Raw genomic sequence first — 57,671 nt, forward strand, 5'->3', positions numbered from 1 at the left:
GTGCGCTGCGATCGGAATCGCCGCGCAGCGAGATGACACACCACTCGTCATCTCCGGCGCACGGATACACCCCGTGCACGGCCGGGTCCGCCTCGACGGTCAGCCCTGCACCACGGGCCGCCTCGGCGACGTAGGTGGTGGCCAGCACGTTCACCGCGACCTCGGCCTGCGAAATATGAACGTGTGCACCAGAACCAGCTCGCTGGCGGTGAATCAGCGCAGCCAGGGCGCCGATCGCGGCGACGCGGGCCACCACATGGTCAGGGAACACGGTGGTCGCGTCGTAGAACGCGTCGTCTCCGGGACGCCCGGACGTCCACAACTGACTGACCCCGGTGTTGGCGCGCACCAGCGGGCCGTACCCCATCCGATCACTCCAGGGGCCCGACGCACCGAAGGCACTGCTTTCGGCGAGCACCAGCCCAGGGTTCAACTCATGCAGACGATCAGTGGAGAACCCCAGTGCGGCAAGGGTTCCCGGTTTGAAGTTGGCGAACACCGCATCCGAGGCTCGGACCAGCTCGCCGAAGATCTCTCGACCGCGCGGTGTGCGCAGATCAAGGCCGAGGCTGTACTCATTGCGATGGGTCAGTGCCCAGGTCCGGCTCATCGGCTGCCCGGGCGGCTTCTGCCGCAACCCGTCCGGATACGAAGCGCTCTCGATCTTGATCACCTCGGCGCCGAGGTCGGCGAACAAGCGGCCGAGTTCACCACCGGCGACGATCACCCCGAGATCCAGGATCCGCAGACCCGCCAACGGCTGATCGACGGCTGGGACCGCCGACGTGATGCCGGTCGAAGCCGATGTGGCCCAATGCGGTTCTTCAGTACCTGGTTGACAGGGACTGCGGCGGAAGCCGGCGCGACGGTCATCGACGACGAATGGTCCGGTCGGCACGGTGACCCGGGTCCCTGCGGTGAGCTGCGCCTGCGCCAGCGCGCCGACAGCCCGGAAATGATCGGAATCCAGAGCGGCCGCCGGGGTCAGCATCGCTGCGATCGGCACTCCTCGGCGTTGCCCCTCGGCTACCAGGTCAGCCATCGATGCAGTCGCGAACAGGGCGCCCATGGCACCGTTCAGCGCGTCCGATGCCGCGTAGCGGGCAGAGATGGTGTCGAACTTGGGGTCGGCGAACTCTGCGGGCTCGCCAAGCCAGGCCCGCATACCGCGCCACTGTCGCGGGGACAGCAGACAGATCCGCACGAAGCCATCGCGGCAGCCGAACGTCGGATAGATCTGCTGGTCCCGGGGACGCCCACGCCACAGGTCCGCGGCGGTCTTCTGACCGGAGGCCGCTTGTCCCTGGGATCCGAACGGCGGATCCAACGCCAGCAGGACCCCTTCGAAGCGCGAGAAGTCCAGGTAATCACCCCGGCCGCAACGTAACCGGTGAAAGTACGCGACCAAGACCGCCCACGCGGCCTGGACCGCCGCGGTGGCCGACGCGATGCCGTCCGGCGGCAGCACCGGCCGGCCCGAGGTGGGTCCGGATCGGGAGAGCGCCGTCGATAGCGCGTACAGCACCGCATCGGTGGCCTGCCACGTCGCACGCGGCCCGTCAGCCCCGAAGTCGGTGATCGAAGCTGCCACCAAGGTGTCGAACCGGTCGGCAAGTTCGGCGCAGGAGGTGCCGAATGCGGCCAACTGTCCCGGCAGTCCGCCGTCGATGACGATGTCGGCTTCGGCGGCGAGCGCAATCAGCCGGTCTCGATCCTCCGACTGCCCGGGATCCAGAGTCGCGCAGCGCTTGTTGGCATTGCCGATGATGAACCCGAGCGAAACACCGGCCACCCGTGGATGGTTCCCGCGCTGCGCTGCTCCCCCGGCCGGCTCGATCTTGAGTACATCCGCCCCGAGATCTGCCAGCAGCCGGCCCACGCCGTCAGATTCTGCGCTGCCGACATCGAGAACACGCAACCCTGCGAGCAGCTCCACGACCAACAGGTTAGTTGGTCGGGATTACCCAAGATGACCTGGCTCTTTGCTACTGGTCGGTATGATTTTTCAGCAAATGTCCGATTCCGCCACCGTGGTCGCCCCGCGGCACTCGCGCGTCTACATCGACATCATCGTGGTGGTGACCATGCTGGTGGCGACCAACCTGCTTGCGCACTTCACGACACCCTGGGCGAACTTCGTCGTGGTGCCCGTGGCCGCGGTGGCGCTGGTGGCCCTGGTCCGTTCCCGCGGACTCGGCTGGGCCGAGCTCGGCCTCGGCCGTGAGCATTGGCGGTCCGGGATGCGATACGCGCTCGGGGCGGTGCTGTTGGTCGGGTCGGTGATCGCGATCGGACTGTTACTGCCGTGGACCCGGCCGATGTTCCTGAACAATCACTACGCCACCATCTCCGGCGCGGTGCTGGCCTCCATGATCATCATCCCGTTGCAGACCGTCATCCCCGAGGAGTTGGCCTTCCGGGGTGTGCTGCACGGGACCCTGAACCGGGCCTGGGGGTTCCGCGGTGTCGCCACCGCGGGCTCGCTGCTGTTCGGTATGTGGCACATCGCGACATCACTTGGATTGACCAGTACAAATGTCGGATTCACCCGGGTGCTCGGCGCCGGGGCTCCCGGCATGATCGCCGGGGTGGTGATGGCCGTGATCGCCACCGCGGCGGCCGGGTTCGTATTCACCTGGTTGCGACGACGGTCGGGCAGTCTGCTGGCACCGATCGCGCTGCACTGGTCCCTCAACGGGATGGGCGCCCTGGCGGCGGCGTTGGTCTGGCATCTGAACACCTGACGCGACCGCGTTGCCGTTTTGCCCACCGCGCACCGCGTCAAACATGCGCTGGAACTTAGGTTTGACGTATTCGCCGAGCGTCATTGAATCGACCCGGCGAATACGCAACCCGTCAAACTATTTCGAGATCGCCTTGCGTACCAATCTGACGACGAAGAGCAGAATCACCGCACCTAGAAGCGCGGTGAAGAAGGTGAACCATTTCCGTCCACTCTCGACGTCGACCCCGAACTTCTCCAGTAAGAAGCCACCGATGAAGCCGCCGATCACACCCACAATAACGTCGAAAATAATGCCTTGGCCGTCGCCTTTGACAATCTTCCCGGCCAGCCAACCGGCAAGACCGCCGATGATGATGTATGAAATCCATCCCACGGCGGTCGGTGTTCCACTAGCCAACAATTGATGAGTCGCGAGCATGTCCATGAGAGAACTCCTGCCTGTGAACTAGCCATACCCAGCTGCACTGCTGGGGTATATCTCGGTATACGCGCAAAAAGTAACGACCGAACGCCATTCAGCACACGATCAGAGGCAAGTTTCGTCCGCGGCCCCGACTCTGTACTGATGCACCGGTCAGACCCACGGTGTCCTCAATTGCTTCAACTGGCTAGTGCGGCGTCATCTCCGGCGGCGCGTTGGTTACCGGGACCGGCACTCCTACAGCCGGGTGGGCCGGATCGGCCGGGGCCGCGGGCGCCGCCGGCGCGTTTGGATCCGGGGCCGGCGGAGGCGGCGGGTTCCATGGCCGGATCGACTGAGCCAGCGCGGTTGCGGCCGCCTTGTCGACCGGGTGGTTCGACGAGCCGAGCCACACCACAAACCAACGCTGCGGGTTGCGCTGGGCCCGAATACTGCTGTCCGGCGGCGGGTTACCGACCACGCCGGCCCAGATCTGGCCATTGGGCTTGGTAGTGTCGGTGAACTTCACCTCGTAGAAGGCCGCGGCCCCGGGCAAGTTCCCGGCGGTTAGCTGGGCGGCCGCCTGATTGATCCGGGTGCCGGCGAACGGCATGAAGAACTCGCCCATGTCGGAAGCCAACCGGTTGGCGGCCTTGGCGTTGTCGGCCTCTGCGCCGGCGAACAGCTTCAGATCCAGCCGACCGATCAGCACGCTGGTGTCGGTCGGAGGTTGTTCACCGGTCGCGGCGACCTTGGTCAACAGCACCTGCCCGTACGACAGCTGCGTGGCATCAGAGGCTTTCCAGCCCTGCGGGACGACGTAGCTGAACCCGCCCGCGTCGTTGTTGACCTGACCCGGTTCGGCAGGAGCCGGAGCCCCGGCCGGCGGTGCTGCGGGTGCGTTGGGGTCAGCCGGCGGCGCGTTGGGATCGGCCGGCGCCGGCGCGGGGGCGCCGGCATCGGGGCCAGCGGGTGTAGGGGCGCCAGGAGCAGGCGCTGGGGCGGGGGCGGCCGGAGCCCCGGCATCGGGTGCCGGAGCCGGGGCCACCGGGACAGGAACGGGCGCCGGAGCCACCGGGGCAGGCGCGGGAGCAGGAGCGACCGGTGCAGGTGCAGGTGCGGGCGCCGGCGCGGGAGCCGGTTGGGCCAACGCCGACGAGCCCGGCAACGCGATCGCTGCGGCCGTCGCGCTGGTTACCGCGATGGTCAAGGTCTTCATCAGCCGCTTGCGTGCGGTCCTCCGCGAATCGGGGTGCTGCATGGCGTTGAAACTACCGTGTTACCGCCGTGACGCAAGTGTGCGGTGCTGTCAGAGTGTTCGGCAGCGAGGTAGCCGTGTCATCAGTATTTCGACGCCAGCCCCAAGACACGCCGTTGCTGTCACCGCCCCACCGGGCCTGCACTCCCGGGCGGGTTTTCGTCGTCAGACAGCCGGGCGAATCGTGACTTCGTCGGCCGCCACCCGGAAGTACACCCGTTCCCCGGGAATCAACCGCAACTGCGCGGCCAGCTGGACACTGATGTCCGCCGCCAAGCCGGTCGCCCCCGCTTCAAGGGGTTCAGCTCTGACCCTGATCGCCGATCCGCGGTGGTCGAGTTCAGCAACCGATACCTCGAATGTGGTGGCCGCACCCTGTTCGAGCGGTCGTTGCCGGTGCACCTCGACCGCCGCGGGCGCAAACACCGCAATCGCCGGCTGGTCCCGAGTTGGCGCCGGCCCGGCCGCACGCCTGCCGTACAACCGGTGGCCGCCGGCGGTGAGCAACGTGTCCGGCTCCTGCGTCATCCCCGTCAGCAGGTTCACCCCGGCGAACCGCGCCCCGAATGCGGTGACCGGCGCAGCCAATACCGATGCGGGCGAACCTGATTCGGCGATCCGCCCACGATCCAGGATCAACACCCGGTCTGCCAGCGCCGTGACATCGAGCAGTTCGTGCGTGACCAGCACCGCACAGCGTCCCCCCTCGGTGAGCACCTCCCGCAGCAGAGTGCGCATGGACGCTGCTGCGGTGACGTCCAGCCCCGCCATCGGCTCGTCGAGCAGCAACACATCCGGCTCGGTCGCCAGCGCCCGTGCCAGCGCCACGCGTTGGGCTTGCCCACCGGAGAGCTCCGACGGCCTGCGTCGGCCCAGTTCGCCGGCGTCGACCTCGGCGAGCCACCGGCGGGCCGCCTCCGCCGCTCGGCGGCGATCACCCCCGCACCGCGGCCCGAAGGCCACATTGGCGGCGACGTCCAGATGCGGAAAGAGCATCGGATCCTGTTGCAGCAGACCGATCCTCCGAGCGTGAACCGGTACGCGCACACCGCCGGCAACATCGGTCAAACACCGGGTACCCGCCGTCACAGATCCCGAATCAGGCTGCAGCAGACCGGCAATTACGTGCAGGACAGTGGATTTCCCCGCGCCGTTCGCTCCGAGAATGGCCACCACCTCGCCCGGCGCCACCTCGAATTCCAGGTCCAGATGGCGCTTTTCGAGCGTCGCGCGCAGATGCAAGCCGGTCACGGCCGACCACCGGCATCGGGTGCGCCGGCCACCAACCGGCGGCTACCCACCCCGCCGACGACCACCGCCGCGATCACCACCAGAAGTAGCGACAGTGCCACCGCCGCATCGGCATCGGACTCACGTTGCAGGTAGATCTCCAACGGCAGCGTCCGGGTCACACCTTGTCGGGAACCGGCGAACGTCAGCGTGGCACCGAATTCCCCGAGGGAACGCGCGAATGCGAGCACGGCCCCCGACACCAGACCCGGCCGCAACATCGGCAGGGTCACCCGCCACCACACCGTGCTCGGCCCCGCGCCGAGCGTCGCGGCCACCGCCTCGTGGTCCGTGCCGACACTGCGGACCGTCCCCTCCAGCGCAATGACCAGGAACGGCAGCGAGACGAATGTCTGGGCCAACACCACGGCCGTGGTGGTGAACGCGATGTGAATGCCGGCGGCATCGAGATATCGGCCCAGCAGGCCGAGACGCCCGAATGCGTACAAGAGTGCGATCCCGCCGACCACTGGCGGCAACACCAGCGGCAGCAGGATCACCGGGCGCACCCAGCGCACCAGCCCCGATCGACTTCGGGCCAGCACCAGCGCCAGCGGAACGCCCAACACCACGCACGCCATCGTGCTGGCCGCCGCGGTCTTGAGGCTCAGCGACAGCGCCGCCAGCGACGACGGACTGCTGATCAGCGAGCCGAACTCGGCCCAGTCGACCTTGGCCACGACCGCGAACAACGGCACCGTCACGAACAAGACCCCGGCCGCGGCGGGGAGATAGATCCAACGCGGAAGGCCGGGACTCAAGGTTTGGCGAAACCCGCCTGCCGCAGGATCTCCTGGCCCACCTCGCCGGTCACCAACTGCAGGAAACGCCCCGCCGCGGCGGGATCGGCCGCGGTCTTGAGCACCGCGATCGGATAGTTGTTGACCACGGCGGCGGCCTCGGGAAATTCCACGGTCGTCACTTTCGCGCCCGCCACCATGGCATCGGTGCGGTACACCAACCCGGCATCGGCCTGACCGGTGGTCACCTTGTTCAGCACGTCGGTCACCGACGATTCCTCACTGACCGGGTTGAGCTGGACGCCGGCCCGCTGGGCCACCTTCTGCGTCGCCCCGCCGCACGGCACCTGCGCGGCGCAGACCACCACCGACAGCCCGGGCTTGGCCAGGTCGGCGAACGACGCGACGTGCTTGGGATTGCCCGGCGCGACCACGATGGACAGGGTGTTGGAGGCGAAGTTGACCGGCGTGGTGGCCAGCAACCCGGCACTGGCGGCCTTGTCCATGTTCCGGGTGTCGGCCGAGGCGAACACGTCGGCCTTTGCACCCTGGGTGAGTTGAGTGACCAGATCCGATGACCCGGCGAAGTTGAATTCGATTGTGCTGCCAGGATTTTCATCCTGATACCGCTGCCGGATGTCGGCGAATGCCGATCGCAGCGACGCGGCCGCGTAGACCGTGACGACCTTGACCGTGGCGGGGTGTTCGGCCTCCTTGGAGCCGCAGCCGGCGCCGCCGAAAGCCAGCACCGCGACAAGACCGACCAGGCAACCGGACCGCAAACCAGGCTTCACCCGACAAACCCTAGGCGACCTCGGTGATCCGGGCCCTCGATGTAGCGGACCGAGTTCTCCTGCGTGGCGAATTTCGCCAGCTAGCTACTGCCGGGTAACATTTCCGAACGACGCGGTTCGGCGTAGAACACGAGGAGGTCGTGCTGATGGACGTGCTGGTGACCGGAGGCGATACCGAACTCGGCCGGGCAATCGCAGAGGGCTTCCGCGATGCCGGGCACACCGTGCTCATTGCAGGTGCGCGCGCCACCGAACTCGAGGTTGCTGCCAAGGAACTCGAAGTTCACTCGATCGTCGTGGACAACACCGACGCCGCCGCACTTGAGCAGGCCCGCGCCAGCCTGCCGCATCACATCGACACCATCGTCAACGTGCCGACCCACACCTGGTCGGGCGGCGACCCGCGCACCTACACGCTGGCCGACCACGCCGCGTCGTGGCGCCATCACCTCGACGCCACACTGCTGTCCGCCGTGCTGACGGTCCAGATCCTCGGCGACAACCTGCGTTCGGGCGGATCGATCATCACCGTCGTGCCCGACAACCCCAAGGGCGCCAGCGTCGAGTCCGCGATCAAGGCCGCGGTGTCCTCCTGGACGGCCGGCCAGTCCGAGCACTTCGGCATCCGCGGGATCCGGGTCAACGCGCTGGCCTCGGGCCGCGGCGCCGAGCCCGGCTACGACGGTGTCGACTCCGCACCGGAACCGGTGGCATCCGAAATCACCCGGCTCGCACTGTTTCTCACCACGCCGGCGGCCCGCCACATCACCGGCCAGACGCTGCACGTCAGCAGTGGCGCGCTGGCAAACTTCGGCTGAGCCCTTTTTATTCCCGGGTTCGCGTCCGGTGAAAGGTCTGTTTGACCTCGGGGCCGATCGCTAGGGTCGAATCGTGACGATTCGATTCGCTCTCCAGATCCCCAATTTCTCCTACGGCACCGGCGTCGGCGAGTTGTATCCGACCGTCATCGCTCAGGCTCAAGAGGCCGAGGCGGCCGGCTTCGACGCCGTCTTCGTGATGGACCACTTCTATCAACTGCCGATGATCGGCACCCCCGACCAGCCGATGCTGGAGGCCTACACCACCCTCGGCGGGTTGGCGACCGCGACCAAGAAGGTGCAACTGGGCACCATGGTCACCGGCAACACCTACCGCAACCCGACCCTGTTGGCCAAGGCCATCACCACGCTGGACGTGATGAGCCAGGGCCGCGCAGTCCTCGGCATCGGCACCGGGTGGTTCGAGCTCGAGCACGACCAACTCGGTTTCGATTTCGGCACGTTCACCGACCGGTTCAACCGCCTCGACGAGGCGTTGCAGATCATCATGCCGATGATCAAGGGCGAGCGCCCCACCTTCAGCGGCAAGTACTACCGCACGACCGAGGCGATGGCCAATCCCCGCTTCCGCGACCACATTCCGCTGTTGATCGGTGGCCGAGGCGAGAAGAAGACCATCCCGCTGGCCGCCCGGCACTTCGACCACCTCAACATCATCGGCGGCTTCGATGAGTTGCCGCACAAGCTCAATGTGGTACGCGACGCGTGCGAAAAGATCGACCGGGATCCGGCCACGCTGGAAACCAGCATGCTGCTGACCGCGCTCGTCGACGACAGGGCGACACCGGACCTGATCCCCTCGGATCACCAGCAGAACATGGTGGCCGGCAGCGCCGAGCACGTCGCCGAACAGTTGAAAGCCAAGGTGTTCGACGCGGGTGTCGGCGGCGTGATCGTCAACATCCCGACCCAGGTCACCGGATATGTGCCAGGTGTCATCACCGCCCTCGGAGCAGCGCTGCACGCGGTGACCGGCAGCTGAACAGACGGCGCGATGGGGTATCTCACTTCGCTCTGACCCAGCGCTGCGGCTAGCCTGTGGGTAACAACAACGGGCCGTACGGCGAGGAGCTGAAGTGAGCCACCCCGGAGCGACGTCAACGGATCGACACAAGGTCGTCATCATCGGATCAGGGTTTGGGGGCTTGACCGCCGCCAAAGCCCTGAGGCACTCCGATGTCGACGTCAAGCTGATCGCCCGGACCACGCACCACCTGTTCCAGCCGCTGCTGTACCAAGTGGCCACCGGGATCATCTCCGAGGGCGAGATCGCCCCGCCGACCCGCCTGATCCTGCGCAAGCAACAGAACACCCAGGTGCTGCTCGGCGACGTGACGCACATCGATCTGGAGAACCAGACCGTCGATTCGATTCTGCTGGGGCACACCTACTGCACGCCCTTCGACAGCCTGATCATCGCGGCCGGCGCCGGCCAGTCGTACTTCGGCAACGACCACTTCGCAGAGTGGGCACCGGGCATGAAGTCGATCGACGATGCATTGGAGCTGCGCGGCCGCATCCTGGGCGCATTCGAGCAGGCCGAGCGCTCCAGCGATCCCGAGCGGCGCAAGAAGCTGCTGACCTTCGTGGTCGTCGGTGCGGGTCCGACCGGTGTCGAGATGGCCGGCCAGATCCAGGAACTCGCCGACCAGACCCTCAAAGGCAGCTTCCGGCACATCGATCCGACCGAGGCCAAGGTCATCCTGCTCGACGCCGCGCCCGCAGTGCTGCCGCCCATGGGTGAGAAGCTCGGTCTCAAGGCGAAGGCCCGGCTGGAGCGGATGGGTGTCGAAATCCAGCTCAACGCGATGGTTACCGACGTCGACCGCAACGGCATCACGGTGAAGGACAAGGACGGCACCATCCGCCGGATCGAGTCGGCATGCAAGGTGTGGTCGGCGGGCGTGCAGGCCAGCCCGCTGGGCAAAGATCTTGCGGCGCAGTCTGATACCGAGATCGACCGCGCCGGTCGCGTCGTCGTCAATCCGGACCTGTCGATTCCCGGTCACCCCAACGTGTTCGTCGTCGGCGACATGGCCTTCGTCCCAGGCGTGCCGGGGATGGCTCAAGGCGCCATCCAGGGTGCCAACCACGTGGCGGCGATCCTCAAGAACGAGGCCAAGGCACGCGCCCACGGCACCATACCGAAGCCACGCGAGCCGTTCTCGTACTTCGACAAGGGCTCGATGGCCACCGTCTCGAAGTGGAACGCCGTCGCCAAGGTCGGCAAGCTGGAGTTCAGCGGCTTCATCGCCTGGCTGGCCTGGCTGGGTCTGCACCTGATCTACCTGGTGGGCTTCAAGAGCAAGATCGCCACCGTGCTGTCGTGGGCGGTGACGTTCCTGGGCCGCCAGCGCGGCCAGCTCACCATCACCGAGCAGCAGGCCTACGCCCGCACCAGGATCGGGGAACTCGAGGAGATCGCATCGTCGGTGCAGGCCGCGCCCGATGCGGAGTCGGTCGCGTCGTAGGCCGAATGCCGCGCCTCAACGCGGCTCGTACCTCGCCGCGTGATCGTCGTACGGCCTAGAGCCGGGCGCCCTGCCAGGTGGACAGGCAGCCGCCGGCTGCCAGTGCCATCACGGTGCCCTGTCCGTCGAATGTTGTTTCGGGATAACGCAGTTCGCCGATGTACGCGCGTGATGCTACGAGCGGGTCGTCGGTCACCGCGCCGGTGCCGATCTCGACGCGGTGCCGCAGTAGCGGCAACCCGTCGAGATCAGCGGACATACTCCCGGACCAGAACCCGTGGTGTTCACCGGCGCGCCCGATCTGCACCCGCTCCCGCAGCCGCACGCTGCCGTGTCCGTCGATACGCACGCGGGTGACGGCCACATGACTGCTGCCCCCGGCGATCACCGTCGGCTCGGGGTCCAGGTCGAGGGCGCCGGCAACCTCGAGATCCCAATGCGCGTGCGATTGCATGTCCGTTGCGCCAGGCAGCGCGATGGTGGCCGCGACACTGCGCAACCGCAGGCGGGCACCGGGTTCGACAACCACCCGGACCCCGATGGTGTCGCCGCCGAGTGGGGTGGCTGCCGCGGACACCAGATGCACGGTGTCCGGTTCGGTCTGGCGGGCCGCCAGCCCGCCGGAGCATTCGATCCGCGGACCGCGACCCGGACGCGCGACGATCAGGACGGCGGAATGCATCAGGCCGCGGTGAGCTGACCGCGCACCCAGGCCAACACCGCGGCAGCAGTCGGGTCATCGGTCAGCGAGATCAGCACTGTCGGGCGGTCATCCCGCACCTTGGCAGCGTCGCGGCGCATGACTTCGAGGTCGGCGCCCACCATCGGAGCCAGGTCGGTCTTGTTGACCACCAACAGATCTGAGAACGTGACACCCGGCCCACCCTTACGCGGCACCTTGTCGCCGCCGGCCACGTCGACGACGAAGATCTGGACGTCGACCAGACCCGAGGAGAAGGTTGCGGTCAGGTTGTCGCCGCCGGACTCGACCAGGATCAGGTCGAGCTTGGGGTTGGTCTCGATCAAGTCGTCGATGGCATCGAGGTTGGCGGTGATGTCGTCGCGAATCGCGGTGTGCGGGCAGCCACCGGTCTGCACCGCGGCGATCCGTTCGTCGGACAACACGGCGTTGCGACGCAGGAAGTCGGCGTCCTCGGTGGTGTAGATGTCGTTGGTCAGCACCGCCAACGACAGCTCGTCGCGTAACTGCCGGCACAGTGCCGCCACCAATGCCGTCTTGCCAGAGCCGACGGGTCCGCCGACCCCGATGCGCAGCGGTTCACCGGGCTGGCGTACGCGCTTGGGACGGTCGTGGTGACGGTGCGGTTCCCCGTCGATGAAATGCGGTGGCATGGTGGACCTTTCGTTCTGGTCAGGAGGAAAACAGCGGCCGGTCACGCTCGGCGTGACGTTGCGCGAGGACATCGAGCAGCGGATCGGACAGGTCGGCGATGCCCTTGGCCGCTTCGACGGCCACCGCATCGCACAATTCGGAGAGCTCGAAGGTCAAGGCCGCAACGTCGCCCGGGTCCAGCGCCAGCAGCCGCTGAGCTGCGGTCGCCGAGCCGGTCATGGTGGTGTAAACGACTGTGGCAGAGGTCTGTTCGGGTGTGAGCCGACTGGCTCGACCGACCATGCCGGAGGCCACCGCCAGGTGCGGCCGGGTGCCCAGCAGCTGCCAGCACGAACAATCCCCCGCCGCTTCGCTCGCCCCTGTCATAGGCCAGACCCGCCGCGCCAACCGCACCAGCCCACGCCCCTGCGCCCTGGACGCGGCCCGAGCCGCGGGGGCCGGGGTACGGGCGTCGGTCTCCCGGTCTGCGACAGCAGGATCCATTCCCCGGTGCACCTCGGCGGCGATCGACGCGGTCACCAACGCCGAAGTGCGAACCCGCCGCTGCAGGTAGGCCCGCAAGGTCACCAGATCCAGGACCAGTCCGCTGGTGATCGCCTCCTCGACTCCCCCGGAGTGCACGTGCCCACCGGTCGGCAGCCGCGAGTCCGACAACGCCAGCAGGGTCGCAAGTCCTGTCATCAGAACAGGGAATATCGTTGAGCCATCGGCAATTCGGTCGCCGGCTGCTCAGGCCAGACTTCGCCGTCGATGCGCACGGTAAAGGTGTCCGGGTCCACCTTGATGTCCGGCATCGCGTCGTTGAGCGGCAGGTCGGCCTTACCTCTACCCCGGACGTTTCGAACCGGAACGAGCCTGCGCCGCAAGCCGAGCCGGGCCGCGAGGTCGTCTTCGATGGCCGTGGGTGACACGAAGTGCACCGCCAGGCCGGCAGCGACGGTCGGATGGGCACCGAACATGGGCCGCGGCAGCACGGGCTGTGTTGTCGGGATGGATGCGTTGGCGTCGCCCATGGCGGCCCAGGCGATCGCACCACCCTTGAGCACCGCATGCGGTCGCACACCGAAGAACGCGGGCTCCCAGAGCACCAGGTCGGCGAGCTTGCCCACCTCCACCGAACCGAGTTCGTGATCGATGCCATGAGTGATCGCGGGGCAGATGGTGTATTTGGCCACGTACCGGCGGACCCGGTTGTTGTCCGCGGCACCGTCACCCGGTAGCGCGCCGCGCCGCTTCTTCATGACGTGGGCGGTTTGCCAGGTCCGCATCACCACCTCGCCGATGCGGCCCATCGCCTGGCTGTCGCTACCGATCATCGAAATGGCGCCGATGTCGTGCAGCAGATCCTCCGCAGCGATGGTGGACGGCCGGATCCGGCTCTCCGCGAACGCCAGATCCTCGGGCACCGCGGAGTTCAGGTGATGGCACACCATCAGCATGTCGAGGTGTTCATCGAGTGTGTTGATGGTGTGCGGGCGAGTCGGATTGGTGGAACTGGGCATGACGTTCGGGTGGCTGGCCACCGTGATGATGTCGGGTGCGTGCCCACCGCCGGCGCCTTCGGTGTGGTACGCGTGGATCGCCCGGCCGTTGATGGCCGCCAAAGTGTCCTCGACGAAACCCATTTCGTTGAGGGTGTCCGAATGCAGGGCCACCTGGACGTCGGCCTCCTCGGCCACCCGCAGACACGCATCGATGGCCGCCGGGGTCGTGCCCCAGTCCTCATGGAGTTTGAATCCGGCTGCGCCACCGCGCAATTGCTCCCACATGGACTCCGGGTTGATCGTATTACCCTTGCCCAGCAGCAGGATGTTCATCGGCCAACCGTCGAGGGCCTGCAACATGCGGCCCAGGTGCCAGGCTCCGGGCGTCACCGTGGTGGCCTTGCTCCCCTCCGCCGGTCCGGTGCCGCCGCCGATCATGGTGGTGATGCCCGCGCCGATCGCCTCCTCGAGGATCTGCGGACAGATGAAGTGCACATGACAGTCGATACCGCCGGCGGTCAGAATGCGTCCATTGCCCGCGATGATCTCGGTCGACGGCCCGATCACCAGATCGGGGTGCACACCGGACATGATGTCGGGATTGCCGGCCTTGCCGATCGCCGCGATGCGGCCGTCCCGAATGCCGATGTCGGCCTTGATGATTCCCCAGTGGTCGATGATGATCGCACCGGTGATCACGGTGTCCGGGGCACCGTCGGCGCGGGTGGCCCGAGCCTGGCCCATCGATTCCCGCAACACCTTGCCGCCGCCGAAAACCGCTTCGTCACCGGACAATCCGGGTCCGCCGCTGCGGTCCTCGGTGATCTCGATGAGCAGGTCGGTGTCCGCCAACCGGATTCGATCCCCCGTCGTCGGGCCGAACAGGGCTGCGTACCGCGCCCGGGACAACGACGTCACGATGCATCCAACTTTCCGGGCGGGTTCAGCGACAGGCCGTAGACCTCACGCGTGCCGCCCAGTGGTACCAACGAGATATGTTGTGCTACGCCAGGTTCAAACCGAACTGCGGTACCCGCCGGCACATCGAGCCGATATCCGTGGGCCGCCACCCGGTCGAACTGCAGCGCCGAATTGGCCTGCGGGAAATGGACGTGGCTGCCCACCTGCACGGGACGATCGCCGGTGTTGACCACGTCCAGCGTCAGCCGCGCCACGCCGGCATTGATCTCGATATCGCCGTTGCCGTACAGGATTTCACCGGGCACCAGTGGCCCACCGTCAGCGCTCATGCGGGGCCTCTACGAGATCGGGTGGTGGACGGTGACGAGCTTGGTGCCGTCCGGGAAAGTGGCCTCGACCTGGACGTCGTGCAGCATCTCGGGCACGCCGTCCATCACCTCGGTGCGGGTCAGCACCGCACGCCCGCTGACCATCAACTCGGCGACGGTGCGGCCGTCTCGCGCACCTTCCATCAGATGATCCGTGATCACCGCGACCGCCTCGGGATGGTTCAGGCGCAGCCCACGGGCCTGACGGCGCCGGGCCAGCTCGGCGGCATAGGAGATCATCAGGCGCTCTTGTTCATGCGGGCTCAAACGCATAGTGGGCGATATTGCCACGCATACCTGCAAGTAGCGATTTGGGCGCGTTCGGTATCGCCGACCGATACGAAACGCGTCCCAATCACTGCTCGAGGTTCTGCAGGCGCACCTGACCGCGGGCCACCGGACGGTCCTGCTCGTCGGTGATGACGACCAGCCAGAGCTGCTGACGGCGGCCCCGATGGATCGGCGTCGACGTGGCGGTGACGGTGCCGGATTTGAGTGCGCGCAGGAAGTCCGTGTTGTTGTTGACCCCGACGACGGTGCCGCCACCGTGCTCGGCCAGCCAGATGTGGCCCGACACACTGGCCAAGCTCTCGACTATGGCGCAGTACACCCCGCCGTGCACGATGCCCCACGGTTGTAGGACCTTGTCGGTGATGGTCAGTTTGGCCCGGCCACCGTCTGGGGTGACCTCGATGTAGGTCAATCCGATTTCATTGTCGAAGCCGCGGCCGAGATCCTCCGGCACTGATGTCGTCACAAGTAGTTGTCTATCCGAGCGGCGATCGGCACGTACCGGCGGCCCCGCCGAACGAACGCCGGAAAGCGAGCGGGCCCCGCACGTGAATGCGGGGCCCGCCCTTCGAATGGACCGGGGGTCTCTGCAGCCCTCAGGACTCCGGCTCGGTCCGGTGGTTTCGAACAAGTTCATACTAGGCAAGGCTTACCTAATTAAGCAAGCCTTTCGTCGGCCAGGCCCGATTCGTACCGCGCACCGGCGCCCCGAACCCCACCAGCGCATCGAGCACCGCCTGAGCACGCCGCATACCGTCCTCCTCCGTCGACCCCATGCCGCTGCCACGCACCAGCACCGGAAGCAGCGTCGCCGAGCCGACCACGGCCGACCCGACGATGTGCCACATCGAGGCCATCGCCAACGCGCCGCCGCTGACCTGATGAAGCTTGCCGAACAGCGGCTCCAGCGCACGATGGGCGCGGTGCGCGACCCACGTCGTCAACGCGGCCTCGCTCGGCAGCGCAACGATTCCCTCGCCCATCGGCCGCGCCGCCCGGGCGCCACCGGAACCGAAGTGCGGATCATCGGGCAGCGCCCGCAGCAGCGGGTTGACCACGCCGACCCAGTCGATGGACCCCTCGGAATCGACGTGCACCCACAGATTCTCCAGCCCGTTGTCCCAGACCCGACCCTCCAGCACCAGCAGCGGCACCACCCGCCCGATCACCACGTGCGCGAACGTGGCGGCCAATTGCCTGGCCGCAACCACTGCACTGCCCGTCTCGGCGACCGCGGCGTCGAACATGAGCTCCAGTCGGCCGGTGTCGAGAGCGTCGGCCAACGGCCACCAGCGCCGCCGCGACAGGTCACCCATGATCGCGACGCCGTACACGCGGGGACCGTCCGGGAACAGGTCACGCAGCCGCTTGCTGGACTCATGCAGCGGCAGCATGGACCGGATGTCCATCGCGGCGATCAACGGGTCGTCAACGGTCACAGTCACGGTAGCTCCCATCAGTTAGGTTAGCCTTACTATAGTTAGGCCGACCCGCGGGGAAACCCCCTGTGATGCGACTCACAGGTGGTGGGGAAACCTGCCCTGACCGGGAACCGCACCCGACTGGAGAGACGTTGGCCAGGGCGGCGACATTGGATACGACGCGCGGTAGTAAATGCGTAGTACCCTGGAATTATTGCTCAGGAGAATGAACGGAACATGGCCAAATTGACGCGACTCGGCGATCTCGAACGCGAGGTGATGGAACACCTCTGGAGTTCGCCCGAGCCCCAGACCGTCCGCCAGGTGCATGAAGCATTGGCGGCCCGTCGTGACCTGGCCTACACCACGATCATGACCGTGCTGCAGCGCCTCGCGAAGAAGAATCTCGTCGTACAGCACCGCGACGACCGCGCCCATCGATACGCCCCCACCCACCGCCACGACGAACTGGTGGCCGGCCTGATGGTCGATGCCCTGGACCAGGCCTCAGACTCGGGCAGCCGGGTGTCCGCACTGGTGCATTTCGTCGAACGCGTGGGTGTCGACGAGGCCGATGCCTTGCGCCGCGCCCTCGCCGAACTCGAAGCAAAGCACCGAATACCGCCCGCGACTGGCAATTCCAGCCCCGCCTGAGGGACACTAACCGCGTGTCCGCGCTGGCCTTCACCTTCCTCGCGCTGATGCTCGTGGGGCCGGTGCCGGCCATGTTGGCGCGAGCGTCATGGCCGCTGCGCGCACCCCGGGCCGCAATCGTGCTCTGGCAGGCGGTCGCGTCGGCCGCAGTACTGTCCGCATTCAGTGCCGGTATCGCCATCGCGAGCAGGCTGATGGTGCCCGGTCCGGACGGCCGCCCGACGGCCACCGTCTCAAGTGAAATCGCGGCCCTGGGCTGGCCGTTGTGGGTGCTGTACGTGATCGTGCTCGCGCTGACCGTGGTGATCGGTGTCCGGCTGGCGGTCGCCGTCATCCAGGTCGCGATCGCCACCCGCCGCCGCCGCGCCCACCACCGGATGCTGGTCGACCTGCTCAGCCGTACCCGCGACGCGACGGCCTCCACACCGGCGCTGCGCAAGGCCTGGCGGCACCGCTACCGGACCGGCTACGGCGGCCTGCGCATCCTCGATGTCGAACAACCCCTCGCCTACTGCGTGCCCGGGGTCCGCGGCCGCGTCGTGCTCAGCGAAGGCGCACTGAACACCCTGCACGACAGCGAGATCGCCGCGATCCTGAGCCACGAACACGCCCACCTGCGGGCCCGGCACGACCTGGTACTGGAGATGTTCATCGCGGTGCACGCCGCGTTTCCGCGGTTCGTCCGCAGCGGCAGCGCGCTCGACGCGGTGCGGCTGCTGATCGAACTGCTCGCCGACGACTCCGCGGTCCGCGCCACCGGCCCCACGCCGCTGGCCCGTGCCCTGGTGGCCTGCGCGGGCAGCCGGGTACCCAAGGGCGCCCTGGCCGCGGGCGGACCGACCACAGTGCTTCGGGTACAACGACTGGCGGGCAAGCCCAACAGCCCGGTGCTGGCCGCGGGGGCCTACCTGGCGGCGGCCGTCGTGCTGGTGGTGCCGACCGTCGCGGTGGCCGTTCCGTGGCTTACCGAGTTGCGCAAGCTGTTCTTCTCGTAGACTCTCCGACTGGACGGATCGCCGATCCGTAAAGTCGTGCGCCACAACAAAACAACGAAACGAAAGGCCTGTCTGTGAGCTCGTCGGAGAAGTCCGCAAACACCGCCACTGCTCAAATCGGGGTCACGGGTCTGGCCGTTATGGGCTCCAACATCGCCCGCAACTTCGCGCACCACGGGTACACAGTGGCGCTGCACAACCGCTCGGTGGCCAAGACCGACGCGCTGATCGCAGAGCACGGCAGCGAAGGCTCGTTCGTCCGTACCGAGACCATCGCCGAATTCCTCGACGCGCTGCAGCCGCCCCGCCGGGTGCTGATCATGGTCAAGGCCGGCGACCCGACCGATGCGGTGATCAACGAGCTCGCCGACGCGATGGAGCCGGGCGACATCATCATCGACGGCGGCAACGCGCTCTACACCGACACCATCCGTCGGGAGAAGGCGATCCGCGAACGCGGGCTGCACTTCGTCGGCGCCGGCATCTCCGGCGGCGAGGAGGGCGCCCTCAAGGGTCCGTCGATCATGCCGGGCGGTCCCGCCGAGTCCTACGTATCGCTCGGTCCGCTGCTCGAGGAGATCTCCGCACACGTCGACGGCGTGCCGTGCTGCACCCACATCGGACCCGACGGCGCGGGGCACTTCGTAAAGATGGTGCACAACGGCATCGAGTACTCCGACATGCAGCTCATCGGCGAGGCCTACCAACTGCTGCGCGACGGACTCGGCAAGGCCGCTCCCGAGATCGCCGAGATCTTCGCCGAATGGAACAAGGGCGACCTGGACAGCTACCTCATCGAGATCACCGCCGAGGTGCTCAAGCAGGTCGACGCCAAGACCGGCAAGCCGCTGGTCGACGTCATCGTCGACGAGGCCGAGCAAAAGGGCACCGGCCGGTGGACGGTGAAGTCGGCACTCGACCTCGGAGTGCCGGTTACCGGCATCGCCGAGGCGGTGTTCGCCCGCGCACTGTCCGGTTCGGTGCCGCAGCGCAAGGCCACCACCGGCCTCGCGTCGGGTGACCTCGGCGCCAAGCCGGCCGACGCGGCGCAGTTCATCGACGACGTCAGCAAGGCGTTGTACGCATCGAAGATCATCGCCTACGCCCAGGGCTTCAACCAGATTCAGGCGGGCAGCGCCGAGTATGACTGGAACATCACGCTCGGCGACATGGCCACGATCTGGCGCGGCGGCTGCATCATCCGGGCCAAGTTCCTGAACCGGATCAAGGAGGCCTACGACGAGGACCCGCAGCTGGCCACGCTGATCGCCGCGCCGTACTTCCGCAGCGCCGTCGAAGCAGGGATCGACAGCTGGCGCCGCGTCGTCGTCACCGCCACCGAGTTGGGCATCCCGGTCCCCGGCTTCGCCTCGGCGCTGTCGTACTACGACGGGCTGCGCACCGAACGGCTGCCCGCTGCGCTCACGCAGGGCCTGCGCGACTTCTTCGGCGCGCACACCTACGGGCGCACCGACGCCGACCCCGCGGCCCGTTTCCACACGCTGTGGAGTGGCGACCGCACCGAGGTCCAGGCCTAGCAATCCCCCGCGAACAGACGCAAAACTGCCCTTCTTCGTCGGAGAGGGGCAGTTTTGCGTCAGGGCGGCGACGTCGGGCGAGCCACTAGGCTGAAGTTGTGCAGTTCCTTGACGGCCACCGGCCCCCGTACGACCTGACCTACAACGACGTCTTCGTGGTGCCGAACCGGTCCGAGGTCACGTCGCGGTTCGATGTCGACCTGTCCACCACGGACGGGACCGGCACCACCATCCCGATCGTGGTGGCCAACATGACCGCGGTGGCCGGCCGCAGGATGGCCGAGACGGTGGCCCGCCGCGGCGGCATCGTGGTGCTGCCGCAGGATCTGCCGATCGAAGCGGTGCGCCGGACGGTTGACTTCGTCAAGAGCCGCGACCTGGTCGCCGACACTCCGGTGGTGCTGGCGCCCGATGATTCGGTGTCGGACGCCCTTGCGCTGCTGCACAAGCGGGCCCATGGCGCAGCGGTGGTGATTTCCGCGGACACCGATGGCAATCCAGCCGGAGTCGGCCGTCCGAGCGCACTGATCACCGAGGCGGCGTGCGCCGGGGTGGACCGGTTCGCCCGGGTCGCCGACGTCGCCACCACCGATTTCGTCACCGCGCCGGCCGGCACCGATCCGCGCAAGGTGTTCGATCTGCTCGAGCATGCCCACATCGGCGTGGCGGTACTGACCAATGGCGACGGCTCGCTGGCCGGAGTGTTGACCCGAACCGGCACGATCCGGGCCGGGATCTACACACCGGCGGTCGATGCGAAGGGACGGCTGCGGATCGCCGCGGCGGTCGGCATCAACGGTGACGTCGCGGCCAAGGCCCGCACACTCGCCGAAGCCGGAGTGGACGTACTGGTGGTCGACACCGCACACGGCCACCAGGAGAAGATGTTCGACGCTCTCGGCGCGGTCGCGGCCCTCGACCTGGGCCTGCCGCTGGCGGCCGGCAACGTGGTATCCGGCCAGGGCACCCGCGACCTGATCAACGCCGGCGCCTCGATCGTCAAGGTCGGGGTCGGCCCGGGCGCCATGTGCACCACCCGGATGATGACCGGCGTGGGCCGCCCTCAGTTCTCCGCGGTCGTCGAATGCGCCTCTGCAGCAAGACAACTCGGCGGTCACGTGTGGGCCGACGGCGGTGTGCGGCATCCGCGCGATGTGGCACTCGCCCTGGCTGCGGGCGCGTCGAACGTGATGATCGGCTCGTGGTTCGCGGGCACCTACGAGTCCCCCGGCGACCTGCTGACCGACCGGGATGGGCGGCACTACAAAGAGAGTTTCGGCATGGCCTCCAAACGCGCCGTGGCGGCCCGCACCGCCGCCGACGGCGCTTTCGATCGCGCCCGCAAAGCGCTGTTCGAGGAAGGCATCTCCTCGTCGCGGATGGCAGTGGACCCCGTCCGCGGCGGTGTCGAGGATCTGATCGACCACATCACCTCCGGAGTGCGAAGCACCTGTACCTACGTCGGGGCCGCCAACCTGGCCGAGCTGCATGACAAAGTGGTGCTGGGCGTGCAGTCGGCCGCGGGATTCGCCGAAGGCCACCCCCTGCCGACCGGGTGGTGACCTGCGGGCAGCCAGACCGAGCGCGGCCGACCAGCTACCATTAACGTTGATTTTCCGGCTCGTCCGCATCCACGTCCGCCTTCGAAAGGGACCACGTGCCGCAGGCACCCGTTGGGGCCATCACTGCCCCGATCCCGGCGGGGGCGTGCCAGGTCGACCCGGCGTTCCCCGATCAGGCCGACCCCGAGCCTCCCAGTAGCTGGCCGGGCCACGTGCCCGGCGCCCCCATCGGCGGTGCGCCATGAACGTCGCTACCGCGCTGAGCCTGTTGGCTTTCGGGTTCCTCACCATCGCGACCGCCATGTTCGTCGGCGCCGAGTTCTCGCTGACCGCGCTAGAGCGCAGCACCGTCGAGGCCGGCGCCCGAACCGGGGGCTGGCGGGACCGGATCATCCGGGTCGCCCACCGCTCGCTGTCCTTCCAGCTGTCCGGCGCGCAAATCGGTATCTCCATCACCACGCTGGCCACCGGCTACCTGGCCGAACCGGTGCTGGCCCGCCAGCTGCGAGATCCGCTGCTGGCGCTCGGGCTGCCGCAGGAGTACCTGGAGCCGGTGGCGCTGACCCTGGCCCTGCTCATCGCCACCTCGGTCTCGATGGTGTTCGGCGAGCTGGTGCCCAAGAACCTCGCGGTGTCCCTGCCCGCCTCCACCGCTCGGGCCACGGTGCCATGGCAGTGGTTCTTCGCCAAGTTGCTCACCCCGGCCATCAAGGTGACCAACGGCACCGCCAACTTGATCCTGCGCAGGCTCGGCATCGAGCCCGCCGAGGAACTGCGCTCGGCGCGCACACCACAGGAGCTGGTGTTGCTGGTGCGTACGTCGGCGCGCAGCGGATCGCTGGACCAGCAGACCGCCGAATTGATCGACCGCTCACTGCAATTCGGCGGGCGCACCGCCGAGGAGCTCATGACCCCGCGGTCCAAGATCGAGTCGCTCGCGACCGATGACACCGTCGCCGACCTCATCGCGGCGGCCACGCGCACCGGGTTCTCCCGCTTCCCGATCGTCAACGGCGACCTGGACGAAACCGTGGGCATGGTGCACGTCAAGCAGGTGTTCGAGGTCCCCACCGAGCAACGCGCTAACACCAAACTGGACCAGCTGGCCCGGCCCGTCCCGATGGTGCCCTCGACGCTGGACGGCGATGCGGTGATGACCCGAATCCGAGCCAACGGCGTGCAGACCGCGCTGGTGGTCGACGAGTACGGCGGTACCGCCGGGATGGTGACCCTGGAGGACCTGATCGAAGAGATCGTCGGCGACGTCCGCGACGAACACGACGACGCCACCCCGGACGTCGTCGCAGTGCGGGGCGGCTGGCTCGTCTCCGGTCTGATGCGGATCGACGAGGTCGACACCGAAACACCGTTCCGCGCGCCCGAAGGCGAATACGAGACGATCGGCGGCCTGGTCCTGCAAGAGCTGGGGCGCATCCCGGTGGCCGGCGATTCCGTCGTGCTCACCGAGTTCGATCCCGACAACCCGCACCGGGGGCCGGTGCGCTGGCGGGCCACCGTGATCCGGATGGACGGCCGGCGGATCGACCAGCTCGAGCTGACCGAACTCACCGAGGACGGCGCCGGTGAATGATTTCTACAGCGTGGCGCTGACCGTGCTGCTGCTGGCCACCAACGCGTTCTTCGTCGCCGCGGAATTCGCCCTGATCTCCGCCCGCCGCGACCGGCTGCAGACCCTGGCCGAGCAGGGCAAGCGCAGCGCGGTCACCGTGCTGCGCGCCGGTGAGCAGCTGCCGGTGATGTTGGCCGGCGCCCAGCTGGGCATCACCGTGTGTTCGATACTGCTCGGCCGGGTCGGCGAGCCGGCGGTGGCAGATCTGCTCCGAAAACCGTTCGGCGCCATGGACATCTCCGAGTCGGCCCTGCATTCGGCGTCATTCGTGATCGCCCTGGCGATCGTGGTGATACTGCATGTGCTGCTCGGCGAGATGGTGCCCAAGAACATCGCCATCGCCGGCCCGGAGAAGGCGGCGATGCTGCTGGTGCCGCCGTATCAGGTCTATATGGGTGTGGCCCGGCCCTTCGTCGTCTTCTACAACTGGTGCGCGAACGTCGTGCTGCGGATCTTCGGGGTCACCCCCCGCGACGAACTCTCGGTGGCGATCTCGACGGTCGAACTGTCCGAGATGATCGCCGAGTCCCGCTCGGAGGGGCTGCTCGACGCCGAGGAGCACGTCCGGCTGACCCGCGCCCTGCAGATCCGTTCCCGCCTGGTCAGCGACGTGGCGATACCGCTACAGGACATCAGGGTGGTGCCGATCTCCGCGCCCGGCGCCGGGCCCACTGTCGGCGCCGTGATCCAGGCCCTGACCGAGACCGGCTACTCACGGTTCCCGGTGACGGACGGATCGAGCGCCTACATCGGGTACCTGCACATCAAAGACGTGCTGCCCCAGGCGGACAACTACACCGCGGTGCTGGACCGCTCGATGGTCCGTCCGCTGCCGCTGGTCCCCTCGACACTGACCGTGCCCGAGGCGCTGTCCTGGTTGCGTCGCAACAACTCTCACCTGGCATTGGTCACCACGGACGGCTTCGTCACCGCAATGGTCGCCCTCGAAGATCTGGTGGAGGACCTGGTCGGCACCGTTCGCGACGGGACGCACCGTGTCTGACTCCACGACCCTCACGCACACGTTGGAGCTGCTGGACCCCGCTGAGTGGACCGCACGCGAAGAACGGCACCTGGCCCGGGTGGAGCGGTTCGTCGGTCCACACGAGCAGCGCGCCGGCCGGCCGCACCCGGTGTGGGACTTCCTGTTCACCTACTACAGCCTGCGACCGCGGCAACTGCGCCGCTGGCATCCCGGATTCGGGGTGGGGCTGCGCGGGGCCCGGCACTACCGTGGGCGCAGCGGCTACGCCGTCGTCGGCGGCGACGTCGCCACCGTCACCGCCGAGCATCTGGCCGGACGGTTGGACACCGTCGGCTTCATCGCGGGACTGCTGTCCGCGACTGCGTCGCGGCCGGCCCGACTGAACTGCTTCGGTCTGCACGAGTGGGCCATGGTCTACCGGGCACCCGAAGTCCGGCACGGTCAGGTGCCGTTGCGCCTGGGGGCGGCCGGCACCGATGCGGTGGTCGAGTCGATGCCGTTGCGGTGCAGCCACTTCGATGCCTTTCGGTTCTTCACCGACGCCGCCGTGCCCCGCAACAGTGAGATGCTCAGCCGCGAGGATCAGCCCGCGCACGAGCAGCCGGGTTGTATCCACGCCACCATGGATCTGTACAAGTGGTGTTACAAACTCGGACCTCTGGTGGAGTCGGACCTGTTGATGGACTGCCTGGACCTCGCGGCGGATGCCCGCATGCTCGACATGCAGGCGAGCCCCTATGACCTGACCGAGTACGGCGTCGCGCCCATCACCATCGAGGACGCTGCCGGCCGGGCGGAGTACGTCCGGCAGCAGCAGGACCTGGCCCAGCGCGCCGCGCCACTGCGCGCGACGTTGCTGGCGCGGTGCGAGCAACTACTGACCCACGGTGGCCGGCGGTGACCGCGCGCGCACTGGCGGCCGGACTGGCCGCCCTGGTCCTGGCCGCCGCGACCGGATGCTCGGACGACTCGGCCGGGCACCTGTCCACCCGATCTGACAAGGCGCTGCCCGGCGACTACGGCGGCAAAGCGCCGGGCTCCCTGATCTCCGCGCAGCCGCTGGAGAATCTCGACCCGCAACTGTCCATGCAGACCTCATTGGCGGCACGCATCACCTATGCCACAGTGCTGGCCGTCTCGGACAGCTCACCTGAGGCGTCCGGAACCGTCTTCGTTCCGAGAGGCGAAGCACCACAAGGTGGTTGGCACATCGTCGCGCTCGGCCACGACGACACCGGCATCCACCCCGAGTGCGCCCCGTCCGCCTCTCCCAGCCTGCTGGGACTGGCGCCGTCCGTGCGCGCGTTGGTCAGCGCGGGGTACGTGGTGGCTGTCCCGGACTACGTCGGACTGGGTGTGCAAGGCAACCAGCCCGGTTTCTACCATCCGTTCCTGGATTCGACCACCGCGGGATACAACATGATCGACGTGGTCCGGGCCACTCGCAAACTGGTCTCGAACACGTCCAAGGACTGGATCGCGGCGGGCAACGGGCAGGGCGGACAGGCCGCCTGGGCCGCCAACGAACTGGCCGCCGATTACGGCGGTGAAATGTCCCTCCGCGGCGCGCTCGCGCTCACCCCGACTGCGGCACTGGAATGGTTGGCCGACGCCGCGGCCAACGGCTCCCTGAACCAGGGCCAGCAGTTGATGCTCCAGGAGTACCTGGCTTGGTTGCCCACGGCGTACCCGGACTTCCCACTCAACGACTACCGGCGTGGCGCTGCCGCACAGCACTGGGACCAACTGTCTGCCTGCTGGGGCGACGGCGCCCGCGCGCGTGACGGACTGGCCCGGGCGTTGGGACCGCACGACGTGGGCCCGACCACTCCCGAAGCCACTGACCGGTTGCATGGCTTCCTGCGCAAAACCTCACTGCCCCAAGGACCGACGGGCGCACCCATGCTGGTCACCGCAGATAAGCCCGGCGGCCTGATCCCGCCGGAAGCGACCGCTGCCGCAGTCGATCGGGCCTGCGCCATGGGCGACGTCATCGACTTCGTGACCCCGCCGCCCGATCCCGACCTGATCGGCTGGATCAACGATCGGTTCAACGGTGTCCCCGCACCGAACACCTGCAACGGGCAGGCCGCACCGACAACCTCAACCACCACGACGCCGACCACCGCGGCCGGCTCCACCGCGACCTCGACGCCGGATACCTCGACCGCCACGACGACCACCGCTGCCACAACCCAGGCGCCCGGTACCACGTCGACGACCGCAGTCACGCCGACGTCGACAGTCCCGAATCAGGCACCCCCACTGCCCGGGCCGCCCGCGGAGGTTCCCCCCGCCCCAACGGAGCCGCCGGCGTGAACATCTCGCTGCTGGGCGGATGGCTGCCGGTCGTGATCCAGGTCTTATCCGTCGTCGCACTCGGCGTGGCCATCGGCCGACGGTCCGCCGGCTGGTTGCGGCGCTGGCTTCCCGTGGCCCTGGCCGTCGGAGTGGCCGCAGCCATCGGCGCGTATTGGTTCATGCAGTACCACGCCCTGGCAGACGGTCCCGCCCCGATCCCGTTGCGGGTATGGGTCGCACTGACCGGTGCCGCGCTGACTGTTGCGATCGTCGGCTGGACCGAAATCAGATGGTGGCGGCGCGCAGTGGCACTGATCACCGTGGCGCTGTGCGCGCTGTGCGCGGCGCTGGCCGTCAACACCTGGACCGGCTACTTGCCCACGGTCGGAGCCCTGTGGAACCGCACCACCACCGGAACCCTGCAGAACCAGATCGACGAGCCCACCGCGCTGCAGATGCGCCAGCGTGGCGAGAACCTCTCGCACGGCATGCTCGTGTCGGTCCAGATCCCCAGCACCGGATCGGGGTTCCCCCACCGCGATGAACTCGTCTATCTGCCGCCGTCGTGGTTCGCCGGCAATCCCCCGCCGGCGCTACCCGCGGTGTTGATGATCGGCGGTGAGTTCGGGTGGCCGGCCGACTGGCCGTCGACCGGCGGGGCGCAGAGCGCAGCGGACGATTTCGCCGCTGCCCATGGTGGCAACACCCCGATCCTGGTCTTTCCCGATACCAGCGGCGAGTTCAGCAACGACACCGAGTGCGTCAACGGGCCGCGCGGAAACGCCGCCGACCATTTGATCAAAGATGTTGTGCCCTATGTTATTTCACACTTCTCCGCCAGCCCCGACCCGACCCGTTGGGGTGTTGCCGGCTGGTCGGTCGGCGGCACCTGCGCAGTGCTCACCACCGCGATGCATCCGGAAATGTTCACCGCGTTCGTCGACATCGATGGGCTGTTGGGCCCCAACGCCGGGTCCAAGGAACAGACGATCGCCCGGTTGTACGGCGGAAACGCCGCGGCATACGACCAGTTCGACCCGGCCACGGTGCTGAAGAAGAACGCCCCGTACTCGGGCATCGCCGGCCTGTTCGCGGTGTCCGGCGATGGGCAGCCGGTGTACCGGCCACCACAACTCGGTGTGTGGCCGACCACCGATCCACCGGACGCACCCGAGGACCACCTCGCCATCGCGAACTACCTGTGCGCGGTAGCCAGCGGAGCCGGCATGGAATGCTCCGTCGACCCGCAGCCCGGCGACCACAAGTTCGGCACGGCAAAGCGCCGCTTCGCCACCTCACTACCGTGGCTGGCCGGTCGTCTGCACACACCGGGCGCGGCAGAAGTTCCACTACCCGGTGCGGGCGGTGGCTGACTTGCCGCTGCCCACAGCAATCTTCAATCACGGTGTGATCGGATTCTCACAGGCGACGTGCCGATGAGCTGCGGTTACCCACGGGTAAACTTGGACGTCGCTGGTTTGGGCTTCTCAGGGAGGAAACAAAATGACTGATCGTGTGACGGTGGGAAATCTGCGGGTGGCCCGGGTCCTGCACGACTTCATCACCAACGAGGCCCTGCCCGGTACCGGCGTGGACCCCGACAGCTTCTGGGCGGGCGTGGACAAGGTCATCACCGACCTGGCGCCGCAGAACCAGGAGTTGCTGGCCCGCCGCGACGACCTGCAGGCGCAGATCGACAAGTGGCATCGAGCCCGGGTGATCGACCCCGTCGACACCGACGAGTTCAAAAACTCCTACCAACAGTTCCTCACCGAGATCGGCTACCTGCAGCCCGAGCCGGCCGACTTCACCGTCACCACCTCGGGTGTCGACCCCGAGATCACCAGCACCGCCGGCCCTCAGTTGGTGGTGCCTATCCTCAATGCCCGGTTCGCGCTCAACGCCGCCAACGCCCGGTGGGGCTCGTTGTATGACGCGCTGTACGGCACCGACGTCATCTCCGATGAGGACGGTGCCGAGGCCGGCCAGGGCTACAACAAGGTGCGCGGCGACAAGGTGATCGCCTATGCCCGGGGCTTCCTCGACCAGGCAGTCCCGCTGGCCGCCGGCTCCTGGGCCGACATCACCGGCCTGAAGATCGACGACGAGCACCACCTGCAGGCTGAGCTCGGCGACGGATTGTCCACTGGTCTGGCGAGCCCCGAAGAGTTCGTCGGTTACACCGGCCAGCTCGGTGACGACGCGTGGTCGGTGCTGCTGGCGCACCACGGGCTGCACATCGAGGTCCTCGTCGACCCCACCTCCCCGGTCGGTTCGACCGACAAGGCCGGCATCAAGGACGTCGTGCTGGAGTCCGCGATCACCACGATCATGGACTTCGAGGACTCCGTGGCCGCGGTCGATGCCGACGACAAGGTGCTGGGCTACCGCAACTGGCTGGGCCTGAACAAGGGCGATCTGGCCGAAGAAGTCACCAAGGGCGGCAAGACCTTCACCCGCACGCTCAACACGGACCGCGTCTTCACCACGCCGGACGGCGCCGGTGAGTTGACCCTGCCGGGCCGCAGCCTGCTGTTCGTGCGCAACGTGGGCCACTTGATGACCAACGACGCCATCGTGGACGCCGATGGCAACGAGATTCCCGAAGGCATCCAGGACGCGCTGTTCACCGGCCTGATCGCCGTGCACGGCCTGAAGTCCACCAAGGAGAACGGTGAGCTGACCAACAGCCGCACCGGCTCGATCTACATCGTCAAGCCCAAGATGCACGGCCCCGACGAGGCCGCCTTCACCTGCGAGCTGTTCAGCCGCGTCGAAGACGTGCTGGGCCTGCCCGAGGCCACCATGAAGGTCGGCATCATGGATGAGGAGCGCCGCACCACCGTCAACCTCAAGGCGTGTATCAAGGCCGCCGCAGACCGGGTGGTGTTCATCAACACCGGCTTCCTGGACCGCACCGGCGACGAGATCCACACCTCGATGGAGGCCGGCCCCATGGTGCGCAAGGGCACCATGAAGAGCCAGACCTGGATCAAGGCCTATGAAGACCACAACGTCGACACCGGCCTGGCCACCGGCCTGGCCGGCCGCGGCCAGATCGGCAAAGGCATGTGGGCCATGACCGACCTGATGGCCGACATGGTCGAGCAGAAGATCGGTCAGCCCCGTGCCGGCGCCACCACCGCGTGGGTGCCTTCGCCCACCGGCGCCACCCTGCACGCCATGCACTACCACCAGGTCGATGTGGCCGCGGTGCAGAAGGACCTGGCCGGCAAGCAGCGCACCACGCTCGGCGAGCTGCTGACCATCCCGCTGGCCAAGGAACTGGCCTGGGCCCCCGAGGAGATCCGCGAGGAGATCGACAACAACTGCCAGTCGATCCTGGGTTACGTGGTCCGCTGGATCGACTCCGGTGTCGGCTGCTCCAAGGTGCCCGACATCCACGACATCGCACTGATGGAAGACCGTGCCACGCTGCGCATTTCGAGTCAGTTGCTGGCCAACTGGCTGCGTCACGGCGTTATCACCTCCGACGACGTGAAGGCCAGCCTGCGCCGGATGGCCGCCGTGGTCGACGAGCAGAACTCCGGCGACGCGACCTATCTGCCGATGGCGACCGATCCGGAGGGCAGCATCGCGTTCCAGGCAGCGCAGGAACTCATCTTGGAGGGTGCGGCACAGCCCAACGGCTACACCGAGCCGATCCTGCATCGCCGTCGCCGGGAGTTCAAAGCGGCCAACCCCAACCGTTGTTCGTGAGTGCCGCGCGCCTGAGATGACTGAACGCCGGACGGCCCGCCGCAACCTGGAATGGACACCTAATGGGTAGGCACAGCATTCCCGATTCGCACGACGACGGCGCCCAGGAGCCGACCCCGTCCGGCGCCGACGGAGCGTCGTCCGCGGGCGACGACGCCGGCGACGTGGGCTTCCAGTTGCCCGATGACTGGGCCTCGTTGCACGGCGATGCGCCGCGCGAACCGCGTCCCCGTGGCGACGATCCGAGTCGCGCGGTGCTCTCCGACGACGATCTGTACAACGACGACCGTCCCGCGGACAGCTACCGCACCGAGGTGTCCGACGACGCCGACATGCCCGAATCGGACGCCGTCACCGGCTCGCAACCGATAACTCAGGGCCTGTCGACCGGCGTCCGCAAGTTCGAAGGCGGCGAGTGGACGGGCAGCCACCGCGCCATCGTCCCGGGTCGCCGCAAGGTCAGCGGCCGGGTCATCGCCGCCTTGGTGATGGTGGTCGTCGTGGTCGGCGTCGTCATCGGTTGGCGGTTCTTCGGCTCGGTGCTGTCCGACCGCAGCAAGGACGCGGCGGCGCGTTGTGTGTCCGGCTCGGTGGATGTGCCCGTGCTGGCCGACCCGTCGATCGCCGACCAGATCACCGCCCTGGCCGGGCAGTACAACCAGTCGGCCGCCCCGGTTGGCGACAAGTGCGTCAAGATCGGCGTCACGGCCAGCGATCCCGACGCCGTCCTGGCCGGGTTCACCGGCAAGTGGCCGACGAGTCTCGGCGCCCGCCCCGCCATCTGGATTCCGGCCAGTTCGGTCTCCGAGGCCCGACTGGTCACCGCGCTCGGCGATCAGATCGTCAACGGCGACAGCAAATCCCTGGCCAGCTCCCCCGTTCTACTTGCAGTCCGCCCGCAGCTCAAAGATGCTCTGGCGCAAGAGAACTGGGGCACGCTGCCGGCGCTGCAGACCAATCCGACGGCACTGGACGGGCTGAACCTGCCGGGCTGGGGTTCGCTGCGGCTGGCGCTGCCCACCAGCGGCGACGGCGACGCCTCCTACCTGGCCGCCGAGGCCGTGGCCGCCGCCGCGGCCCAGGGCGCACCGGTCAATGCCGGCGTCGGCGCCGTGCACAAGCTCTTGGGCGCGCAACCGAAACTGGCCGACACCAAGGCCTCCACCGCGTTCGACGCCCTGATCTCGGCCGACGACCCGGCCGCCGCGCCGGTGCATGCGGTGGTCACCACCGAACAGCAGCTGTATCAACGCGCGCAGCACACCGACGGAGCCAAGACCAAGCTGGCGGCCTGGCTACCGCCGGGTGCCCCGGCGGTAGCCGACTACCCGGCCGTCCTGCTCGGCGGCGACGGGTTGGCGCAGGAACAGATAGGCGCGGCAAGCGAATTCGAGCGTTTCCTGCACAAGCCGGATCAGCTCGCCCAGTTGGCCACGGCGGGTTTCCGCACCGACGGCGGCAGCGCCCCGAAGAATGACGTCGTCAGCCTGGGGTCACTATCGGCACCGCTGTCGGTCGGTGACAATGCGACCCGGGCCACCCTGGCCAATGCGGTCGGCGGCCCAAGCCAACCCGCGGCAGTGACCATCCTGCTGGATCAGTCGATGCCCATCGACGAGGGCGGCAAGACGCGACTGGCCAATGTCATTGCGGGGCTGCAAGATCGAATCAAGGCCATGGCACCCACCAGTTCGGTGGGTCTGTGGACCTTCGACGGTGTGGCCGGCCGCTCCGAAATACCGCTTGCCCCGTTGGGCGACAGCACCAGCAACCAGTCGCACTCGGCGCAGTTGACCTCGAACCTGGACAACCAGAGCTCGTCGAACGGCGGCCACGTCTCGTTCACCACATTGCGGATGCTCTACGGCAACGCGGTGTCGAATTACCATGACGGCCAAGCCAACTCGATCCTGGTCATCACGGCCGGCCCACACACCGACCAGTCGTTGGACGGGCAGGGGCTACAGGACTACGTCAAGTCGGCGTTCGATCAGGGACACCCGGTGGCGATCAACGTCATCGACCTCGGTTCGGACCCGGACCAATCGGCCTGGGCCGGGGTCGCGCAATTGACCGGCGGTAGCTACCAGAACGTGCCCAACGCCTCCGGCCACGAGTTCACTTCCGCTTTGGCCGGGGTGCTCGCCTAGCCATTCCGAGGTCCCGCGCCACGACGGCGCAGCTGACGGGCAGGTGGCCAGCGCATATATACGCTGCCGTCAATAATCGCAATCCCTGGTCCTTTCGCGAATATATTGCTAGTTTCGCAAACACTGAGTAGCGATGCGACGACCAGGGTTACGGTGCGATTGGGGGGTCTGCCGACCGTGGGCTGGATACGACGATGGTGGCGACAGCATGACCACTACGACTGGATAGTCACGTACATGCAGGGTCACAACCTGATCGCCGTGACCCGTTTCATGCTTGCCACTCTGACCGTCTCGATGGCGGCGGTCCCGGCCATCGTGACCGCCAGCGGGGACGGACCACGGAATCCCACCGCGGCCGTCGCCACCTACATCTGCGCCATGGTCGGCGCCAGTGGCGGACTGATCTGGGCGCTGGGAGTGCCGACCAGACGAGGATCGATCTGGTACGCCATCATCTGCAGCGCATCGATCGCGCTGGCGAGCCTGTGCCAGACCGATCCCGTGATCGCCCTGACCGCCTGTACGGCGTTCACCTGCGTGGCCGGCTACGTCGCCTTCTTCCACACCGCGGTGCACATGACCTACCACTTCGTCATCACCGCGACGGTGGCGGCCGTGGCCGCGCTCAGGCTGTCAGACGCCGGCCACGGCGTCCTGGCCTTGGGCGTGCTGTGGCTGGTCACCGTGGTCAACATCGCCGTGCCGATGGGCATCCAAATCGTGGTGCACACCTTGGGCGTCGATCTGCTCCAGGCCGATCGCGATCCGCTGACCGGGCTGCTGAACCGGCGCGCCTTCGACCTCAAGATCCTGGAACTGTTTGCCGCACACCGCACCAAGAACAGCTACCTGGTCATCGTCATGATCGACCTGGACCGTTTCAAGATTCTCAACGACACCCACGGGCACACCGCAGGCGATCGGGCCCTGGTCGACGTCGCGGTCGCGCTGCGTGCCACCGCCCGGGCCGAGGCTGTCATCGGCCGCGCCGGCGGTGAAGAGTTTCTGCTCGCCGACGTGGTCGCCGTGCCGGAGCCGGTGGCTCTGGCCGACGCACTTCGCGAAGCGATTGCGTCCGGGCCGTATCCGACGACGGCGAGCGTCGGCACCGCGAGCGCGCCGCTGCAGTACCTGGACGACGACAACATCCACGCGGCCATCGCCTATCTGGTCACGGCCGCCGACCTGGCCATGTACGAGGCCAAGCGGGCCGGCGGTAACCAGATCCGGTGCACCGAACTCAACACTGAGCTCGACTCCGACCAATGCCGCCGGCCCTAGCCCGACCGAGGGGTCCCGTCAGGCGAAGGCCTCCACCGGCGGGCACGAGCACACCAGGTTGCGGTCGCCGAACGCACCGTCGATCCGGCGCACCGGCGGCCACACCTTGGGCCGGAACCCCTTTCCCAGCGGATAGGCGGCCTGCTCCCGGGTGTAGGGATGCTTCCAGTCGTCGACCAGCAGGCACTCGGCGGTGTGCGGCGCATTGTGCAGCGGGTTGTCGTCGGCCGGCCAGTCCCCCGAACCGACCTGGTCGATCTCGCCCTTGATCGCGATCATCGCCGCGATGAAGGCGTCCACCTCGGCCAGGCTCTCGCTTTCGGTGGGCTCGACCATCAGCGTGCCCGCCACCGGAAAGCTCATGGTCGGGGCGTGAAAACCGTAGTCCGCCAAGCGCTTTGCCACATCATCGACGGTCACGCCGGTGTTTTTGGTGATCGACCGCAGGTCCAGGATGCACTCGTGGGCCACCATGCCGTTCTCACCCGTGTACAGCACCGGATAGTGCTCGTCGAGCCGTCGGGCGATGTAGTTGGCCGACGCGATCGCGGTCAGCGTCGCCGCGCGCAACCCGGCCGCACCCATCATCCGGATGTAGGCCCAGGTGATCGGCAGGATCGACGCCGAGCCGTACGGCGCTGCCGATACGGTGTAGTCGTCGGAGAGTTCCGCGGCGAGCGGATGGCCCGGCAGGTAGGGCGCCAGATGCGCACGCACCGCCACCGGCCCGACACCCGGACCACCGCCGCCGTGCGGGATGCAGAAGGTCTTGTGCAGGTTCAGGTGGCTGACGTCGCCGCCGAACTTGCCCGGGCGGGCCAGGCCCACCAGTGCGTTCAAGTTGGCACCGTCGACATAGACCTGACCGCCGGCGTCGTGCACCGCGGCGCAGATGTCGGCGACATCGTGTTCGTACACCCCGTGGGTGGACGGGTAGGTGATCATCAGCGCAGCCAGGGCGGCGGCATGCTCGGATATCTTGGCGCGCAGGTCATCCAGGTCGACGTCGCCGTTGTCGCGGCAGGCCACCACGACCACCTTCATCCCGGCCATCGCGGCCGAGGCGGCGTTGGTGCCGTGCGCGCTGGACGGGATCAGGCAGACGTTGCGGCCCGACTCTCCGCGGGCCTCGTGGTAAGCCCGGATAGCCAGCAGACCGGCGTACTCCCCCTGCGATCCGGCGTTGGGTTGCAGCGACACCGAGTCGTAGCCGGTGATGCTGGTCAGCCAGGACTCCACGTCGGCGATCAGCTTGCGCAGCCCGGCCGCGTCCGAAGCCGGAGCGAGCGGATGCTGGCGGGCGAACTCTGCCCAGGTGATCGATTCCATCTCGGCCGCGGCGTTGAGCTTCATGGTGCATGAACCAAGCGGGATCATGCTGCGGTCCAGCGCGATGTCCTTGTCCGCGAGCATGCGCAGGTAGCGCATCATCTCGGTCTCGGTGCGGTACTTCGAGAATGCCGGATGGGTCAGGAAATCCGAAGTGCGGGTGTGGATCTCCGGCCCGTCCCAATGCTGGCCACCGCGGCCGGCGCCGAATGCCGCCAGCACTGCGTCGACGTGTTCGGCCGTGGTGGCCTCGTCGCACGACACCGACACGTGATCGTCGTCCACCAGCCAGACGTTGACGCCGCGGTCCTTGGCCGCTGCCCGGATCTGCTCGGCGCGGCCCGGCACCCGTGCCAGCACGGTGTCGAAGAAACCTGCGTGTACCACCTCGACACCGGCGGCGGCCAGCCCGGTGGCCACCGCGACGGCATGTCCATGCACCCGGTGCGCGATCGCGGTCAGTCCCCGCGGCCCGTGGTAGCTGGCATACATCGCCGCGATCACCGCGAGCAGCACCTGGGCGGTACAGATGTTGCTGGTGGCCCGGTCCCGGCGAATGTGCTGTTCGCGGGTCTGCAGGCTCAACCGGTACGCCTTGGCGCCGTCGGCGTCCACCGAGACTCCGACCAACCGGCCGGGCAGCTGCCGGGCGTGCTTGGTGTGCACGGCCAGGTAGCCGGCGTGCGGACCGCCGAATCCCATTGGCACACCGAATCTTTGCGTGGTGCCGAAGGCGATGTCGGCGCCGATCTCGCCAGGCGGGGTGAGCAGCGTCATGGCCAACAGATCGGCACCGATGGTCACCAGCGCACCACGCTCGTGCGCCTCGGCCACCAGTGCAGACCAGTCGGTGACGACGCCGCTGGCGCCGGGCAGCGCCGCGATGACGCCGAAGAACTCGCCGTCGGGCAGACCGTCACGCAGGTCGGCGGTGACGATCTCGATGTTCAGCGGCTCCGCGCGAGTGGCCAGGATGGCCGCAGTCTGCGGATAGATGTCGACGTCGACGGCGAGACGACGGCAATCCCCCTTGGCCGCACGGTGCATCAGGGTCATGGCCTCAGCCGCAGCGGTGCCCTCGTCGAGCATCGAGGCGTTGGCGATCTCCAGTCCGGTCAGATCGGTGACCATGGTCTGGAAGTTCAGCAGCGCCTCCAGACGGCCCTGGCTGATCTCCGGCTGGTACGGGGTGTAGGCGGTGTACCAGGCCGGGTTCTCAAGAATGTTGCGGCGCAGCACGGCCGGAGTCAGCGTGTCGAAGTAGCCCTGGCCGATCATCGACACCGCGACGGTGCTGGAGTCGGCGAGTGCACGCAACTCGGCCAGTGCGTGGTCTTCAGAGACGGGTCCCGGCAGCTCGTCCAGCCCGGGCGCGAGTCCGGCGGCGGTGAGGGTATCGAGGATTCCGGCCGGCAGCGCCTTGGCGGCCAGTTCGTCGAGTGATTCGACGCCGATCAACTCGAGCATGGTCTGCACCGCGTCGGCATCCGGTCCGATGTGCCGGTCGACGAAACGAAGCAGGTGATGCTCGGCAGAGGAACGCGAAATGGTCACGGCAGTCTCTCCAAACGCTCGGGGCCGGCGCAGATGCCCGGAACCGCTTGCGGTTCCTCCCCCTCTGTCGTCGGTGCCTGAGAGATTCGGCCCGGAGCACTTTGTGCTCCTCGCGTGCGCGGAGCACTTTCTGCTCCTTGCGTGCGCGCTGGCCTTTCCCCATGGGCGGGTAGGTCAGTGCCCACCGCTTTCCAGAGGCATCGGGGCTCGACGCGGTCCGGGTGCCTGAGAGGTTGACGGAGAGGTATTGCTCCTTCGGCGTCCGTGGCTGGCGGCCACGGAACTCTCCCGCGCAGAGTCGATGCGCCGGTCAGTCTACCGGTCAGCGGCCATCTCCCGCGAGCAGACGCAAAACTGCCCCTCTTCCAGTGAAAAGGGGCAGCTCGGTGTCGGTTTCTGGGAGAGTTCAGCCGATCTTGCGGTCGCGTTGCTTGCGGCGCGAGGCCAGCTCGTCCTCGGGCGCAGCGATCGATTCGCCGCCGTCGGCGCGCTCACCCGGGAAGTCGGCGATGGCACCGGTCAGCTCGCGCATGGCACCGGACACCGCGATCCCGAAGACACCCTGACCGCCCTGCAGCAAGTCGACGACCTCTTCGGCCGAGGTGCACTCGTAGACGGTGGTGCCGTCAGAGAACAGCGTGATGTTGGCCAGATCCTCGACACCGCGCTGGCGCAGGTGATCGACGGCGACCCGGATGTTGTGCAGCGAGATGCCGGTGTCCAGCAGTCGCTTGACGATCTTGAGAACCAGGATGTCTTTGAACGAGTACAGACGCTGGCTGCCCGAGCCGGCCGCACCGCGAATCGAGGGCACCACCAGCGATGTGCGGGCCCAGTAGTCCAGCTGACGGTAGGTGATCCCGGCGATCTGGCAGGCGCTTGGCCCGCGGTAGCCGATCAGCGAATCCGGCACCGAATCGTCCGGAAACAGGCCGGGCTGCACCGGCTCGGAGACCGCCGCCGGTGGGGCCGGTTCAGGCGCGCCGTTGGTCATCAGATCCAACTGCTCTTGACGTGGCGTGTCGCCCACTGCCTGTCCTCTCGCCGATCGAACTCGCCCTGTGACCTGCGGCGCCTGCTCGCTGCTCGGCAGGCATGCCCGATGCTCGAATGTGTCGAGCATACGCTGCCCGCCGGGCCACTACAGCCCGTCGTCACATTGAGAAAAGTATGGGGTTCGAATCGGCCGAACCCGGCGCGGCGCACCGCGTGTCGACACGCTCTGCCAGAGTTGAGACGTATCCGTGACTTACCCCACCCGGCGGCCCGCAGGCCCCAGAATCAGGTTGCTTTGAAGTCGTCCGGCGAGATGCTGTCGAGGAACTCCTTGAACTTCTCCACCTCGTCCTCGCGAACTGCACCGCCGGCGCCTCCGCCGTTCTCGTCGCTCTCGTCGGGAATCAGCAACCCGGCCTCGGCCATCACTGCGTCCTCGACATATATCGGGACGCCGACCCGCAGCGCGATGGCCACCGAGTCCGACGGCCTCGCCGACACCGTGATGTTCCGATCGAACACCAGGTCCGCGTAAAAGGTGCCCTCCTGCAGGTCCACGATCCGCACCTCGCGCAGCGAATGGCCAAGGGCGGCAATGAGATCCTTGATCAGATCGTGGGTCAGCGGGCGGGCCGGTTCGACGCCCTGCTGCTCGAGCGCAATCGCGGCGGCTTCGGACTGGCCGATCCAGATCGGCAGGTAACGATCGCCGTTGGATTCGCGCAACAGCAGCACCGGCTGGTTCTGCGGCTGCTCAACGCGGATGCCGACAACCTGAACCTCGCCCATTTGAGCCTGCCCCTCACACCCGTCGCTGACCATCGCATAGCCGTCCTTGGACGGCTGAGGTGAGTCTAATCCTCAGCGGTCGAGTACGTCGCGAACGGCAGACTTGATCAGCGAAGTGTGCAGCGTGATCGCCAAAGCCGCGACCTCCCGGGCCAATTCGTCGGCACGGTCACGCGAGCCCGAGCGGCCGGTGGTGTCCAGCGGCCCGGCGATCTGCGCGATCAGATCGGATTGCCGATCCGCTGCGGACCGGAATGCCCGCAGATGCCGCGGCTCGACTCCGTATTCGGCGAGCGCGTGTGCGCACTGCGCGATCACCACCGCGTGCTCATCGAAGAACCCAGCCTGCCCCGGTTTGATAACGCCGTTCTTGACCAGGGCGGTCAACAGGTCCGGACCGACGCCGGAACGGGCAAGCAGGTCCTCCCGGGACAACCGCACCTGGGCCGGAGCCACGTCGGCGGGACGACCCGATGGCTCGTCGGTGACCAGTCGCGGGACCCCATAACCCGATCCGGCACTGGGCAACTCGCCGTCCGACTGCGCATCCAGCTGAGCCTTGATCACCTTCAACGGAAGGTACTGGTCGCGCTGTGCGGTGAGGACGAACCTCAGCCGCGCACAGTCGTAGGCGGTGAAACGCCGATAACCCGAGCCCGTGCGCTCGGGCGTGATCAAGCCGCGGTCCTCCAGGAATCTGATCTTGGAGATCGTCACGTCCGGGAAGTCGGGTCGCAGCAGATCAAGTACTGCTCCGATCGACATCCCGGGTACGCCGGAGGTGTCGGGCTGCGTCATCAGGTCGGGCCTGGTATGTCAGCCGGCCGAGTTGTCGTCGGTCTTCGGCCCGGTCAGGAACACCAGGCGGAACTTGCCGATCTGTACCTCGTCGCCGTTGGCCAGCACTGCCGAGTCGACCGGCTCGCGGTTGACGTAGGTGCCGTTGAGGCTGCCCACATCGACGACCTGGAACTCGCCGGACTCCAGCCGGAACTCGGCGTGCCGACGGCTGACCGTCACGTCATCGAGGAAGATGTCGCTGTCCGGGTGCCGTCCGGCCGAAGTGGTCGGCTGATCGAGCAGGAAGCGCGAACCCGCGTTCGGACCACGCTTGACGACCAGTAGTGCCGAACCGACCGGCAGACCTTCGACCCCCGAGACAGCGCTACCGGAACTCGTCGCCGGCGGGGCGTCGAGCTCATTGAGGAAGTCCGCACGGAAAACCGAGGTGGTCTCCACCGTCACTTCCTCGAACCCCTGGTCCGAACCACTGTCCTTCTCCGTCACCCGCTGCTCCTCACTGGCTGCTGTGGCGTTCTGTAGGCGACCAGCCGGCGGCGCGCGCCAACGGTCTTCAACAACGCGTACGTCTTATGTCGACCGTACCGCGCGGTGGGGTTCATTGTGTCCACCACCGCAGGATCCGCGACACCGACTTTGGTGCCGTCACGACCGAACCTGACCGCAGCACCCTAACAAAGTTGTCAGTCGTCCAAAGTCGCCCGGTAGGCGTCGGCGTCGAGGAGTCCGGACAGCTCGTCGTCCAACGCGCCGGCGTCGGCCTGCAGCTCGACCAGCCAGCCGGCACCGTACGGATCAGAGTTCAGCAGGTCGGGAGTACCCTCCAGATCACCGTTCACCGCAACAACTTTCGCGGCGATCGGCGCGTACAGCTCTGAGGTGGTCTTCGGCGACTCGACCTCTCCGAACACGTCGCCGGCTGCCAGGACGGCACCGACCTCGGGCAGGTCGACATACACCACGTCACCCAGGGCGCCTTGGGCGAAATCGGTGATACCCACCCGCACGGTGTCCTCACCGGTCCGGCGGACCCACTCGTGCTCGGCGGTGTACTGCAGGTCAGCTGGCGTTTCGCTCACGACGCTCCTTGAGTTGGCGGGACGGGTTCAGGCTCATTTGACGGGCTGAGCGTATTGGCGTGGTTTCGGTTGCCGCAAGGCGTTGACCGTTATCGATTGGGCCTGTTGCACGGACATTGTGCCGCCCACCCGCTTGACGCTGTCCATGGCCCCTCCCGGGATGTTCATCGCGGCCGCCAGTGTCGGCGGATCACCAATGGCCAGAATGGAATACGGCGGATTCATCGTCACGTTGTCGATGGCCAGCGCCCCCGGTGTACCGGCCACCCAGGTGTCCGCTCCGACCCGGATCGCAGGCTGCTGATCACCCTGGCCGATCTGGATGGCTTCGGCGCCGGCAGCACGCAGTTCATTGACGACGTCGAGCATGGTCTCCGCTGATACGCCGGGCGCGATGTCCTCGATGGTGATGCGCACCCCCGGACCGGTGGCCGCCACCGTGCCGATCAGGATGGACAGGGCACTGAGTCGGGCTTTCGCATTGTCGATCGCGGCCTGGTCGCTGCTGCCCGACGCCTGCAGCTGCGCCAGGGTCTTCTGCAGATCGACGACCTCGGTGTTGAGCGCAGCCTCGCGCTGCTGCAGCGAATCCAGGAGCACCAACAGGTCTGCCGGCCGTGCGGTGTCCAGCGAATCGCCCGACTCGGTCTGCCGTACCTGAGTCACGATGGCCATGCCGAGCAACATGCACAGCAGTACCCCGAGCACCCCGAACACCCGCTGAGTCCGGCTGCGCGGCAGCCGATTACGGCCGCCCTGCGCCAGCTCGTGGCGGCCGTGGTGCTCGTCGTGAGTCTCGTCGTCAGCCATGCCGGTCCGCCGTCATGCCCCGAACAACCGTCGGCGCAAGGCCGCGGCGTTGCCGAAGATCCGGATACCGAGGACCACGATGATCGCCGTCGACAATTGCGTGCCCACGCCCAGCTGATCACCGACGAACACGATCACCGCCGCGACCAGAACGTTGAACACGAACGAGATGACGAACACCTTCGAGTCGAAGATCCGTTCCAGGTATGCGCGCAGGCCGCCGAAGACCGCATCCAGCGCGGCCACCACCGCGATCGGTAGGTATGGCTGCACCACTTCGGGGACACTGGGGTGAAAGATCAGCCCCAGGCCGATACCGACCACCAGCGCCACAATCCCGATCATGGGTGTCTGCTCATTTCGGCCCGATCTCCTTGGCGAAGTTGACATCTCGTACCGACGCCGGCGGGGTGCTCAGGCGGTCGCCCAGGGTGGCGTTGATCCCTACACCGTAGGAGACCGACAACAGGGACAGCCGTTGCATCGCCGGGCTGTGCTCGAACGAATCCTGCATCGCATGGCCAGGACCGATCGCCACGATCACATACGGGCTGCCGACGGGCTGATTGTCGACCAGGATGCCGCCACCGGCCTGGCGCATGGTCACATTCGGGCCGATCCGGATACCGTCCACCGAGATCGCCTCGGCGCCGGCCACCCACAGTGCGTTGACCACCAACTGCAGATCCCGGTCGAGGATGATCTGGGCGCTGCCCGACACCCGTTGCTTGGACGCATCGGACAGATTCCGGGCGGGCCCGGGTTCGGTGACGGTGACCGTGAGCCCCGGACCGGTCACCGGTGTCACCGCGGCGGCGAACTCGGCCCGGTCCAGCTCCGCGAGCAGTCGTCGGCCTTGGGCGTCTCCGGCAAGGCGTTCGCGCCGGTCCGACTCGACCTGGTCGGCCAGCGCGTCGCGCTGGGTCGTACTTCGCTGCGTGCGGGCTTCGGCCGAGCGCACGCTGGCCGACAACACATGCTGGGTCTGTTTGGTCACCGATTCGGTGGATTGGGCGCTGGCCCCGGCGACGCCGAACACCACCGCCACGGCCGCCCCACCGACCAGTTGCCAACCCACCTCCAGGGGGCGAGGACGCCGGGCGCCGCCCGCCTTGCGTTCGGCGGCCGCCCGGTAACCCGGGTCGAGGTGGTCGGTCAGCAGGGAGCGCAGCAATGACGGCACCGGAATCTTCACCGGCGCATCGGCGACGTGGCTGTTGCTGCCCGCTTCGGGGCGGAAGCCTCCCAGCGCGCGGTCGCCCGACCCCTGATCAGGCACCGGGGTCCTTACTGCTCCTCACGTCCGCGGCGATGACCCGCGGCATCCGGCGCAGCACCATGCCGACCTGCAGCAGATACAGCGCCGCAGCCCAGACATACAAGGCCATGCCCCACCACAGGAAGGCCCAACCGCAGGCCAGTACGACCCGGCTCCACAGCTCGGGCCACTGTCCCAACAGCACCAACGGGAAACCGGACATCAGCGCGAACGTCGCGCCCTTTCCCAGATACGTGACCGGCAGCGCAGTCAGCCCGCGGCTGCGCAACAGCGGCAGGGTTGCCGCCAGCAGACCGTCGCGGAAGATCAGGATAAGCACGAACCACCACGGCACGATGTGCGCGATCGCCAGCGCCACCGGGACGACCAACATGTAGATCCGGTCGACCAACGGGTCGAGCAGCTCCCCCAGCCGTGACGACTGATTGGGGACCACCCTGGCGATCTTGCCGTCAGCCCAGTCGGAGAACCCACTGAACATCAGCACCGCCACGGCCCAACCGTGGGCGTGGGCGACCAACAGCAGGTACAGGAACACCGGGACCAGCGCCAGCCGCAACACGCTGAGCGCGTTGGGAATGGTCAGGACCCGGTCATTCCCGCGATCCGCCTCCGGCTCGCTGGTGTCCATGGCGCCAAACCTAGCGGAAAACCCCGGGCAGGCTCAGTGCTGCCATCGTGTCGTCGGCCAGCGGGTTGTCGTGGATCATGTAGGTCCACGTCGATGTCGGCCGGGCCAGCTTCGACAGATCCAGGCCCGGCTCATCTTCGAGCACATTGGCGGTCTCGAAGGTCTGCTGGGCGGCCTCGATCGCGTCGGCTGCCAGCGATGCGAAGGCATCCACGGCCATCCGGTGGAACTCGTCGAGGGGATTCTGCCGCCCCAGTGCACGCAGGTGGATGCTCTCGCGGATGTCCGACAGATAGGCCAGGTGATCGGCCCAGCCGCGGTCCAGGTGGTAGAGCATGATCAGCCGGCAGATCCGCTCTAACTCGTCCTCGTCGGTCTGCTCGGCCAGCTCGTCGTACCGCTCGGGCGAGCGTTCTTTGAGTTCGTCACGCGCAGTTGCGGTGCGCAGCAATGTTTCTCGGCGCTCGACGATGATCGCGCGCTGCTGGGCGGTCAGCTGGTTGTAACGCCAGGTGTTGGCGTGCACGTCGAGCAGTCGGCCCTCGGCGACCCGCTGCGCGTGCTCCAGCAACTGCCCGGCCTTGTTGCTGGTGATCTTGCCGTCCTCGTCGGTGTCGACCGGCAGCTTCTGTGGCTCCAGGTGCGAGACGACGACGTCGTCCTCCCAGCTGGAGAAGAACACCGACGACCCCGGGTCACCCTGGCGGCCGGCCCGGCCCCGCAGCTGGTTGTCCAGCCGCTCGGTGTGGTGCCGGCCGGTGCCGATGACGTGCAGGCCGCCGAGTTCGGCGACCGCATCGTGGTCGGCCTCGTCCGACCCACCGAGCCGGATATCGGTTCCGCGACCGGCCATCTGGGTGGAGACGGTCACGGTGGCCAGCTTGCCGGCCTCGGCGATCACGCCGGCTTCCTCGGCGTCGTTCTTGGCGTTGAGCACCACAGCCGGCACCCCGACCTTGACCAATTTGGCGTGCAGCTCTTCGGATTCGGCTACGTCGCGGGTACCGACGAGAATCGGTTGCCCCGTGGCGTGGATCTTCTCGATGTGCTCGATGACCGCCTGGTTCTTGGCGGCGGCCGTGATGTACACCCGGTCGGTCTCGTCTTCGCGGACATTGGGGGTGTTCGGCGGGATCGGCGACACCCCGAGCTTGTAGAACTGGCGCAGCTGCTCACCGGCGGCCAGCGCGGTACCGGTCATGCCGCACACCGTCGGGTACCGGTTGATCAGCGCCTGGACGGTGATGGTGTCGAGCACCTCGCCGGTCTCGGTGGTTTCGATGCCCTCCTTGGCCTCCACCGCCGCCTGCAGACCGTCCGGCCAGCGCTGCAGTGAGGCGATGCGTCCGCGCGAGGCGTTGATGAGGTGAACGGCGTTGTCCCGCACGATGTAGTGCACGTCGCGCTGCAGCAGGACATGGGCGTGCAGGGCGACGTTGACCTCGGTCAGGGTGGTGCCGACGTGGTCCTCGGAGTACAGGTCGATACCCCCGAGTGCCTTCTCCAGCTTGCGTGCGCCTTCATCGGTGAGGTGCACGTTGCGTCGGTCGGCATCGGTGTCGTAGTACTGCACAGAATCGTCGACACGGTTCTGCGAGGTGAGTTCGCCGACCAGCCGGATGATCTCCAGCCGGGGTGTCTCACGGTGGGTGGTGCCGGCCAGCACCAACGGCACCAGGGCCTCGTCGACGAGCACCGAGTCGGCTTCGTCGATCAGGGCCACATCTGGGCGCGGCGACACCAGGTCGGCGACATCGGTGACCAGTTGGTCGCGCAGGACGTCGAAGCCGATCTCGTTGACCGAGGCGTAGGTGATGTCGCAGTTGTAGGCCGAGCGGCGCTCGTCTGCGGTCGAGTCGGCGGTGATCCAGCCGACGGTCAGGCCCATGGCCTCAAGCAGCGGACCCATCCACTCGGCGTCGCGGCGGGCCAGATAGTCGTTGACCGAGATGACGTGGACACTGCGTCCGGCCAGGGCATAGCCCGCGGCGGCGATGGCGCCGGCCAAGGTCTTGCCCTCACCGGTGGCCATCTCGACCACGTCGCCGGCCATCATCCGCAGCGCCCCGAGCAGCTGCACGTCGAACGGCCGCAACGACGTCGTGCGGTCGGCGGCTTCCCGGGCGACGGCCAGGAACTGCGGGATATCCGACGCTTCGGCGAGCTCGGACAGCTCGAGCAGCTTGGCCGCCTTGGTCAACTGCTCGTCGTCGAGTTCGGTCGCCTTGTCGGTGAACTCCTCGGAGGCACTCACCAGGCTCATCGAGCGGCCTTGGTCCTTGTCCGTGGAGGCGCCCAACAGTTTCCAGAACCTGCTGCTCAAACGACCGGGTTTTGCGGTGCTGCTTTTCGCCACGGGTCAACGGTACCGGCAGGTGCCACCGGCGCCGTGCCGGTAGGTGGCCTTGTCCGTCCTGAGTGCCCCAGGCGCGGGTACCTTGCGTGGATGGACATGTTCACCCCGACGCTGGATTGGGGCCACGAGCTGACGACGTCGCTCGCGTGGATCGCCAAGGCGTGGGCAATCTCCGCTGTCAGCACGCTGCTGGTTTTGGCCCTCATCGGGCGCTTCAGTACCTGGGGGCGGCAGTTCTGGCGGATCACCGGTGACTACTTCACCGGCCGCGAGAGTGTGAGGGTGTGGCTGTGGCTGGCCGCGCTGCTGCTCTCGGTGATCGTCGGCGTGCGATTGATCGTGCTGTTCAGCTTCCAGGGCAACGATCTGATGACCAGCTTCCAGGTGGTCGCCTCCGGTATCGCCGGGCACGACCAATCGGTCAAGAACTCCGGTGAGCACGGCTTCTGGTTCTCGATCGGGGTGTTCTGCATCCTGGCCGTCGTCCACGTCTGCCGGATCATGCTCGATCTGTTCATGACGCAGCGCTTCGTGCTGGCCTGGCGCGCCTGGCTGACCGACCGGCTCACCTCGGACTGGCTCGCCGGCAAGGCCTACTACCGGTCGCGCTTCATCGACGACACCATCGACAACCCGGATCAGCGCATCCAGAGCGATATCGATATCTTCACCGCCGGCGTCGGGCCACTGCCCAACACGCCGAACAACACCAGTGCCTCGATGTTGTTGTTCGGCGCCATCCAATCGATCGCCTCCATGGTCTCGTTCACCGCGATCCTGTGGAACCTGTCCGGCACGCTGTCGTTCGGCGGCATCCAGTTGCCGAAGGCGATGTTCTGGATCGGTATCGCCTACGTGCTCGTCGCGTCGGTGGTGGCGTTCTGGATCGGTCGACCGATCATCTGGCTGTCCTTCGACAACGAGAAGTTCAACGCGGCCTTCCGGTACGCCCTGGTGCGGATGCGGGACGCTGCCGAAGCCGTTGCCTTCTACAAGGGCGAGATCGCCGAGCGCACCGGACTGCAGAAGTTGTTTGCGCCGGTGGTCGCCAACTACAAGCGATATGTGAACCGGATGATCGGCTTCAACGGCTGGAACCTTTCGGTGAGCCAGATCATCGTGCCGCTGCCGTATGTGTTGCAGTTCCCGCGGTTCCTGGCCGGCGAGATCAAGCTCGGCGACATGAATCAGACCGCGTCGGCGTTCGGCAGCATCCAGGACGGGTTGTCCTTCTTCCGTAATGCCTACGACCAGTTCGCTGGTTACCGGGCCGCGATCATCCGTCTATACGGACTGGTGGTGGCCAACGACGAGGCCCGGCACCTGCCCGAGCTGGTCACCGAAGACTGCGAACTGCACACCATCACCTTCGAACAGGTCACCGTGAGTACCCCCGACGGCCGGGTGCTGATCGATCCGATCGACTTCCAGCTGGTGCCCGGTGAATCCCTGGTGATCACCGGGCCTTCCGGCAGCGGCAAGACGACACTGCTGCGCAGCCTGGCCAGCATGTGGCCGTTCTGCTCGGGCACCATGAAGTGCCCGCTCGACGAGAACGAGACTTTGTTCCTGTCACAGTTGCCGTACGTACCTTTGGGCGATCTGCGGGCCGTGGTGTCCTACCCGTGCAAGGAAGGCGACGTGTCCGACCAGGACATCATCGAAGCCCTGGCCAAAGTCGCACTGCCGCATCTGATTCCGCGACTGGACGAGCTCCAGGACTGGGCCAAGGTGCTCTCCCCCGGTGAGCAGCAGCGAGTGGCCTTCGCCCGGGTGCTGCTCAGCCGGCCCCGCGCGGTGTTCCTCGACGAGTCGACCTCGGCACTGGACGAGGGGCTGGAGATGATGCTGTACCAATTGGTCCGCAGCGAATTGCCGAACACCATCGTGGTCAGCGTCAGCCACCGCAGCACCGTCGAACAGCATCACGAGCAGGAGCTCGAGTTGCTGGGCGACGGCGGCTGGCGGTTGCAGCGGATCAGCGACGACGACGACCAGCGGGTCCGGGTGTAGGCACTACGCGCCTGCCGCCGCGTGGGTTCCGGCGCGGCGGCCGAAGAATGATCCCTCACCCAGCTGGGTACCGCTGGCGTAGCCCTTACCGTCCTGAGCGATGTTCGACGCGCAGGCACCGGCGGCGTACAGCCCCGGAACCACGCTGCCGTCCTCGCGTAGCACCTCGCCGTCGACCGACACCGAGAGGCCGCCCATGGTGAAGCCGGAGTACATGGCCCGCCCCAACGACAGGTCGAACGCCGCCCACGGCCCATTGTCTTGCACCGCAACATAATCGGGCTGCTTGTGAAAGTCCGGGTCCTCGCCGCGGGCAGCGTTGGCGTTGTACCGGTCCAGGGTCGCTGCCAGATTGCCGGCCGGAATATCCAGTGCCGCTTCGGCTTCCGCGATGGTTTCCCAGCCGTCGATGAACCGGATCAGCGGTAGCGCGGGCATCTCGGTGTGCGCCTCGTCGACGATCAGGTATGCGACCTGATCGGGCTGTTCGAGCACAAAGGCCGAGGTGCGCGAGTGATAGGAGTCCTCGTTGACGAACCGGTTGCCGTCTTTGTTGACGATCACGCCGGTGAGCAGAACCTCCGGCGGGTAGGCGGCCGCGGTGATGAACAGCTGGTCGAGGTTCTTGGCCACGCCGCCGGCCGACACACCCAGCCCGATGCCCAGGCCGTCGTCGTTCGGGTTGCCCAGGATGTAGGGCTCCACCTCGCGGTGGTGCTTGGTCATCCGCTTCTGCCCCAGCGCCGGGGTGTACTTGGCCACCATCTCGGGGTTCATGGCGAACCCGCCGGCCGCGATGATCACCGACTTTGCCTTGACCGCACCGGTCTCTCCGAAGTTCTTCCATGTCACGCCGACGACAGCGCCGGCCTGGTCCACCACCAGGTTGGTGACACCGGTTTCGTAACGCATCGTGACGCCGAGTTCCGCGGCGCGCTTGAGTAGCAACTCGATGACCATGTTGGCGCCGCCCAGTTCGCCGGGCACCGGGACGGAGTGTCCGCGCGGGGCCGGCTTGGCCTGCTCACAGAACGGCCAGACCTTCTCGTTACCGGTGTAGGACAGCCCCTCGGTGCCAGGCGGCACCACGACCTTGCCTGGGTAGAAGCTGCGCTCGAACTGGAAGCCCAAGTCCTCCAACCAGTTGAAGTGCTCGACGCTGCCGTCGCAGTAGATCCGGATCTTGTCGTGCTCAGGTTCGTGGGCCACCGAGACCAGGTACTTGTACATCTCGTCGGCGCTGTCGTCGTGGCCGGTGGCCTGCTGCACCGCGGTGCCGCCGCCGAGGTAGAAATGCCCACCCGCCATCGAAGAGGTGCCTCCGGCGCCGCCGGCCTTCTCCAGCACCAGCACCTTGGCACCCGCGGCGGCCGCGCTCACCGCGGCGCAACCACCGGCGATGCCGAAGCCGACCACCACCACATCGGCCTCATCGGACCACTCGGCAACGTCGGCGGCGTTGACGGTCTCGGGCACTGCGTCCATCATTTCTCCTGTTGCTGCTTGATGTATTCGAAGACCGATTTGATTTCACTTGGGATCCAAGCGATTTCGATGAACGGTACGCCGGCCTGCGGCGCCGCCACGTAGGCGAACCGCATCCCGCCGGGCATCACCCCGTCCTGCACCACGGGAGCACCGTCGCGGTCGGCGTCGGCCAGCGCCTGTTCGAATGCGGCTTCGTCGGGCGCCTCGACGCACACGTGGTGCAGCCCGGACCCGACGGTATCGAGGAATTCGGTGTAGATGCTGGCGCCGGATACCGGCGCGATCAGTTCGAGTTGCATGTCACCGGCGTAGGACAGCGAGATGTCGGCGACGAAGTCGGCGGGTGCGCCGCGATAGCTGCAGCTGTCCGGGGCGAAGTGCACACCGGGCATTCGGACCCATTTACGTGCGCCCATCAGCGCGGTCAACATGGCCTCGGTGGCGTCCAGATCGCCGGTTACCCAAGCAATCTGGACAGGTGTCTGATTTAGCATCCGATAGAGAATATCGCCGCGACGCCGTCCTGGCTAGAACGTGTTCTAGTTTGGTCCACCCGATGGGACAAGCTCGCGTCGCCACCCCCCAGCCGGGGACAAACACCTACCCCGATGTGGTGCGGACGACGTCTTCGTTCATCTGCTGATCGGCGGCATTCCAAGAAACTGCGACCGGGAAACGACCCCAGGTGCTGTTGAACACCCCGACCAGGACCGCGCGGTCGTCGGGCGTGATGGTGTAGACCGGACCGCCGGAGTCACCCTTTTGGCTGACGATGCCGTTGGCCATGGTGAACCAGCCATTGTTGACCGAGGCCACCGAACCACAGGTCTCGCCGGTCACCACGCCGAAATGGCAGACCCGTTGCCCCGGCTGCGCGGACACCACCGGATCGGTCACCAAGGCCCGACCGCCAGGCAGGATGTTGTTCACCATGACGTCGCCGGCCAGGGCGATGGTCTCCCAGTCGGAAATCTGGTGATCGGTGGCGATGGTCGCGCCGTCGGGGGTGTTGTCGCGGAAGGTCCCCATGTTGCCGATGAAGCGGCCGTCCTTGTCGGTCACCTGGCCGTTGCCCCGGCAGTGTCCGGCCGTGTAGGCGACGCGCGCCTGGATATCGACGTAGCCCAGCGTGCATCGCTCGTTCGCCTGGTGAATCTCCATCCCGGGGTACACCAGAACCCCCGGATCGGCGACAGCGGCCGTCGGCGCCGCGACCAGTACCCCCACCAGCGCGGCTAACACCGACAACGCGAATCCGCGCATACCCCCCACACCCATGACTCACTCCGATCCGTGCCGGCAAGTGTGCGCCAGCGTACCCAAAACGCAAAGGCGGTCCGAACCTTTCGGTCCGGACCGCCTCGACCAATCTGCTACGGAATGGTCAGCAATTGCCCCGGCTGAATCAGGTCGGGGTTGTCGACCCCGCTGGCTGCGGCAATCTCCGGGTACCGGTTGCCGTCACCGTAGAACTGCTCGGAGATGGCCCACAGGGTGTCACCGGACTGCACGGTGTAGGTGCGCGGCGCCGGCGGCGCGGGCGCTTCCTCGACGACCGGCTCTTCGACCGCTACCGGGGCCACCTCGGCCTCGACCGGCGCAGCCTCGGCGGCCGGCTCGGCGGGAGCCGGCGGCACCTCGTCGGTGTGCGTCTCCGAGGACCACTTCGCCCCGTCAGAGCCGTACAGCACCAGGTTGCGATCGTCCTGCAGCACCAGCCGGACGTCACTGGCGCCCGCGGTCTGGCTGGCCCACACCGGACCGTCCGCGGCGTACAGCACGAAGTTGCCGTCCTCCTGCGCCTCGGCCCGCTGAACGCTCTTGCCGTCGGTACCGGTGGACCACACCGCCTGGTCCCCCGCGTACAGGACAAAGTTGCCGTCGTCCTGCAGGGTCGCCCGGTAGGCACCGTTGTTGGACGTCAGCGACTGGCCGACCTCCAGCTTCTCGCCCTTGTTCAATGTGTCTGCCACGTGTTGCTCCTTTCGGGTTTGTGCGACCGACGGTACCGCCAGGCAGCAGCTTCGTGAGGCGTTCAGCTCGCCATAATCAAAACAGTCGGCAAACAATGGGTTCTGACGCACCCACATCATCGTCTTGATCGCAAAACTCAGCGAATATGCTTGCAGTGCAGTAAATTTCGGGCCTTGGTCAATTCGATTGCCAGACAGCGGTTTCCACTGACCTGCGCGTCTACTCAGCTGATCGCAGCACCCTCCGGGTCAGCCGGCTGCCAACCGGGCGGGCCCATCAGAAAGCCCACGCGGTCCCGCCAGCGCCGGGCGCCTCTGATGTCCCGGAACATCGTCACGTATTCGTGGGTCTGCAATTTCCAGATGTTGTAGGTGCCCACCGGCTTGGTCAACCCGTAGTTGGGCCGCGAGGTCTCGGCCCGGAAGCTACCGAACATGCGGTCCCAGATGATCAGGATGCCGCCGTAATTCCTGTCCAGGTACTGCTGGTCCATGCCGTGATGCACGCGGTGGTGCGACGGGGTGTTGAAGATGAATTCGATGGGCTTGGCGAGCTTTCCGATGCGCTCGGTGTGAACCCAGAACTGGTACACCAGGTTGATCGAATAGCTGGCGAACACCATCCACGGCGGCACTCCCAGCAACGGCAACACCGCGCGCATGAACATGTCACCGCTGGGGTTCCATTTCTGCCGCAACGCGGTGGCGAAGTTGAAGTACTCACTGGAATGGTGCGCCTGATGGGTGGCCCAGAACAGCCGCACCCGGTGCGCCATCCGGTGATAGACGTAGTAGATCAGGTCCACGCCGACGATCGCGATCACCCAGGTGTACCAGGCATTCGCCGGCAGGTGCCACGGCGCCACGTAGACATACAACGCCGCATAGCCGATCAGGGCGATGGCGTTGAACAGGCCACTAGTGGCGATCGAGACCAGACCCATCCAGAGGCTCGAGAGGGCATCGGGCCGCAGGTACGCGCCGGCCGGCGGACGCTGCGTCCCGTCGTGCACCAGCTTTGCCGCCGATGACCACTCCAGCAGCAATGCCAGCACGAAGAACGGAATCGCATACGACACCGGGTCGTCCATCAAGGTCGGCAGCACGTCCGAGAACAGCTTTGGGTCCACGTCGACACCTCCACACTCAGCGTATCCAGCAGGTGCCGCGCGGGTTTACCGGCAAGATTGCAGCCATGACGGACCGCGCCGCGTCACTGGTCGAGCTTGCCCATCGCCATGGGATCGCCACCGAGTACGTGGATTGGACCGGTGCGCCCAAGACGGTGAGCGCCCGGACGCTGGTGGCGGTGCTCGCCGCACTCGGAGTCGCGGCGGCGACCGAGGACGAGCGGACCGCCGCGCTGGCCGACCACGAACAGTCCTATTGGCGGCGCACGTTGGCGCCGACCGTGATCGCCCGCGCCGGCCAGGCGTCGAGCTTCTGGGTGCACGTCAGCCACGGCGATCCGGTGGGTGTGTGGATTCGGCTGGAGGACGGCACCGTCCGAGCCGGCCTGCGCCAGCTCGAGAACAACCGCGCACCGTTCCGCCAGGACGACGAGTTGATCGGGGAGGCGTCCTTCGAGTTACCGTCCGACCTGCCGCTGGGCTACCACCGGATACACGTACAGGCCGGTACGGTCGACGCCAGCACCCCGTTGCTCGTCGCGCCCGACAGGCTCGAGTTGCCCGGACGCCTTGGCACCGGCCGCGCCTGGGGACTGGCCACCCAGCTGTACAGCGTTATGTCCAAAAACTCTTGGGGCATAGGCGATTTGACTGATCTCGTGGATCTGGCGGTGTGGTCCGCGAGTCGTCACGGTGCCGGATTCATCCTGGTCAACCCGCTGCATGCCGCTGCGCCCGTGGCCCCGATGGAGCCATCGCCATACCTGCCCACGTCGCGCCTTTTCGCCAATCCGTTGTACCTGCGCGTCGAGGCGATCCCCGAGTACACCGATGTACCCGACCGCGAGAAGTTCGGTAAGGCCCGCGCGGCCGCCCGGGCACGTGCCACCCGCTCCGAACTCATCGACCGGGATCAGGTCTGGAAGACCAAACGGGCAGCGCTCAAGGAGCTGTACCGGGTCAAGCGGTCGGCGGGCCGCGAGTTGGCTTACACGGCGTACCGGTCCCGGATGGGACGCGGCCTCGACGACTTCGCCGTGTGGTGTGCGCTGGCCGAGAAGCACGGCGCCGATTGGCGTCGCTGGCCACTGGAGCTCCGCCACCCGGACCGCCCAGCGGTCCGCGTATTTGCTGAAAAGCGCAGCGGCAGTGTCGATTTCCATCGGTGGCTGCAATGGCAGCTCGACGATCAGCTGACCGCCGCACAGGCCACCACAACCCAGGCCGGAATGGCACTGGGCGTCATGCACGATCTGGCGGTCGGTGTCGACCCCGGCGGCGCCGACGCCTGGGCACTGCAGGATGTGCTGGCCTCCGGGGTCAGCGCCGGTGCGCCGCCCGACGAGTTCAACCAGCTCGGTCAGGACTGGTCGCAACCGCCGTGGCGCCCGGACCGCCTGGCGGCACAGGCGTACGAGCCGTTTCGGGCAGTGGTGGGTGCCGTGCTGCGGCACGCCGGCGGGGTGCGCATCGACCACATCATCGGACTGTTCCGGTTGTGGTGGGTGCCCTCCGGCGCCGCGCCGACCGAAGGCACCTACGTGCACTACGACCACGAGGCCATGGTCGGTGTCCTGGCACTGGAGGCCCACCGCGCGGGCGCGGTGGTGGTCGGCGAGGATCTGGGCACCGTCGAGCCGTGGGTGCGCGACTACCTACGCGACCGCGGCCTGCTGGGCACCTCGATCCTGTGGTTCGAGACCGACGACGACGGCGGGCCGCTGCCCGCCAAGCGCTGGCGTGAGTACTGCCTGTCGACGGTCACCACCCACGATCTGCCGCCCACAGCCGGCTACCTGGTCGGCGAACATCTACGGATCCGCCAACAACTCGGACTGCTGACCCGCCCGTTCGACCAGGAAACCGCGATCGACCGGGCCGAACGGCAGCGTTGGCTGGAGCTCCTGCAGACGATGGGACTGCTGGCTCCCAACATCGACGCCGACAACGCGGCCGACACCGATCAGGTGGTGCAGGCGCTCTACCACTTCCTGCGCCGTACGCCGTCACGTCTGTTGGCCCTGGCGCTGCCCGACGCAGTAGGCGACGTACGCGCCCAGAACCAACCCGGCACCACCGATGAATACCCGAACTGGCGGGTGCCGCTGTGCGGGCCCGACGGCCGCCGTCTGCTGCTCGAGGATGTCTTCACCGACCCGCGCGCAGCGACGTTGGCCCAGGTGATCAGTGGTGCCGCCACACCAGAGAGCCGGTGAATCAGATTTGCCCTCACCAGCATCTGCGCTATGTTCGCTAGTACCGCAAGGAGGTCTGGTGAACAAGCTCGTAGTACTGGCTGGAGCCGCGGCGATGGGTTCTGCCGCAGTGTTCGGCACGTCTGTCGCCGCATCCGATCCGGGTGTCGGGGGCTCGTCCAACGCGATGAACGTGGTCGGCGAGTCCTACGCCCGGGCGGTGTCGATTCTCAAGTCACAGGGCGTGCGCGCGACGTTCGGCGGTTCGGTCGGCAGCGACGTGCCCCAGGCCCAGTGCATCGTCGATCAGCAGAAGCTCAGTGGTCAGGGCCGGATGATCCTGATGCTCAACTGCACGACAAAGGCGGTCCAGGACGCCACACCGGACACCACGCCAGCCGGTGGCGGCGGCGCCCAGGTGGGTGGTGGGCCGAAGGTCGGCTCCAACGGTGTCACCACGGTGCAGGCGACGCCGGTTGGCCCGCAGCCGGGGATGAGTATCCCGGGTATGTAGGCCTGCGACCTGCACCGATAGGACAGCTCGACCGACTCGCCGAAGAACCCGGTACCGCTGTTCCCACCTAACCGCATAGACTGGCTCACCGGCAACGACGCTCAACAACTCCGGAGGTGGCCGAGTCATGCTGCAACCGCAACGGTTCTCTTACGAGGTGGACCCGGGCCCGGTCCAGATCCAGGCCCGCAATGTGCATTTCGCAACGGCCGACAAGCCGATGTCCTGGATTCCCGGCCATCCCGTCGCATCCCATGTGGTGAATCTGCTGAACATCCTGCTTCCGGCCGGTGAGCGCTGGTTCATCGACACCTTCAACGAGGCCCTGCCGCTGATCAAGGACCCGAAGCTGGCCGAGGACGTCCGCGGCTTCATCGGCCAGGAGGCCATGCACGCCGAGGCCCACGACACCGTCATGAACGACTATCTGGTGCGTAGCGGCATGAACGTCACGCCGATGCTGGACCAGGTGGAATTCGTCTTCGAGGAGATCCTGGCTCCGACCGCATCCAGGAACTCGCGGCGCAAGATGAACAACCTCATCGAGCGGCTGTGGTTCATCGCCGCAGTCGAGCACTACACCGCAGTGCTCGGCGACTTCGTGCTCAACTGCAGCTGGGACGACTACGACGCCGACCCGGTCATGGTGGACCTGTTCCGCTGGCACGGCGCCGAGGAGGTCGAGCATCGCTCGGTGGCCCACGAGGTCGCGACGTACTTTCGCAACAGCTACTTCGACCGCATCCGCGCGATGGGCGTCGTGGCGATCCTGATGTACGTGTTCTTCCAGCGCGGCATGCGCTTCCTGGTCAAGTCCGATCCGCAATTGAACCTGGGCTGGTGGCGCTCGCAGCGGCTCCGGATGCGCGATTCCAAGCTGGGATTGCTGCCGAAATACTGGAACCTGTTGTTCCTCCAGACCCTGGTGTACTTCAAGCCGAACTACAGCCCCGAGGCGATGGGCTCGACCGCGCAGGCCGTGGCGTATCTGGCTGCCTCCCCCGCCGCCCGCGCCGCGCACCAGTGAGGACGCGCCGCTTCCGCTCACGCCTGGCGCCGCCCAGCGTGCTGGGCCTGCTGCCGCATGATCTGCTGGTGACCGTGGCCGACATGGTGGTCAGCAGCTCGTTTTGGGTGTCGTCGACCATCCGGCGCCCACCTCCGCAGGCGACCATCGAACGCACCATCCGGCTGAGGATCGCCGACCGCGAGGTGGTCGCGCACGATCAGGATGTGGTCGCACTGACGTTCGTCAGCGCTGACGGCGTCGAGTTGCCACGCTGGCACCCCGGTTCGCACCTGGACATCCATCTGCCCAGCGGTCTGGTCCGGCAGTATTCGCTGTGCGGCGATCCCGATCAGCAGGGTTCGTACCGAATTGCGGTGCGGCGCATCCCCGATGGCGGCGGCGGATCGATCGAAGCGCACCGGCTGGCCGTCGGGGACATCATCACCACCAACGGCCCACGCAACGCCTTCCCGCTGTCGGTTCCCGGGTTCGGGTCGCCGACGCGCACGCTGCGGTTCATCGCCGGCGGCATCGGCATCACACCGATCCTGCCGATGCTGGCGCGCGCCGAACGGCTCGGCATCGACTGGTCGATGCTCTACGTCGGCCGCAGCCGTGACACCCTGCCGTTCTTGGACGAGTTGACGCGCTACGGCGACCGGGTCCAGATCCGCACCGATGATGTCGACGGCCTGCCGTCAGCCGACGACCTGCTGGGCCACTGCACACCCGGAACCGCGGTCTACACCTGTGGGCCGGCGCCGATGCTGAACGTCATTCGCGCCCACCTGGTCGGCGCGGACGACATCGAGTTGCATTTCGAGCGTTTCGCCGCACCGCCGGTGATCGACGGCCGGGAGTTCACCGTCAAGCTGGCCTCGACCGGCCAGACCGTGCAGGTCGGCGCCGACGAGACACTGCTGACCGCGCTCACCAAAGCCGGTGTGCACGCGCCGTATTCGTGTCAGCAGGGATTCTGCGGCACCTGCCGGGTGAAGGTTCTGGCAGGCGCGGTCGAGCACCGTGACGCCCTGCTGACCGAGACCGAGCACGACGCCGGGCTGGCATTGATCTGCGTGTCCCGTGCCCGCGGTGACGACGAGTTGACGCTGGACCTGTAATACCGCCAGACCGGTCGGTTTACGATGCCCGCATGCCGATGGCCGACGGATCCCGCTTCGCCGGATACATCATCGTGCGGTGCCTGGGCACCGGTGGCATGGGCGAGGTCTACGTCGCCCAGCATCCGCGCCTGCCCCGCCAGGATGCGCTGAAAGTCCTTCGCACCGAGGTGTCCGCGGACCGCGACTACCGGGAACGGTTCCTGCGCGAAGCCGACCTGGTCGCCACCCTGTCACACCCGAACATCGTCGGGGTGTACGACCGCGGTGAGGACCAGGGGCAATTGTGGATCTCGATGGACTACGTCGACGGCCTCGATGCCGGCCAGTTGTTGCGGCGCGAGACCGGCGGCCGGATGCTCCCGGCTCAGGTCGCCCAGATCGTCGCTGCCGTGGCCGACGCCCTGGACTATGCGCATCACCGCAACCTGCTGCACCGTGACGTCAAGCCCGCCAACATCCTGATCGGCGGGGACGGGCCGGGTGACAAGCGAATTATGCTGGCCGACTTCGGCATTGCCCGCCGGGCGGATGAATCCAACGGCCTGACCGCCACCAACATGACCATCGGCACAGTGTCCTACGCCGCACCAGAGCAGCTCACCGGCATCGCTCTCGATGGCCGTGCTGACCAATATGCGTTGGCGGCCACCGCTTTTCACCTGCTCACCGGGTCGCCACCGTTCGTCGACCCGAATCCTGCGGTGGTGATCGGCCAGCATCTGACGGCCCCGCCACCGTCGCTGGGACTGCCCGAACTGTCCTCCGCGGATCCGGTGCTGACAAAGGCCCTGGCCAAGAACCCCGACGACCGGTTCGACCGATGCGCCGACTTCGCCCGCGCGCTGGCTCATCAACTCGGTCCGGCCGGCGCCGACGCGACCCGCCTGTCCCCCACCGGTACCGCCCTGATGACGCCGGACGCCGAACCGACAGCCCTGCTGCGCGGCACCCGATCGCGACGCTCGTTGCTGGTACCGGCAGTCATGATCGTGTTGTTGGCAGCGGTGATTGTGTTGGCGGTCATGGCTTTTGACCATCCCAAGCACAAGCGGCCGGCGCCGAGTGCACCAGCGCGCAGCACAACGTCCCAGGTACTGCCGCCGCCATCGGTCCCGGCTCCTGCCCCCGTGCCGCCGACCACCACCGAACCGCCCAGCACCACGCAGCCGGCACCTCCAGCACCCTCGACACCCGCACCGACCAGTAGCGCGGTGCCCACCACCACTGCCGAAACGACCGAACAACCCCAACCCGAAGAGGAGTCTCCGATTCGCGAGTGCATGCAACAGACCGGCCAGACTCGACTGCAGTGTTGGGAAGAGATCCGCCGCAGCAGGAGACGCTGATGACGATCCGGTATGCGGTGGTTGCACCGGTGGCCGCCGGGGTCACCGCCGACCCGGTG

53 protein-coding genes and 1 riboswitch (2 of these 54 running past the window's edge) are annotated in these 57,671 nt (G+C 67.1%); of the genes, 23 read left to right on the forward strand and 30 right to left on the reverse strand.

The annotated features are described in order from the left end of the window. On the reverse strand, positions 1 to 1,942 hold the 5' portion of the coding sequence (locus tag ABIA30_RS05285; RefSeq protein ID WP_370062735.1) for a CoA transferase. It extends 416 nt beyond the left edge of the window; the window shows 1,942 of its 2,358 coding nt (coding positions 1-1,942); the start codon lies at positions 1,940 to 1,942; the stop codon falls past the left edge of the window. A 70-nt stretch (positions 1,943 to 2,012) separates the two neighbouring features. Between ABIA30_RS05285 and ABIA30_RS05290 the strand changes: the two genes are divergently transcribed. Next, positions 2,013 to 2,744 (forward strand): lysostaphin resistance A-like protein, encoded by a 732-nt coding sequence (locus ABIA30_RS05290; RefSeq protein WP_370062737.1) that lies wholly within the window; start codon positions 2,013 to 2,015, stop codon positions 2,742 to 2,744. Between the two features lie 117 nt (positions 2,745 to 2,861). Here the strand turns inward: ABIA30_RS05290 and ABIA30_RS05295 are convergent, their stop codons facing one another. The 5 genes from ABIA30_RS05295 to modA all read right to left on the reverse strand — a co-directional run bounded on the left by ABIA30_RS05295 (position 2,862) and on the right by modA (position 7,228). After that, positions 2,862 to 3,170, reverse strand: coding sequence for a GlsB/YeaQ/YmgE family stress response membrane protein (locus ABIA30_RS05295; RefSeq protein WP_370062739.1), 309 nt, complete (start codon positions 3,168 to 3,170; stop codon positions 2,862 to 2,864). A 184-nt stretch (positions 3,171 to 3,354) separates the two neighbouring features. Continuing rightward, positions 3,355 to 4,407, reverse strand: coding sequence for an APA family fibronectin-binding glycoprotein (locus ABIA30_RS05300; protein ID WP_370062741.1), 1,053 nt, complete (start codon positions 4,405 to 4,407; stop codon positions 3,355 to 3,357). 162 nt (positions 4,408 to 4,569) lie between these two features. Beyond that, the gene (locus ABIA30_RS05305) at positions 4,570 to 5,655 is read right to left on the reverse strand and encodes a sulfate/molybdate ABC transporter ATP-binding protein (protein ID WP_370062743.1); all 1,086 of its coding nucleotides are present in this window, start codon (positions 5,653 to 5,655) and stop codon (positions 4,570 to 4,572) included. Beyond that, the gene (locus ABIA30_RS05310) at positions 5,652 to 6,455 is read right to left on the reverse strand and encodes an ABC transporter permease (RefSeq protein ID WP_370062745.1); all 804 of its coding nucleotides are present in this window, start codon (positions 6,453 to 6,455) and stop codon (positions 5,652 to 5,654) included. The genes ABIA30_RS05305 and ABIA30_RS05310 overlap by 4 nt, the downstream gene beginning before the upstream one ends. Next, positions 6,452 to 7,228 carry a molybdate ABC transporter substrate-binding protein gene (modA, locus tag ABIA30_RS05315; protein ID WP_370062747.1) on the reverse strand — a complete coding sequence of 259 codons (777 nt, stop codon included), beginning with the start codon at positions 7,226 to 7,228 and terminating at the stop codon, positions 6,452 to 6,454. Before modA ends, ABIA30_RS05310 begins: the two co-directional genes overlap by 4 nt. Positions 7,229 to 7,374: 146 nt before the next feature. Here modA and ABIA30_RS05320 point away from each other — a divergent pair, with 146 nt between their 5' ends. The 3 genes from ABIA30_RS05320 to ABIA30_RS05330 all read left to right on the forward strand — a co-directional run bounded on the left by ABIA30_RS05320 (position 7,375) and on the right by ABIA30_RS05330 (position 10,538). Continuing rightward, positions 7,375 to 8,046, forward strand: coding sequence for an SDR family oxidoreductase (locus ABIA30_RS05320; protein ID WP_370062749.1), 672 nt, complete (start codon positions 7,375 to 7,377; stop codon positions 8,044 to 8,046). A gap of 73 nt (positions 8,047 to 8,119) precedes the next feature. Beyond that, positions 8,120 to 9,049, forward strand: a complete 930-nt coding sequence (locus tag ABIA30_RS05325; protein WP_370062751.1) for an LLM class F420-dependent oxidoreductase — start codon at positions 8,120 to 8,122, stop codon at positions 9,047 to 9,049. Between the two features lie 94 nt (positions 9,050 to 9,143). Further along, positions 9,144 to 10,538 (forward strand): NAD(P)/FAD-dependent oxidoreductase, encoded by a 1,395-nt coding sequence (locus ABIA30_RS05330; protein ID WP_370062753.1) that lies wholly within the window; start codon positions 9,144 to 9,146, stop codon positions 10,536 to 10,538. A 55-nt stretch (positions 10,539 to 10,593) separates the two neighbouring features. Here the strand turns inward: ABIA30_RS05330 and ABIA30_RS05335 are convergent, their stop codons facing one another. The 8 genes from ABIA30_RS05335 to ABIA30_RS05370 form a co-directional block, all read right to left on the reverse strand. Next, the gene (locus tag ABIA30_RS05335; protein ID WP_370062755.1) at positions 10,594 to 11,220 is read right to left on the reverse strand and encodes an urease accessory protein UreD; all 627 of its coding nucleotides are present in this window, start codon (positions 11,218 to 11,220) and stop codon (positions 10,594 to 10,596) included. Continuing rightward, positions 11,220 to 11,891: an urease accessory protein UreG gene (gene ureG / locus ABIA30_RS05340; RefSeq protein ID WP_370062757.1), complete on the reverse strand. Its 672-nt coding sequence runs from the start codon at positions 11,889 to 11,891 to the stop codon at positions 11,220 to 11,222. Before ureG ends, ABIA30_RS05335 begins: the two co-directional genes overlap by 1 nt. 19 nt (positions 11,892 to 11,910) lie before the next feature. Then, positions 11,911 to 12,573 (reverse strand): urease accessory protein UreF, encoded by a 663-nt coding sequence (locus tag ABIA30_RS05345; RefSeq protein WP_370062759.1) that lies wholly within the window; start codon positions 12,571 to 12,573, stop codon positions 11,911 to 11,913. Next, positions 12,573 to 14,294, reverse strand: a complete 1,722-nt coding sequence (locus tag ABIA30_RS05350) for an urease subunit alpha (protein WP_370062761.1) — start codon at positions 14,292 to 14,294, stop codon at positions 12,573 to 12,575. Before ABIA30_RS05350 ends, ABIA30_RS05345 begins: the two co-directional genes overlap by 1 nt. Continuing rightward, the gene (locus ABIA30_RS05355) at positions 14,291 to 14,605 is read right to left on the reverse strand and encodes an urease subunit beta (protein WP_370063353.1); all 315 of its coding nucleotides are present in this window, start codon (positions 14,603 to 14,605) and stop codon (positions 14,291 to 14,293) included. The genes ABIA30_RS05350 and ABIA30_RS05355 overlap by 4 nt, the downstream gene beginning before the upstream one ends. Before the next feature lie 30 nt (positions 14,606 to 14,635). Then, positions 14,636 to 14,938: an urease subunit gamma gene (locus ABIA30_RS05360; RefSeq protein ID WP_370062763.1), complete on the reverse strand. Its 303-nt coding sequence runs from the start codon at positions 14,936 to 14,938 to the stop codon at positions 14,636 to 14,638. A gap of 82 nt (positions 14,939 to 15,020) precedes the next feature. Beyond that, complete coding sequence (locus ABIA30_RS05365) at positions 15,021 to 15,422, reverse strand: PaaI family thioesterase (protein WP_370062765.1); 402 nt, start codon at positions 15,420 to 15,422, stop codon at positions 15,021 to 15,023. Between the two features lie 187 nt (positions 15,423 to 15,609). Then, positions 15,610 to 16,401, reverse strand: coding sequence for an iron reductase (locus ABIA30_RS05370; protein ID WP_370062767.1), 792 nt, complete (start codon positions 16,399 to 16,401; stop codon positions 15,610 to 15,612). A gap of 213 nt (positions 16,402 to 16,614) precedes the next feature. Between ABIA30_RS05370 and ABIA30_RS05375 the strand changes: the two genes are divergently transcribed. The 12 genes from ABIA30_RS05375 to ABIA30_RS05430 all read left to right on the forward strand — a co-directional run bounded on the left by ABIA30_RS05375 (position 16,615) and on the right by ABIA30_RS05430 (position 33,196). After that, positions 16,615 to 17,031 carry a BlaI/MecI/CopY family transcriptional regulator gene (locus tag ABIA30_RS05375; RefSeq protein ID WP_370062769.1) on the forward strand — a complete coding sequence of 139 codons (417 nt, stop codon included), beginning with the start codon at positions 16,615 to 16,617 and terminating at the stop codon, positions 17,029 to 17,031. A 14-nt stretch (positions 17,032 to 17,045) separates the two neighbouring features. Beyond that, positions 17,046 to 18,026, forward strand: a complete 981-nt coding sequence (locus ABIA30_RS05380) for a M56 family metallopeptidase (RefSeq protein WP_370062771.1) — start codon at positions 17,046 to 17,048, stop codon at positions 18,024 to 18,026. A gap of 74 nt (positions 18,027 to 18,100) precedes the next feature. Next, positions 18,101 to 19,564, forward strand: coding sequence for an NADP-dependent phosphogluconate dehydrogenase (gene gndA, locus ABIA30_RS05385; protein WP_370062773.1), 1,464 nt, complete (start codon positions 18,101 to 18,103; stop codon positions 19,562 to 19,564). A gap of 98 nt (positions 19,565 to 19,662) precedes the next feature. Next, positions 19,663 to 21,126, forward strand: a complete 1,464-nt coding sequence (locus tag ABIA30_RS05390) for a GuaB1 family IMP dehydrogenase-related protein (protein WP_370062775.1) — start codon at positions 19,663 to 19,665, stop codon at positions 21,124 to 21,126. 241 nt (positions 21,127 to 21,367) lie between these two features. Next, positions 21,368 to 22,717 (forward strand): hemolysin family protein, encoded by a 1,350-nt coding sequence (locus ABIA30_RS05395; protein WP_370062777.1) that lies wholly within the window; start codon positions 21,368 to 21,370, stop codon positions 22,715 to 22,717. After that, entirely contained in the window at positions 22,710 to 23,759 is a 1,050-nt protein-coding gene (locus ABIA30_RS05400) for a hemolysin family protein (RefSeq protein WP_370062779.1), read from the forward strand. The genes ABIA30_RS05395 and ABIA30_RS05400 overlap by 8 nt, the downstream gene beginning before the upstream one ends. Beyond that, positions 23,752 to 24,642, forward strand: a complete 891-nt coding sequence (locus tag ABIA30_RS05405) for a 3-methyladenine DNA glycosylase (protein WP_370062781.1) — start codon at positions 23,752 to 23,754, stop codon at positions 24,640 to 24,642. Before ABIA30_RS05400 ends, ABIA30_RS05405 begins: the two co-directional genes overlap by 8 nt. Then, the gene (locus ABIA30_RS05410; protein ID WP_370062783.1) at positions 24,639 to 26,060 is read left to right on the forward strand and encodes a lipase family protein; all 1,422 of its coding nucleotides are present in this window, start codon (positions 24,639 to 24,641) and stop codon (positions 26,058 to 26,060) included. The genes ABIA30_RS05405 and ABIA30_RS05410 overlap by 4 nt, the downstream gene beginning before the upstream one ends. Further along, positions 26,057 to 27,415: an alpha/beta hydrolase gene (locus ABIA30_RS05415; protein WP_370062785.1), complete on the forward strand. Its 1,359-nt coding sequence runs from the start codon at positions 26,057 to 26,059 to the stop codon at positions 27,413 to 27,415. The genes ABIA30_RS05410 and ABIA30_RS05415 overlap by 4 nt, the downstream gene beginning before the upstream one ends. A 130-nt stretch (positions 27,416 to 27,545) precedes the next feature. Then, a complete protein-coding gene (locus ABIA30_RS05420) occupies positions 27,546 to 29,762 on the forward strand; it encodes a malate synthase G (protein WP_370062787.1) in 2,217 nt (738 codons plus the stop codon). A 62-nt stretch (positions 29,763 to 29,824) separates the two neighbouring features. Continuing rightward, a complete protein-coding gene (locus ABIA30_RS05425) occupies positions 29,825 to 31,912 on the forward strand; it encodes a hypothetical protein (RefSeq protein WP_370062789.1) in 2,088 nt (695 codons plus the stop codon). Positions 31,913 to 32,149: 237 nt separating this feature from the next. Next, complete coding sequence (locus ABIA30_RS05430; protein WP_370062791.1) at positions 32,150 to 33,196, forward strand: GGDEF domain-containing protein; 1,047 nt, start codon at positions 32,150 to 32,152, stop codon at positions 33,194 to 33,196. An 18-nt stretch (positions 33,197 to 33,214) separates the two neighbouring features. On the opposite strand, the gene gcvP is transcribed toward ABIA30_RS05430, so the two are convergent. The 11 genes from gcvP to secA2 form a co-directional block, all read right to left on the reverse strand. Further along, positions 33,215 to 36,046 carry an aminomethyl-transferring glycine dehydrogenase gene (gene gcvP, locus ABIA30_RS05435; protein WP_370063355.1) on the reverse strand — a complete coding sequence of 944 codons (2,832 nt, stop codon included), beginning with the start codon at positions 36,044 to 36,046 and terminating at the stop codon, positions 33,215 to 33,217. Between the two features lie 236 nt (positions 36,047 to 36,282). Further along, positions 36,283 to 36,380, reverse strand: a riboswitch (glycine riboswitch). Positions 36,381 to 36,485: 105 nt separating this feature from the next. Continuing rightward, a complete protein-coding gene (locus ABIA30_RS05440) occupies positions 36,486 to 37,109 on the reverse strand; it encodes a MerR family transcriptional regulator (RefSeq protein WP_370062793.1) in 624 nt (207 codons plus the stop codon). Positions 37,110 to 37,360: 251 nt separating this feature from the next. Beyond that, positions 37,361 to 37,864, reverse strand: coding sequence for a bifunctional nuclease family protein (locus tag ABIA30_RS05445; RefSeq protein WP_370062795.1), 504 nt, complete (start codon positions 37,862 to 37,864; stop codon positions 37,361 to 37,363). Between the two features lie 72 nt (positions 37,865 to 37,936). After that, on the reverse strand, positions 37,937 to 38,662 hold the full coding sequence (locus ABIA30_RS05450) for a MerR family transcriptional regulator (RefSeq protein WP_370062797.1): 726 nt from the start codon (positions 38,660 to 38,662) through the stop codon (positions 37,937 to 37,939). 18 nt (positions 38,663 to 38,680) lie between these two features. Then, entirely contained in the window at positions 38,681 to 39,151 is a 471-nt protein-coding gene (garA, locus tag ABIA30_RS05455) for a glycogen accumulation regulator GarA (protein ID WP_370062799.1), read from the reverse strand. A 197-nt stretch (positions 39,152 to 39,348) separates the two neighbouring features. Further along, the gene (gene gcvH, locus ABIA30_RS05460) at positions 39,349 to 39,744 is read right to left on the reverse strand and encodes a glycine cleavage system protein GcvH (protein ID WP_370062801.1); all 396 of its coding nucleotides are present in this window, start codon (positions 39,742 to 39,744) and stop codon (positions 39,349 to 39,351) included. A 33-nt stretch (positions 39,745 to 39,777) separates the two neighbouring features. Next, on the reverse strand, positions 39,778 to 40,554 hold the full coding sequence (locus ABIA30_RS05465) for a DUF881 domain-containing protein (protein WP_370062803.1): 777 nt from the start codon (positions 40,552 to 40,554) through the stop codon (positions 39,778 to 39,780). A gap of 12 nt (positions 40,555 to 40,566) precedes the next feature. Beyond that, complete coding sequence (locus tag ABIA30_RS05470) at positions 40,567 to 40,899, reverse strand: small basic family protein (protein WP_370062805.1); 333 nt, start codon at positions 40,897 to 40,899, stop codon at positions 40,567 to 40,569. Between the two features lie 10 nt (positions 40,900 to 40,909). Further along, entirely contained in the window at positions 40,910 to 41,833 is a 924-nt protein-coding gene (locus tag ABIA30_RS05475; RefSeq protein ID WP_370062807.1) for a DUF881 domain-containing protein, read from the reverse strand. Continuing rightward, a complete protein-coding gene (locus ABIA30_RS05480; protein WP_370062809.1) occupies positions 41,826 to 42,464 on the reverse strand; it encodes a CDP-alcohol phosphatidyltransferase family protein in 639 nt (212 codons plus the stop codon). Before ABIA30_RS05480 ends, ABIA30_RS05475 begins: the two co-directional genes overlap by 8 nt. Before the next feature lie 10 nt (positions 42,465 to 42,474). Further along, positions 42,475 to 44,820 (reverse strand): accessory Sec system translocase SecA2, encoded by a 2,346-nt coding sequence (secA2, locus tag ABIA30_RS05485; protein WP_370062811.1) that lies wholly within the window; start codon positions 44,818 to 44,820, stop codon positions 42,475 to 42,477. A 90-nt stretch (positions 44,821 to 44,910) separates the two neighbouring features. Between secA2 and ABIA30_RS05490 the strand changes: the two genes are divergently transcribed. After that, positions 44,911 to 46,833 (forward strand): ABC transporter ATP-binding protein/permease, encoded by a 1,923-nt coding sequence (locus tag ABIA30_RS05490; protein ID WP_370062813.1) that lies wholly within the window; start codon positions 44,911 to 44,913, stop codon positions 46,831 to 46,833. A 3-nt stretch (positions 46,834 to 46,836) separates the two neighbouring features. Here ABIA30_RS05490 and ABIA30_RS05495 read toward each other — a convergent pair whose 3' ends face one another. The 5 genes from ABIA30_RS05495 to ABIA30_RS05515 form a co-directional block, all read right to left on the reverse strand. Then, positions 46,837 to 48,321 (reverse strand): FAD-binding protein, encoded by a 1,485-nt coding sequence (locus ABIA30_RS05495; RefSeq protein ID WP_370062815.1) that lies wholly within the window; start codon positions 48,319 to 48,321, stop codon positions 46,837 to 46,839. Next, on the reverse strand, positions 48,318 to 48,815 hold the full coding sequence (locus ABIA30_RS05500; RefSeq protein WP_370062817.1) for a VOC family protein: 498 nt from the start codon (positions 48,813 to 48,815) through the stop codon (positions 48,318 to 48,320). The genes ABIA30_RS05495 and ABIA30_RS05500 overlap by 4 nt, the downstream gene beginning before the upstream one ends. 106 nt (positions 48,816 to 48,921) lie before the next feature. Continuing rightward, complete coding sequence (locus ABIA30_RS05505) at positions 48,922 to 49,584, reverse strand: hypothetical protein (RefSeq protein WP_370063357.1); 663 nt, start codon at positions 49,582 to 49,584, stop codon at positions 48,922 to 48,924. 110 nt (positions 49,585 to 49,694) lie between these two features. After that, positions 49,695 to 50,294, reverse strand: coding sequence for a LysM peptidoglycan-binding domain-containing protein (locus tag ABIA30_RS05510; protein ID WP_370062819.1), 600 nt, complete (start codon positions 50,292 to 50,294; stop codon positions 49,695 to 49,697). Between the two features lie 224 nt (positions 50,295 to 50,518). After that, entirely contained in the window at positions 50,519 to 51,385 is an 867-nt protein-coding gene (locus ABIA30_RS05515; RefSeq protein WP_370063359.1) for a sterol desaturase family protein, read from the reverse strand. Positions 51,386 to 51,489: 104 nt separating this feature from the next. Between ABIA30_RS05515 and malQ the strand changes: the two genes are divergently transcribed. From malQ to ABIA30_RS05545, 6 genes are all read left to right on the forward strand, one after another. Next, positions 51,490 to 53,640: a 4-alpha-glucanotransferase gene (gene malQ / locus ABIA30_RS05520; RefSeq protein WP_370062821.1), complete on the forward strand. Its 2,151-nt coding sequence runs from the start codon at positions 51,490 to 51,492 to the stop codon at positions 53,638 to 53,640. Positions 53,641 to 53,698: 58 nt separating this feature from the next. Beyond that, entirely contained in the window at positions 53,699 to 54,133 is a 435-nt protein-coding gene (locus ABIA30_RS05525; RefSeq protein WP_370062823.1) for a hypothetical protein, read from the forward strand. 127 nt (positions 54,134 to 54,260) lie between these two features. Next, positions 54,261 to 55,160, forward strand: coding sequence for a metal-dependent hydrolase (locus tag ABIA30_RS05530; RefSeq protein ID WP_370062825.1), 900 nt, complete (start codon positions 54,261 to 54,263; stop codon positions 55,158 to 55,160). A gap of 41 nt (positions 55,161 to 55,201) precedes the next feature. After that, positions 55,202 to 56,263, forward strand: a complete 1,062-nt coding sequence (locus ABIA30_RS05535; RefSeq protein ID WP_370063360.1) for a 2Fe-2S iron-sulfur cluster-binding protein — start codon at positions 55,202 to 55,204, stop codon at positions 56,261 to 56,263. 32 nt (positions 56,264 to 56,295) lie between these two features. Next, entirely contained in the window at positions 56,296 to 57,612 is a 1,317-nt protein-coding gene (locus tag ABIA30_RS05540) for a serine/threonine-protein kinase (protein ID WP_370062827.1), read from the forward strand. A gap of 5 nt (positions 57,613 to 57,617) precedes the next feature. Then, positions 57,618 to 57,671, forward strand: partial view of an LLM class F420-dependent oxidoreductase gene (locus ABIA30_RS05545; RefSeq protein WP_370063362.1) — the start only. 828 nt of this gene lie beyond the right edge of the window; the window shows 54 of its 882 coding nt (coding positions 1-54); its start codon is at positions 57,618 to 57,620; its stop codon lies off the right edge, out of view.

It is taken from the genome of Mycobacterium sp. MAA66 (assembly GCF_041261665.1).
Lineage (GTDB): Bacteria > Actinomycetota > Actinomycetes > Mycobacteriales > Mycobacteriaceae > Mycobacterium.

Bases quoted from the DNA above. Each gene is read 5' to 3' on its own strand.
- ABIA30_RS05495 (WP_370062815.1), bottom strand. From the start codon at position 48,321: ATGATGGACGCAGTGCCCGAGACCGTCAACGCCGCCGACGTTGCCGAG.
- ABIA30_RS05430 (WP_370062791.1), top strand. From the start codon at position 32,150: ATGCAGGGTCACAACCTGATCGCCGTGACCCGTTTCATGCTTGCCACT.
- malQ (WP_370062821.1), top strand. From the start codon at position 51,490: ATGACGGACCGCGCCGCGTCACTGGTCGAGCTTGCCCATCGCCATGGG.
- ABIA30_RS05470 (WP_370062805.1), bottom strand. From the start codon at position 40,899: ATGATCGGGATTGTGGCGCTGGTGGTCGGTATCGGCCTGGGGCTGATC.
- ABIA30_RS05375 (WP_370062769.1), top strand. From the start codon at position 16,615: ATGGCCAAATTGACGCGACTCGGCGATCTCGAACGCGAGGTGATGGAA.
- ABIA30_RS05530 (WP_370062825.1), top strand. From the start codon at position 54,261: ATGCTGCAACCGCAACGGTTCTCTTACGAGGTGGACCCGGGCCCGGTC.
- ABIA30_RS05490 (WP_370062813.1), top strand. From the start codon at position 44,911: ATGGACATGTTCACCCCGACGCTGGATTGGGGCCACGAGCTGACGACG.
- ABIA30_RS05395 (WP_370062777.1), top strand. From the start codon at position 21,368: ATGAACGTCGCTACCGCGCTGAGCCTGTTGGCTTTCGGGTTCCTCACC.
- ABIA30_RS05290 (WP_370062737.1), top strand. From the start codon at position 2,013: ATGTCCGATTCCGCCACCGTGGTCGCCCCGCGGCACTCGCGCGTCTAC.
- ABIA30_RS05295 (WP_370062739.1), bottom strand. From the start codon at position 3,170: ATGGACATGCTCGCGACTCATCAATTGTTGGCTAGTGGAACACCGACC.
- ABIA30_RS05450 (WP_370062797.1), bottom strand. From the start codon at position 38,662: ATGACGCAGCCCGACACCTCCGGCGTACCCGGGATGTCGATCGGAGCA.
- ABIA30_RS05505 (WP_370063357.1), bottom strand. From the start codon at position 49,584: ATGCGCGGATTCGCGTTGTCGGTGTTAGCCGCGCTGGTGGGGGTACTG.
- ABIA30_RS05360 (WP_370062763.1), bottom strand. From the start codon at position 14,938: ATGCGTTTGAGCCCGCATGAACAAGAGCGCCTGATGATCTCCTATGCC.
- ABIA30_RS05345 (WP_370062759.1), bottom strand. From the start codon at position 12,573: ATGACAGGACTTGCGACCCTGCTGGCGTTGTCGGACTCGCGGCTGCCG.
- ABIA30_RS05465 (WP_370062803.1), bottom strand. From the start codon at position 40,554: ATGGCTGACGACGAGACTCACGACGAGCACCACGGCCGCCACGAGCTG.
- ABIA30_RS05420 (WP_370062787.1), top strand. From the start codon at position 27,546: ATGACTGATCGTGTGACGGTGGGAAATCTGCGGGTGGCCCGGGTCCTG.
- ABIA30_RS05540 (WP_370062827.1), top strand. From the start codon at position 56,296: ATGCCGATGGCCGACGGATCCCGCTTCGCCGGATACATCATCGTGCGG.
- ABIA30_RS05425 (WP_370062789.1), top strand. From the start codon at position 29,825: ATGGGTAGGCACAGCATTCCCGATTCGCACGACGACGGCGCCCAGGAG.
- ABIA30_RS05300 (WP_370062741.1), bottom strand. From the start codon at position 4,407: ATGCAGCACCCCGATTCGCGGAGGACCGCACGCAAGCGGCTGATGAAG.
- ABIA30_RS05515 (WP_370063359.1), bottom strand. From the start codon at position 51,385: ATGGACGACCCGGTGTCGTATGCGATTCCGTTCTTCGTGCTGGCATTG.
- ABIA30_RS05335 (WP_370062755.1), bottom strand. From the start codon at position 11,220: ATGCATTCCGCCGTCCTGATCGTCGCGCGTCCGGGTCGCGGTCCGCGG.
- ureG (WP_370062757.1), bottom strand. From the start codon at position 11,891: ATGCCACCGCATTTCATCGACGGGGAACCGCACCGTCACCACGACCGT.
- ABIA30_RS05500 (WP_370062817.1), bottom strand. From the start codon at position 48,815: ATGCTAAATCAGACACCTGTCCAGATTGCTTGGGTAACCGGCGATCTG.
- ABIA30_RS05445 (WP_370062795.1), bottom strand. From the start codon at position 37,864: ATGGGCGAGGTTCAGGTTGTCGGCATCCGCGTTGAGCAGCCGCAGAAC.
- ABIA30_RS05320 (WP_370062749.1), top strand. From the start codon at position 7,375: ATGGACGTGCTGGTGACCGGAGGCGATACCGAACTCGGCCGGGCAATC.
- ABIA30_RS05480 (WP_370062809.1), bottom strand. From the start codon at position 42,464: ATGGACACCAGCGAGCCGGAGGCGGATCGCGGGAATGACCGGGTCCTG.